The sequence below is a fragment of the Asaia spathodeae NBRC 105894 genome (assembly GCF_025994195.1).
GTDB classification, from domain to species: Bacteria; Pseudomonadota; Alphaproteobacteria; order Acetobacterales; family Acetobacteraceae; genus Asaia; species Asaia siamensis.
Genome location: NZ_BAPY01000037.1, coordinates 57,672 through 101,225, shown reverse-complemented (window position 1 = coordinate 101,225; position 43,554 = coordinate 57,672). Strand labels below are relative to the sequence as shown.

The window sequence follows — 43,554 nt, the reverse complement described above, 5'->3', positions numbered from 1 at the left end:
GCTTGCCCAGCCCCGCAGGCTGCCGATCTTGTGCAGATCCGTCCTGACGGCGCCTATCGCCTGCAATGTGGCCTTTTCCCGCGCTTCCGCACTGGCCTTGTTCTCGCCGTGCATCTGATGGAGATTGTTCGACAGGTTGCGATATTCGGCGCGGATTTCGGCAACGGATCTCTCAAGGATCGTCAGGCGCCGGTCATGGTCAGCGATCTGTTCGCTCGGCATGGCATCACTCAGGGCGCTCATGTCGCCTCCAATAAAAAAGCCGCCCGGTGAGGGGCGGCTGAACAGTCATGAAAAACAGCGAGGCGCTGTCAGAAGAATGAATAGCTTTCCGTCTTCATCGCCTCCCTGATGCGGTCGGCAATAACGGGCGCCACCAGGGCATGTCCTGCAAGGAAAGGGTGTCTTCCGTCCCCGGCTGTATAGACGCCACGGCCATAGGTGATCCGCTTCGACAGGGATTCGCCAATATCGATGAACACGACGCGGCGGTCTGCCGGGTTGGCCGCCTGATAGCGCGCAAAGGTATCCTGCATCATCTGAAGATAGATCGCGGGATAGGAGGACGGCACATGAAAGCCGAACGGCACAACAATGAAGATATAGGCTTCGGGCGCTGCCGCCCGTATCGCCGTCATGCAGCCATACATGGCCGCAGACAGATCCACGATGTTCGTGCCGCCACTCGCCCCGTTCGAGCAGTAATTGATCAGGACGAAATCCGGCGCCGTGCCCGTCGCACCGTAGGCGCTGATCTGCTGATTGGCATCGAGCAGAGACACACCCTGGTCGCACAGGTTCCAGCGGCTCCGAGCGGGGTCATATGTGCCGCCCGAGACCATGTAATAGGGCGGCACGGTTCCGTCGCTGTCGCCCGGTATCACGTAGTCGGAGAAGCAGGCCGCCGACATGCAGATGTCGATCCCCTTGCCACGCAGGGATGAGGCGAGCAGGCCGGAATAGTCATAGGGCCAGTAATCGGCACCGTTATTGGCCAATGCTCCTTCGGTGATGCTCGACCCGACCATCATGCCCCAGCGACCGAGCGCACGGGCCGGAGTTACCGCAGACTGGGGATCGATATAGGCGCCAAGCATCAGAACCGAATTGACCCCGCCATTCCATCGCCTGTTCTGGGGGGTGGAGACCACTTCGACACGAACGAGGTTGGTGGCGCTGGCCGTGAGACCGGGAACGGCAATGATGCCATTGGCGGCAATGCTGGCCGTCTCGATGCCGTTGACATAGAGATTGACGCGCGAGCCGCAGAGATAGGACCCAAGAGCCAGAACCGCCACAGGAGACGCCGAGGCCGCAATGGAGAACTCAAACCACGCGCCGCAATTCCAGGCGCGTCGAGACACCGAGCCGCCACGCCCGTTATCACCCGTCCAGTTGCCAGGCGAAAAGAGGAACGATGAGTCACTGACGCTGACCGGCTGAGAGGCTGCGCTGTAGTAATAGGTGTCGATCGACTGGACGAGCGTCAGGTTTGCCGCGCCGTTTGCAGAGGTCGAGCCCTCGTTCTGGAAGATCCCGATTGTGCCGACCTTGTTCTGCATGGCAGCGGTTGTATCGGTTACAGACAGGCTGGCGAGGGTCGCGCCGGTGCTGTCAACAACGCTGCCGGTGATCACGGTAGACCCGTTGCCCTGTATGCATTCCACGGTCAGCGTGACGACCTCACCGGCAACGAGGGAGCGTGTGTATCCCTTGTTGGTGCCGTTGAGGGAATTGCCCCCGGATACAAGGAAATAGCTCATCCCGTTGCCGGAACAGCTCATTTCGTATTCTGTGGCGCCTGAGGTGTTGAGATCGCTGCGCAGCACGATGAACGTGCCCATGGCGGTCGGGTTGTTGATGACGAGCCGTGCAGAGGCGCGCTGATTGACCGCGCCGTTATTGCTGAACGGGAATGAAAGCAGTCCGTTGTTTTTCGGCGTGGTGGCCTGAACCGATGCAAGCTGCCCCTGGGCATTGATCGACCAGATATTGCCACTGACGTCATACCAGCCATTCTGAAGCTGAGACCCGGCGGCGCCTGCGGAAACAGGGCCGGTGAAGGTCGTATGGGTTGCCGGAATCCAGGCCATGTCAGATCCCTCCGATAATGGTTGAAACGCCCGGAACGGACAGATAGCGGATCAGCGTCACGCGCCCTGCAGTCGTATCGACAGCAGGCACGTCGCCTGCCTTATAGGATACGCCCGTGGTCGGCAGCGTGACGGCGAGATTGGCGCCAATAACGATCACGGTAACCCATGTCGGGGCATTTGCCGGAAAGGTCGGCAGAGAGAGCGTTGCCGGGGCTGTGGGTGTCACGAGATAGATCGTGTTGCCAGCGGGCTGCGGCAGGGTGGTTGCCCCGGATGCCGAAACCCTGACGATCTGTTCGGGCGTTGCGAAAGACCCGAGCCAGTCTGACAATGCTCTGGCATTGCCGGTTGCCGGGTCTGTAACCGTGGCGCCCGAGACGTCGCCGCCGACTGATTCAAAGACGGGGTTGCCTGTGCCGGTCATTATCTGTTCCTTGTTTTGAGGGCGGGGATCGATCAGGCTGAGACCGCATAGGGGTTGACGGTCAGGACGCCACCATTGGACCAGGCGCCCGGATAAAAGACGCTGCCATCCGTCATGATGACGCTGCCATTGGACGAAAGTCCGCCCGGCAGGCCGTCTGCGGCGCCCATATAGACCCCGCCATTGACGGTCAGGCCATTCGGCAGCGCGCCGGTATTGGCAGGCAGCTTGCGCAGGATGCCCGTCTGATCGACGTAGAAATCCGAGAAAGCGAATGACCCCAGGCTTTCCGTCGCCTTCGCCGCCGCGTCGGCGATCGTGCCGAGGGTTGTCGAGCCATCAGTCCCGACCGGCGTTGACGCAGGCAGGCCACCTGGTGGCGTGAATTGTCGTGTGGTTTGAGTGGCTATGTCAGCCTCCTGAAAAAGTCGGGATGCCCGCGTTGTCGCTTAAGAGCGCATCCCCTGTCGGCACGATGGGCAGGCATGAAGCCAGTTTTGTGTCGTTACGTTGCCGATTACAGGTGGGGCGGCACGCTGGTGGGACGCGCTTGTAAACGCCGCGATTTCCGGTTTTGATTGCCGTCGCTCACCAGCCGCGATTTTGGGCAGAGGATTGAGCCGGCGACCACGCGCGGATTGCTGATCATCACTGCGTTTCCGCCGGAAAAATGGCGAGCAACAAAGGCTATTCCGGCAGGCCTTGGGGTTTGCCCGCGTCCGCCGAGACAGCATACAGGTGTTCCCGTCGTTCGCGCTCATACCTACAGCGGCCTCAATCGATCCTTGGACGATCCCGGTAAATCCGAGAGTAGAACTCGTGTCAGAGAGTCGCGCTCGCGGAGCCGGGCCATCTTTCAGTAGCCATGACAAGATGAGGAATCGAGCCCACTAATAAGCTCGGTTGTGGCATTGCGTCATTGCTTTGTCCCGTGACGACAGGGCATGGTTCGGCGTGAGCGATGCCTGCTCACGCCGCGTCAAAGACCTCAACCAGGTTTCAGTCGAGACCCCTATATTTGAGGGAGGAACCGACGAGCCGCCCAATCGCCTTCATGGCAGTGCCACCTAGTCACAGTTTCGACGAGACCGAGGTTATCTTCCCTGACGGTTTAACCATCATGAAGCCAAGGTGAGGAGTGTTGGCGCTTCGACTTGTTTCCAGGAGTATCGATTGCCAAGGAAAAAAAGTTGACGCCGCTCCACCATGGACGATCTGAAGAAATCGATATGCGATGGTAGGCATCGCGCTGTCGATAAAGCGCCTTCAACGATCTCCATCAATTCCTCTGGATTTCGGATTTGATGAATTGTTTCTCCGAGAGGGAGCGCACCCCTGATCTGTACAAATCGTTGGCACATGACCGCAGTCGGTGCGGGCAGTCCTAGGATCAACAGATTGATTAAAGTTCGTATAATGGCAATATGCCACAATCTCGAAAATGCGGCAATTGTTTTTTAAGGCAGGTGCTTACGGATGGTTATCTCTGCGAGCCAGTATGATTTGCGGTAGCGTGAGACGCCTCGTAGAGGTGGCCAGCAGATGGGAAACCACAAGCACTGCTTCCGCGGGACTTTAACTGGAGAAGCCCTCTGGAACGGGGATTTTTTGACAATTGGAAACGCAGATCTGCGGACGAGCCTTACAGAAATAACCTGTGTAACGGCATATCGCACCGCTGGAACCCGCAGAAGCAGAGTAACCCCGACCGTCCGATCGGACGCTCCGAAACCAAGGGAAGCATGGAGCTGCACGTTATCGGGGCACGAGAGGAAGCCATGCTCTGCCTCTCTGCGGAGAACTCTGAGGCAGAGGCGCCAGGCCGGTTATCCCGCAAGAACGGAATGAACCAGCGGCAGCCAGGACCACCCCCTTACTGCCATCTATTTGGGAACCTCTGACGCAGTTCAGCGCCTGGTGAGGCGTAGTGATCAGAGAGAAAAATTACCGCTTTCCCCTCCCGGTGATTTGCAACGTTTCAGGCGCAGATCACCGGGAGGAGTAATTGACCCTGGGTTCAGAAGTCGCTGGTCAACGTTGCCAGAGCGGCGAACGGAGAGGCGATCTTGTAGCTCGGAGCCGAGCCCGCGATCGTCTTGCCGAAGACGCCGGTTGTGGCGTTGGCGTTGGCCTGTGGCGACTGGATCCAGTTCAGATAGCGGTTATCGCTGATATTCTGCAGGTTCAGACGCAGAACCGGGCTTTTGAAGATGCTGACTTTCGGAAAGCGATAACCGAGCCCGATATTCATGCGCACATAGCCGGGAATGCTCTGGTCGTTCATGAATGTTGCATATTGGCGGGCGACATATTTCAGGTTGAAATTCGCAAAGCGCTTGCCGTCATCATAATCGAGGCCAAAGCCGACCTGCCAGTCAGGAGCCTGGGGCGCTTTCTTGCCTGCACTGCGTACATAATCCGCACCCGTACCCGACCCGGCAGGGATGTTGCTATCCGTCACAGCATGAAGATATTCGACCGAGACATAGGGGCGGACATTATGAAAGGGCCTTGTGCCGAATTCGGCGTCAAAGCCATCGGAATGCATGCCACCAGCATTGATATTGGTGGTGTAGAATGCGCCCGAGGCAGGGTCCTGAATAGATTGCGTATAAAGGCGATTGGTGAAGTTGTAGTGGAAATAGGTGAGGGCGGTCGAAATCAGATCGTCCTGATAACGCCAGCCTGCCTCTTCTGAAATCGAGATTTCAGCCTTCTGATCGGGGTTGGCAAGGGTGGAATAAAGACCGGTCTTCTGATTGAAGCTGCCGGAATCATAGAGCGCATAGTTCTGCGGCATACGGAAATTCGTCGAGACGGAAACGAAGACCTGGTTATGCTGATCGATCTTGTAGCGAACCGCGGCAGTCGGCAGAGCCTGATTGTAGTCTGTGGTCACATACTTGCTGCGCACATCAGGCAGATAGTTGGTGCCCGAGCGTTTGACGATCGAGTATTTCAACCCGGCATCAATGGTCAGTTTTCCATGCAGCAGCGTGAGGCTGTCACCAATGAATGGCGTATGCACCTGAGTCTGCGTCAGGGTGTTACGATACTGGGCCTTCGCACCATTGCTCAGCACGACGTTATTGTCATCGCCCCACTGGCTCAGCGGCGTGCCGTCGGCACCGACAAAACTGTAAGGCGCGGTCTGGCGCTGCTTGGCGTATTCGAACCAGTAACCGACCATCAGGCGATTGACGCCCGTCGTCAGGGTCAGCTTGGTAGTGGCACCCGGTCGATAGGTTTCGGTAAGCGACGGATTATAAAGAACCTGCATGCCCTTGCCGACGCCATTCACCGTTCCGGCAAGGGTCTGCTTGCCATAAACGAATTTGGACATGTCGGTATATTGGGCGCCGCCACCATTGCCATAACCATACCAGAAATACGGTGTTTCCGTGAGAACGAGATGATCGTTCAGTTTAAACGTCGACGGCATGGACGCATAAATATTGGTGAAGGGGTTCGGTCGCGTCTTGTAGTAATTAACCGAACCAGCCTTTGAGGGAACATAGTAGTTGGATTCATAAACCGTGTTCGGCGGGTCTGTGGGCGACAGACCGCTGGAGCCGACCGGATTGGTCATGCCGGTGCCCCATTTATCCCAGCTTGCCTTTGTCACGTTCGGATAGGCGTTGTTCTGGATATTATTGCCGACCACGGCCAGAGAAATGCGGTTGCCATCACCCCAGTCGTTCACGATCTTCATTTCGCCGTGCTTCTTGTTGTCCCAGCCGGGCCCGCGCCAATGGTCCTGGCGCCCCTGCGAATAGGAGAAATAGGCGCGCATATTGGTGGCACCGATGCGTCCCGTGTCGAAGCGCAGAAAACCGCGTGTCGCGTTGAAAGACCCGTAGGTGATGTCGACCATGCCGCCCATCTTGTTCTTGGGGTCAATCATGTACATGTCGACCACACCGCCCGATGAACTGATATGGGGGCTGTCGAGATCAGCTGAACCCTGCGCCAGACGCACGGTCTTCAGGTTTTCAGCATCGACGATTTCCTGCGGGTAGACAGCGAAATTGCCGATATCGTTGATCGGAAAGCCTTCGAGCGTAAAGCCCATCTGGGATTCCGTCAGACCGCGTACCGACATATTGCCGCCTGTCATGCCCAGCGGATCGGTATCAGACACATTGGCACCCGGCAGAAGGGCAATCAGCTGCATCGGGTTGAGGGCCGGGTTCTGTTTCGCGATGAAATCACGCGTAATGGCAGAGACCGATTTCGGGCTGTCGGAAGGCGTCATCAAACCGCCACCGAAGGCGCGGCGCGTAACGCCATCGCCGTAATTATGCCCGGTCACTTCAATGCGCTCATCGGTCGGTGCCGTTGCACCCAGCATAGACGGTGCTGTCGATGCGGCTTCCGCGCGTCGTGGCGTGGTGCTCTGCCCGTTGTGACGCGTCGGCGTCGGCACCACGGTATGGGCAGGTTCCTGAGCCCGTGCGTCGGGCAGCAATGATGCCATCAGAGCTGTGGTGCCACAGAGGAGCGCCATGCGAGAGAACATTGTGTCGATCTTCCAAACCGAGAATCAGAATTCAGCAACGATCCGTTACAATTCCGCACGACCACGATCCGGAAAGAGGGGGTGAAGCCTCGTTCAGGGCAGTGCGAAACCATGACATTAGTCACTGTTGGGCATTGTTTACGGCTTAAGATATGACAGCGATGTGAAAACCTGACGTGGTTCGTTTCGATCCTGACGACTATGCCAGAAAAGCCACAATTGACACATTTCGTCACGTAGCTGTCGATAGACTGGCTTCAGATGCCCGTCGCAGGCGGCACGACAAGCCGCTGCCTTCGGTCAGACAGGGACTGGTTCCATCCCTGTATCGGACGAAGGATCGCTCAAGGGAGGACGTGAGTCGAAGGGCAGGTCATTTGCCGTCATGGCAAGCATGGCAAGAGCCATTTCGCGCTCACCCATGATGACATGATCGGCGCCAAGCTCCTTGAGATGCTCGACGGCGCTGTCGAAATGGGCACGGGCGATGACCATAAGGCCAGGATTGATCGCCTTGGCCTGCGCGATGATCTGACCGGCTTCGAACGGCTCGGGAATGGCAACCATCAGCAGTCGTGCCTTATCGAGGGCCATGGCCTTGAGGGTGCGCGCCTCGGCGGCATTGCCAACCAGAAGTTCGATTGTGCTGCTGGCCGTAAAGTTGTCGGCCAGTTTTCCTGTCTCGACCACCAGCACAGGCCAGCCATTCTGAACAAGACCTTCGACAACAAGACGACCGACGCGGCCACAGCCCACCACAACGGCATGGTTTTCGAGCTGGGTAGGCGTCGGCGGCGGCAACAGAATGCCCGCCTCGTCCTGCGAGGGCAGTGCTGGCGCGGTTGTATGCCGTGTGATCCAGGCTTCGATCCGCTGCGTCGCCATGAGAATGAATGGATTGATGAGGATCGACAGGATCGACGCCCCCAGAATCAGATCCTGCGCGCGTGCGTCGAGCACCCCCATTTTCATGCCCAGCGCTGCAAGAATGAATGAGAACTCGCCAATCTGGGCCAGCCCGCTGGCAATGAAGAGCGTGGTATTCCAGGGCTGACGCAGCAGCCTCAGAATGGCAATGACCGCGAGCGGTGTACCAACGAGAATGACCAGAAAGGTCAGAAGCAGCGGCAAAGGCTGTCTGATCAGGACCAGCGGGTTGAACAACATGCCAACGGAGATGAAAAACAGCACGGCAAAGGCGTCACGCAGCGGGAGTGTTTCCGCAGCCGCCCGATGAGAGAGTTCGGATTCGCTGAGCACCATGCCAGCGACGAATGCCCCAAGCGCGAAACTGACATCGAACCACTCAGTGGCGATAAACGCGACACCAAGCGCCAGGGCCAGCAGGGCAAGGCGAAAAAGCTCGCGTGATCCGGTATGGGCCACGTAGTGCAGAATGGCCGGGATCACCCGGCGCCCGACCACCAGCATCAGCGCCATGAAAGCAGCAACCTTGCCCAGCGTCAGAGCAATGGTGAGGGCAAGGCCGGGAATATTGATGGGCTCATGGGCGCCGCTTTTCATCAGAGGCGCAAAAATAGGCAACAGGACGAGGGCCAGCACCGTCACCAGATCCTGAATGATCAGCCAACCCACTGACAATCTGCCGCGTTCGGTCTCGATCAGACGCTGTTCCTGCAATGTGCGCAGAAGAACAACCGTACTTGCGACGCTCAGTGCAATGCCGAAAATGAGGCAGGCGCCAGCGGACATACCCAGAAGCCACGCGCTGCCTGCTCCGATTGCGACCGAGGCCACGACCTGCAGCAGAGCCCCCGGCACGGCGATGGCCCTGACCGCTATCAGGTCCTTGAGCGAGAAATGAAGCCCAACCCCGAACATGAGCAGAATGATGCCAATTTCCGAGAGTTCCGACGCCAGAGGCTGATCGGCGACGAAGCCCGGGGTGAAGGGGCCGACCGCAATGCCCGCCAGCAGATAGCCCACCAGCGGCGAAATGCGTATGCGCTGGGCAATAGTGCCCAGAATAAAGGCCAACCCGAGACCGATTACCAGAATACCGATCAGGGGCGTGTCATGACTCATAGGAAACCGGGATCCCGCAATGGCGATGGAAATTGGACTATTCCGCGAACAATCTGCGATCGAGGGCGGTTTTGCAATCGGTCGAGGCGTGAAAGCTGCTTCTGTCGACAGGATTGGCAGGTCGTAAAGCGCCTGATTAGGCTGCAGAACCCTCACGATTACTCATTCCGGCCTCCAGACTTGCGCCTCTTTTTCTGATTCTTCTCAGAAAAATTGCTAACGGGCAGGGCAGGAGGCGGGTTTCGAGCCGGCATTGCGTATCACGCAAGGTTCAACCCGCGATGAATCTCATGGCGGGGTGAAGGCGGCTCCTCTCAATCGAGCTTCTGCATGCGTCGTGCTGCGCGTTCATGATCGCGCAGCACGGTTTCCAGCCCGCTCTGGCAGGGCTGACCTTCCGAGACAAGAATACGGCCATTGACGATGGTGTACCACGCGGTCGCCGGTGCGCATCGAAGTAGAGCCTCTACCGGGTCGCTCAGCGCACCGGCACGCGACACAGCGGGTAGTTGCCATACCACAAGATCAGCGCAGGCTCCCTTACGCAGATGGCCAATCTCATCCTCCCATCCAAGGCAGGCGGCACCTCCTCGTGTCGCCATGTCGAGTGCGTCTCGTGCCGTCATGGAATGCGGGCCATTGCGATAACGCCCCAGAAGCAAAGCCATACGGGCCTCAAGCCAGAGCGACGCGTGATCGGTCGACGCCGAGCCATCGCAGCCCAGACCGACCTTTATCCCCCGTCGACGCAGATCCATCGCGTCAGCCGAGCCACCGCCAATCATCATGTTCGAGCAGGGGCATTGAGCGGCGCAGACGCCTTTATGGGCGAGACGGTCAATCTCGTCGCCTGTCGGATAGATGTAATGCGCCACCCAGGAGCGATGGCTGGCCCAGCCTGAGCGCTCGAAATATTCGGTTGGGGTGCAGCCATAGACCTCGCGGCAGTAAACGTCCTCGTCGTGATCCTCGGCGAGATGGGTATGAAGACGCACGTCATGACGCTCTGCCATGAGGGCGCTCTCCTTCATGATCGTTTCCGACACGCTGAAGAGGGAACATGGAGCGAGGGCGACACGGGTCATGGCGCCCGGATTGGGATCGTGGAAAAGGCCGATAAGGCGCTCGCTGTCTTCAAGGATGACGTCTTCGCTCTGCACCACGCTGTCGGGGGGCAGTCCGCCATCCTTGACCGACCGCGTCATGGAGCCGCGCGTGGCGTGGAAACGAAATCCGATATCTCTTGCCGCCCTGATCTGCGCGTCGATCAGTCTGGGGCGGGGATGGACATAGTGATGATCCATCGATGTCGTGCAGCCGCCAAGCAGCAATTCCGTCATGGCAACATAGGAGGAGAGATAGACACTCTCTTCATCCAGTGTTGCCCATAACGGGTACAGACCCTGAAGCCACTCGAAAAGCGTGCCGTTGACCACCGGGGCATAGGCGCGGGTGAGATTCTGGTACATGTGGTGGTGGGCGTTCACCATGCCTGGTGTCACCAGCCGCCCTCCGGCAGAAAGAACACGGGCGGCCTGAGGCGCGGGCGTGGTCATGGCGCCATAGCCGGCGACACGACCGTTTTCGAGATGGATCCAGCCGTTGGGAATTTCCAGGCCGCGATCGAGGTAGAGGCAGGCATAGGTAACAAGCAGGGAGGTGGACATGGAAAACGCCTTTCGACTGAAAGAGTGAGTTATCCGCGCTGACCCTGTTCCGGGCTTGCGGCCACCCGGATCGTCATCTTATCCAAAAGAACGGGCTTGAAAAAACTTATAGGTGCCCCTGCCAGAAGTTGCGCTGGAGAGCGGCTGCTTCTTCTTCAAGCAGCGGGCCGATCACCTCGGTTGCGGTCTGACCGGCAGCAAATACCTGCCGACAGGGCAGATCAAGGGTCGGGTTTTCGGGGTGTGCGCCGGTCATTGCCTTCAGATGCGCCTCGGAGTGGCCGTAGACCACACGCCCTATTCCCGCCCAGTAGATGGCACCCGCGCACATGGCGCAAGGCTCGGCCGAGCTGTAGAGTGTGAAGCCATGCAGGCGGTCCGGTGAGAAAGATTTACTCGCTCGGCTGGCCAGAAGACGCTCGGCATGGGCCGTCATGTCATGGCCCTCGGCGCTGTAACCATTGCCCTGGCTCATCACGAGCACGCCCTGATCATCTACCAGAACCGCACCGAAGGGATGATCACCCGCAAGGCGCGACTGGTCGGCAACCTCGAAGGCCTTGCGCAGAAAGACGAGATCGGCCTCTTTCGCTATCGAGGTCATGATGCTGTCTCCAGTCCGGTGGGTGAGGGGTGGCTCGATCGGGCAGAGGCGCCTGGACCCGCGCCGAAAGTGACCCCCTGCGCCTTGAGCCAGCGACGATAGGCGACAGAAGACCGATCAGCCAGTGTCGGGATTTCGCTTGCCGCGTCGAGCGGCATGGCCACAGGACGCTGGTTTTCGAGAATGACCCGGTCCTGCAGGAAGATCATCTGCTGAAACTCGACCAAAGCATCATGGCTGGAGTCATTGTCGAGCAGGAACATGACAGGATGCGCGCGGCAGGTTCCGGCCGTCATGGGCTGAACGAACAGCGCAATGACATCCTTGCGCTCCGGATCGTCGGGGCTGGTCTTGTAAAGCAGCGTCGAAAACGGCGCAGCGATGCGATAGACGTAATCCGTCATCAGCCCGCCTTCGGCAGAAAGCGCCGCCTGAGGCTGAAAGAAGCGGCATTCTGTTGCCCAGATCTCGCGGCCCTCAGCCCGTGTTTCGACCGTATAGCGCTCGACTTCCGTATGAGGCTCGGCCCCGAGGATGTCGGTATGGACAAAAGGGAAATGCGCCATGTCCAGAAAGTTCTCGACGACACGCAAGCCCGACGCCTTGACCGCAATCGAGCCGCAGCAGACGAGATTTCTGTCTGCTTCATCCGCTTCGGGAATACAGGGTATCAGGTCGTCAGAGCCGCACTCCGTATCAAGCGTGGTCCAGAGAAGGCCATAGACGGCGCGGCTTGAAAGCAGTCGATCGCCACTAAAGGCTTCGGTATGGCCATGTTCGTCCAGCCTATAGCGAACAGCCTGGCCCAGTAGGCAGGTCTCGATGAAGGTGGATGTCAGGTTTTCGACCACGCCGAGAGGATACCACTGTCGTGTCAAGACCGGATCGGCGCTTTGTGACCCGTGCATCCTGCCGATCCTTCCATTCGTTGCGTGCCCGGTCACATTAGTAGCAGTATTGCGCTTGTCAAAAAAAATATTACTGGCAGGATCATGGTCAATGCCAGCATCCGACCCGGAGAGGGAATGACCATTTCGATCATGTTGCATCTTTCCGGTCGTTTCGATGTTGCGGCGTTTCGGGAGTTTGCCGAAAGCCGGGCCCGGCTTCTGGGCCTCGACATGACACCGCAACGGATGGAAGGTCATGAGATCGTTTTTCTGCTGCGCGGAGCCCATGCTCTTGTTGGAATGTTCGTCATGGCCTGCGTGATCGGCCCAGCCAGCTGTGTGGTCTCCCAATGGCGGGAAGCCGCGGCATGATACCTGTAGCGCTGTCGATGGATGTTGCTTTCGGCGATGTCGTGCCTGTGCGTCATGAGGGGCAGGAACTCGTCCTCTGGCGCGATGAGGAGGGCGTGGTTCATGGCTGGGAGGATCGTTGCCCCCATCGAGGCGTCCGGCTCAGCCTTGGCTTCATCCGCAATAACAGGCTCGCCTGCCTCTATCACGGATGGCAGTTCGACCATGAGGGGCGTTGCCGGGCCATACCGGCGCACCCCGCGCTCAACCCGCCCTCTACGATCCGTACACAGAGTTTCCATGTCGAGGAGAAGGCCGGGCTGATCTGGGTCGCGCTGGATAGTGGCGATAACCGGCCGCTCATACCTCCGGCAGAAGGCGACTGGCATGGCGTGCGCAGTCTCGCCATACGCGTGACGCTGTCGGAGCTGCGTGAGGCGCTCGTGCTTGAAACGGGGCAATGGCGCCTGTCTTCCGACCGGCTTCTCGCCCTGCACAGCCCGGAAGAGGGAGTCACCATGGTGCATCTGGCTGTCAGAGACGCCTCGACGCGTCTCAAGGCGGCGGACTGGCTGCTTGGTTTGCGTGATTCCATGGAAGAAATACGATGCTGAGCCTCAATGGCTGGGTGATGGATGAGCGAAGCTATGCGGCGCGTCTTGCTGCGTCGCTGCTCGCTATTCCGCTCACGATCCAGACCGATCGTCGTGCCGAAATCTTCGGTCCGACGCTTGGCGATGATGAGGGTGTCTATTGCGTCGGGCTTTACGAGGTCCTGCGTCATTTCTCACGACTGCCCGATGTCGAACGCGCCTGGCCGGAAGGCGAGGCACGGCACGCGCTCGAATGGGCTCTGGAGGCGCTGGAAAGCTTCTCTCAGGCGCGGCGGCAGGCACTCGGCGCGACCCTGCCTGAAAAAGCGGAGACGGATGACGTGACACTGATCTTTCGCGTGCTCGAAGATCGTTTGAGCCATACCTATCTCAATGGGCAGGAATGGCTCTCCGGCGTGTCTGTCGGCTTTATCGATATTGCGGTCTTCCCGATTGCCGGTCTTGCACGCGATCTCGGTATCGGCATGGATCTCTACCCTGCCATCAGGCGCTTCGTCAGAAAGGTCAGACAATTGCCCGGTTTCGTTACCATGCCCGGGATCGCCGCGTGTCATTGAAGCCCCGGTCCTTGCTGACGCGTCGCTCCCTCCTCGCAGCGGCCCCACTGGCGGCCCTGCCTTTGACCGCCCAGGCAAAGCCGCGCTTTGCTCCGATTGCGGAAGAAGATCTGCTGGTGGCTTTCGGCCATACCAGCCCCATCAATGATGGCGGCTGGTCCCAGATGCATGACAAGGCCATAAGGGCACTCAAGGCGCATTTCCCGAAAATGCGCTCGCTCTACGTCGAGAGCGTCCCCTATTCCGCCGATGCCACGCGCCTGTTTCGGCAGTTCGTGGCCGAAGGCGCGCAGATGGTCATTTCGACCTCGAATTATGGTGACTTCATCAAGGATGTTGCCGATCAGGCGCCCGATGTCGGGTTTCTCGAATGCGATGGCAATGCGGTTACGGGTAATCTGGCTTGGTATTACATCACGCACTGGTATGCGAGCTACGTGATTGGCATTGCCGCAGCGCGCCTGAGCCGGACTGGACGGCTGGGCTATGTGGCATCGTTCCCGACTTCTTCCGTCATAGCCAGTGCCAATGCCACATTGCTCGGTGCGCGCTCGGTCAATCCCGAGGCGACGATGCGCGTCATCTCGATCAATTCCTGGTTCGACCCGCAGGCAGCAGCTTCGGCAGGGGCAGCGCTGATCGATAGCGGGTGCGACTTCCTGTGCGGCATCATGGATGATCCCGGCTATCTGCGTGTGGCAGAGGAACGTAATGTCTGGGCGGCCATGTGGAACACGGACATGCGGCAATTCGGGCCGAAAGCCTATGTCAGCTCGGTCGTGCTCGATTTCGAGGCTTATTATCGCGAGACCATCGCGGCACGTATTGCCGGAACATGGCGCCCCAAAGGTACGTTCCTGACACTCGGCCATGGCGTAGACCGTGACAGCTGGGGCGCTCGCGTGCCGCTCGCCATACAGCGTGAAGCCGACGCAGCGCGCGACAGGATGCTGGCAGGCTGGTCGCCCTTCGTCGGGCCGATCAAGGACTCCAACGGCCAGATACGCGTCCCTGCCGGTCAGACCATGACCGATATGGAAATCTTTCACTGGAGCTGGCAGGTCGAGGGAGTGTCGGGGCTTGTCTGATCTCCTGCATAATCAAGAGACCCGTCCGGCAGATCTGCCAGCGGGCGCGCCGCCGCTTCTTACGCTCTCTGGCATAGCGAAGTATTTTCCGGGCGTCGTGGCCAACAAGGATGTCTCGATCGATTTCTATCCCGGCGAGATCCACGCTCTTCTGGGCGAAAACGGGGCCGGAAAATCGACCCTGATGAACATCGTGACGGGTCTCTATCAGCCCGATGAAGGCGAGTTGATCCTAGATGGCTATGGCGTGCGCTTCGAAAGTCCCGAGGCGGCGATTGCTGCCGGGATCGGCATGGTGCATCAGCATTTCAAGCTGGTTTCACGCTTCACGGTCGCCGAGAATCTGGCACTCGGCTGGCGCGAGACAGGATTCAGGCTCTCTGCGTCCGCCATGGCGCGTCGTGCAGAGGTCGAGGCCGAACGTTATGGTCTTGATATCAGACCGTCAGCGAGAATTGATACGCTTACATCGGGCGAACAGCAGCGCGTGGAAATCCTGCGTGTCCTTTCGCGCGGCGCTCGGCTGCTGATCCTTGATGAACCTACGGCAGTGCTGAGCCCCCTCGAAGTGGGCGAGCTTTATGCAGCGCTGCGCCGCTTTCGCAACGGGGGTGGCGCGGTCATTCTCATCAGCCACAAGCTTGACGAGATCATGGCGCTTGCCGATCGGGTAACCGTGCTTCGTCATGGACGTGTCTCCGGGACGCATCTGGTCGCCCATACCAAGCCCTCGACGCTGGTGACCGAAATGATCGGTCGTCCGGTGGAACAGAAAAGCGATTATCCGCGCAAGATGCCACGCACAGACGACGACGCGGTCATGGTGCTCGAGAACGTATCATGCCGGGACGGGGCGGGGCAGATACGGCTGCATCCGCTCTCGCTTGAAATACGCGCAGGCGAAATTCTCGGCATTGCCGGAGTAACGGGAAATGGTCAGTCCGAACTCTCCGATCTTCTGGCAGGGCTGCGTTCATCAGAAACCGGCCATATCCGCGTGGATGGCAAGGACATGCGCGGGCGCGGACCGAATGCGTTTCGTGAGGCCGGGATCGGCTATGTGCCAGAAGACCGGCTGCACAAGGCGCTCGCTCCCGCGCTTGGAGTGACCGAGAATGCTGTCATGCGTCTGTTTCGCACCAGCCCGATAGGCGGGCGGCTCGCCTATCACGCTTCAGAGGCATTGCGCTTTACCCGTTCGCTGCTTGATCAGGCACAGGTGAGCCTCGCCGAGCCTGCGACGCCTATTCGTGCCTTGTCCGGCGGCAATCAGCAGCGTCTGGTGCTCGCAAGAGAGCGGATGATCAGCCATCGCGCGCTTGTGGCCTCCTATCCGAGCCGTGGTCTCGATATCGGTGCGATTGCCATGATGCGCCAAACCCTGGCCGATATCCGTGATGAGGGAAGGGCGGTGGTGCTGGTGTCAGAAGACCTTGATGAACTGATGGCGCTGAGCGACCGCATTGCCGTGTTATGCGGTGGCAGATTGATGACCGTCGTACCCAGGGGCGACTATGATCGTGCCCGTATCGGCGCTCTGATGAGCGGTCGGGATGGAGGCGCGTCGTCATGAGCCGTCGTATTCGCCTTTCCGTCGTTCCGGCCCGGCGCATCTTTATCGGCCGGGCCCTGGCGCTGGGTTTCGTTTTCCTTGTGCTCGCTCTCGTGCTGATGCTGCTCGGCCTCAATCTCGGCACGGTGGCAACGCTTGTCGTTACGTCGACCTTCGGTACCGAGTTCGGTCTCGAAAACCTGGCCCTCTATATGACGCCTCTGCTCATGACGGGGGCTGCCGTCTGGCTGGCCCTGCGTGCCGGGCTGTGGAATATCGGTGCCGAAGGGCAGTTTCTGGCCGGGGCGGCGGCAGCGTCGGCCGTCGGTCTGTTTCTTCCCTTTCCCGCTTTAGTTACCCTGCCGCTTGCCGCCATGGCCGGAATGATCGCCGGAGCCTGCTGGAGCGCCGTTCCCGCTGCGGGGCGCGCCTGGCTTGGGGTAAGCGAGATCATCACGACGCTTCTACTCAACTTCATCGCGTCCTATCTCGTCTATTATCTGGTGACTGGCCCCTGGGCCGATCGTGTCACGGGCGCGCAGGTCTCGAGCGAGAGAATTCACGCTGCGATACCGACGATTTATGGTGTCGTTCACTGGGGCGGTCCGCTCGCCCTGGCCGTTGTCACGGCACTTGGTCTGCTGCTCGGGCGCAGTCGCTTCGGCTACGAGCTGACATTGAGCGGGTCGAACCCGGAAGCTGCGCATTACGCCGGGGTGTCGGTGGCGCCACGTCTTTTCATGGCGCTCGTTTTCTCAGGGGCGCTCGCTGGCCTTGGTGGCATGATGGAGGCGCTTGGCACGGTGCACCGGCTTCAGGGTGGTCTGGCCCATGGCTACGGCTATCTCGGTATCGTGGTGGCGCTGCTTGCCCGGCAATCTGCCCTGGCACTGATCCCGGCCGCGTTCCTCATGGCGGTCATTCTCAACATGGGCATCGTCCTGCAGACGCTGCAGGTCAGTGCATCTTCCGTTCTGGCCATTACCGGGCTGCTGGTCTTTGCAATCGCTGTCAGTGATGAGCTCGCGGCCTATGTACGGCTGGAGACGCAGAAATGACCCTCTGGATCTCGCTTATCCTCCATGCGCTTGCCTATGGCAGCATTCTCGCTCTTGCCGCCCAGGGCGAGGTTCTGGCCGAACGGGCCGGCGTGATCAATCTCGGTGTCGAAGGCTTGATGGCTCTTGGCGCAGTGACGGCGGTTCTGGCTGCCGACGCCTCGCTTTCTCCCTGGCTTGGATGTCTCGCAGCCGTTGCGGTTGGTGCTGGCGGAGCGCTCGTTTTGGGGCTTGCAACGGTCAATGGGTCGTCCAACCAGACGCTATGTGGTGTGGCCCTGACCTTTCTCGGGCTCGGATTGAGCGCCGTGATCGGTCACAACGTGGCCGGGTTGCCGGTTGCGGCAGGTTTCTCATCCTGGCCCATTCCTGTCCTGTCACATCTGCCGCTCGTCGGCCCGCTTTTCGACCAGAGTCCGTTTGTCTATCTTGCTTTCGGGTTTCTGCCTCTGCTCTGCCATATCGTCCTGTTTCGCACCCGTCTCGGCCTCAGCCTCAGGGCAGTGGGTGAAAATCCTGGCGCAGCGGATGCTGTAGGTATTCCGGTAAGGCGTTTTCGCCTCGGGGCCGTAGTCATCGGGGGGGCGCTGGCCGGTCTGGCTGGCGCGGACATGACTCTCTCGGTCATGCCCGTATGGTCTGAGGGCATGATAGCAGGGCGCGGATGGATCGCGGTCGCGCTTGTCATCTTCTGTGGCTACCGGCCTGTTTTGGCAGCAGCCTCGTCGCTCTTGTTCGGTCTTGTAATGTCTCTCAGTTTCTTCGGGCAGGCGCAGGGGTGGCCCGTTCCTCCGGCTATTCTCAACATGACGCCCTATCTCGGGACGATCCTGTTCATGATCGTCCCTGCGATGCTGCTGCCCGGCATGCGCCGTTTCATGGCCGCGCCTGCGGCCCTGGGAACGCCCTATTTCAGGGAGGAACGCTGAGCGCAGCGTTCCTGCCGACGGCTCAGAACGACCAGACGGCGTCGCAGGAGAACCAGAACATATTATTTGTCCCGTCGCGTATGACGGGATCGGCAACCGAAGCGGCACGATTGAAGGGCTGCGTGCCGTTCAGTGATTTGTCGAGCCTGAGTTCCGGCCTGAAAAGCAGCTTGCCTGTCCTGATATGTCTGTTGATGAAGTCGGGACGATAGGTCACCCCCGCGGTCAGGGCGCCATAGGTTGTGGGTGGAGCAATGAAATACGGATAGGGCGCATTACGCAGCATGTTGGTGAAAGACGTCATGCTGGCATATGAGGCGATGATCGACCCTGTATTGTCGCGAAAGATCTCGCCGCGCAGATTGAGCGTGACTGACGGGTTGATATCCCAGGCGAGATAGCCGGTTACACCATAGCTGTCATTTCGTGTCGCGTCGTCACGGAGATAGATGGCGTTCAGCGTGGTCGAGAGCGTCTTGCTGAGATGATAGGTCAGCAGAAGATCACCATTATACTGCATCAGACCGTTGGCTTTCGAGCCAAGACCGGCGCTCGTCCACCCGTCGGCAGACGTGACAGGAGCGCCGTTATTACTCTGCGGCCCAAAATGGCCGATCAGATGGCCGTCCAGCCGATCGGCCAACAGGCCCGTAAATGAGACGCCAACATAGCCTTTGGGCTTGTTGTTGTTGCCCGCCCTGCCGAAGCTGGTCGAGTTTCCGGCATCGATGCCCAGTATGGCGTTGTAATGGTCATTCAGATGGGTCGTGCTGAGAATGCCGATCGTCTCGAACGGGACGATATAGTCAGAAGCATAGTTGAAGGAATAGAACGGTCGGGCGAGGGCGGGTATGCCTTCAGCTCCCATGATTCCGTAAAACTGCCCGATCTGGAAATCCATGCCGTTGTGCACGAGCCATGGAGCGTGCAGGTCGACATGTGCCTGTGTCGGCGCGAACTGATACAGGCCTGTGAGGGCATTATCTGCCATGCCGATCGTCGGATCGAAACGCGCGTCGGAGCCATACATCATTTCAACCATGAAACCGATGCCATAACCCGATCCCACATCCGCCACAGGATGCGACACGGAACCCATGATCTGGTTGAGCGTGACCGTGTTGGCGCGGTCGAGGAAGAACTGTCCGAAATTACGCCCGGATGTCGTCCATGGATTGGCCGCGATGCCACCCTCGATGGTGAGATGTATTTCGGTGTCGTGCCAGTAGCCGGTCTGTTTCAGCTTGACCGGAGTAGCCGCAGGTTTGTTCCCGGTTCTGGAGCCTTCTGGTGTAACGGTATCAGGTTTGAAGGCGTCGCCGGAAACAGGCGTTTCTGTGGAGATGGTTTGCGGTGTGAAGAGTGTCGCGCCGATCGATTGGCCACCCAGCGCCAGGAAGACGCCGGGCAAGAAAATGCTCAGACAGGATTTTCCCATATAATCATTCCGATAAAAGAATATTGCCTTTCCCTTTCTTATCGGATCTCTGGCGTATTGTAAGGTAAATGGTGATCACAATAAGCGCAGTTGTATAGTATAGAAACAATATAAAATTATAATACGTTACCGCGACGAAGCTTATGGTGGCGCCAGAGAGCGCGATCGCTGGTAAAATAGGATAGAGTGGCGCTTTATAGCTGCGGTCGAGTCCGGGCTCACGCCTGCGCAGGACAAACAGGCTGATCATGCTTGCGCCATACATGGTCAGAGCGCCAAAAACCGAAAGCGTGACCAGAACCGCAGTCAAGGACTGTCCATGGATGGAAATGATACTATCGGCATAGATCGCGAGGATGCCTATGACACTGCCTGCCATCGTGGCGCGATGCGGAGTGTGAAACCGGTGATGGATGGCACCCAAAGAGCGAGGGAGAATATTCGCCCGGGCCAGAGCGAAGATCTGTCGGGCAAACCCCATGATGATGCCATGGAGCGACGCGATAAGCCCGAACAGCCCGAGCCATACCAGCATCGACAGCCAGGGGCTGTGCTGCCCGACCACGCGTTTCATGGCCTCTGGCAATGGGTCGTTCAGATTGGCCAGCGTCGTCCAGTCGCCTGACCCACCCGCGAAGATCATTACACCGAAAGCAAGGGCAACGAGTGTCAGCACACCCGCACAATAGGCGATCGGTATCGAGCGCTTGGGGTTGCGGGCCTCTTCGGCGGCCATGGCCACGCCTTCGATCGCAAGAAAGAACCAGATCGCAAAAGGTATGGCGGCAAAAAGCCCACCCATGGCTTCCCATCCGAAATGGGGGGCTGTGCCCCAGCCCATATGGGTGAAATGCGCCCAGGAGAAAGACGGGGCGACAACGGCCATGAACACCAGAAGCTCGATGATGGCGGCGATGGTAATGAATAGCTCGAAGGTCGCAGCCACATGCACCCCGACGATATTGAGTGTCATGAACGCCAGATAGGCGCCCGTTGCAGCAAGCTTCGGCGGAAGCCCTGGAAACTGGACATTGAGATAGGCCCCGATGGCCAGCGCTATGGCCGGCGGGGCAAAGATGAACTCTACCAATGTGGCGAGGCCGGTCACCGTGCCACCCACACGCCCGAGGGCACGCTGGGCGTAGGCAAACGGGCCACCTGCATGGGGAATGGCGCAGGTGAGTTCGGTAAAGCTGAAGATGAAGGCTGTATACATCAGCGCTACCAGACAGGTCGCGCCAAGAAAGCCCAGCGTGCCCGCAGTGGCCCAGCCATAACTCCAGCCGAAATACTCTCCGGAAATGACGAGCCCGACAGCAATGCCCCAGAGATGAAACGCACCGAGCTTTTTCTGCAGTTGAGGAGGCTGACTCATGGCGTGTCTTTCTTTTCAGGGGCGGGAACGATGGTCTGATGTAAGGATTCGGGAGTGCCCGGAGCCGAAAGCTGGGGTGCGCGCTCCTTGAGGTCGACACCGGTGAGCTTCAATGTTTGTGCTTCACGCATGAGCCAGACGAGCTTGACGCAGGCCTCGTCGATGCCCAGGCCATGAAGGTGGATATTCGACAGGCAGTTACGGCGTGAATCAGGGCAACCGGGTGCAGGGTTATAGGTCAGGTAGACTCCCATGCTGTTCGGAACGCTCAGACCCGGCCTCTCTCCTATCAGCACCGCCACCATGCGCGCGCCCAGTGCCTCGGCGATATCGTCGCCAATCGCAACGCGGCCCTGCAGCGCAATGACAGGCGTGGCAATGCGCCATGCTGGCAAGGCCCGGCGGCAGGCATGAAAAACTGCGGGCCCCTGTTGCATGACCGCCTGTGCGGAAAGCCCATCCGCAAGAACGAAAGCGAGATCCCAATCGCCCCTGGGCAGGAGCTCCTTCGATGCCGCGGCAAGGCTTCGCCCCAGATCGGGGCGGCTGAGATAGGTCGTGCGATCGGAGGCCGCGCTCGAAACGATGAGAGGCGCGGCTGGGGCAAGGTCGTGTCTCAGGCAGTCGAGATCGAAAGTCATGTGCACGGCGTCGCGCGCCATGGCATGGGCGGCCTGGAAGCTCAGAACGTCCCGGGTGGTTTGCGTATTGCCTGTTCGTGCCAGCCCGATGCGCGCGCGCGTAAGGTCACGCAGTTTTTGCCATGGATCGCTTGCAGTCGATGGCTTTTCAGGGAGATCGCTCATGGCTGGAAACCGATCATGCGTGACAGCACCGTCTCACGCAGCGCAGGCGCCAGAGCGCGGGCGGTGGTGGCGTCGTAAAGCCCCATTTTTTCCAGCCATGCCGCAAATTCCGGGGCAGGGTTCAGGCCAAGAACGCTGCGCGTGGTCAGAATGTCGCTGAATGCGAGGCTTTGGTAATTCAGCATCACATCATCTGCACCGGGCACGCCGATCAGGAAGGTCACGCCCGCAGCCCCGAGCAGCAGCATCAGAGCGTCCATATCGTCCTGATCCGCTTCGGCGTGATTGGTGTAGCAAACGTCGCAGCCCATCGGCACGCCCATCAGCTTGGCGCAGAAATGATCCTCCAGCCCGGCTCTCGTGATCTGCTTGCCGTCATAGAGATATTCCGGCCCGATAAAGCCGACGACCGTGTTGACCAGAAGCGGGCTGAACGCCCGGGCGACGGCATAGGCCCTTGTCTCGACGGTTTGCTGGTCGATCCCGTGATGGGCACCGGCAGAGAGGGCAGCACCCTGTCCCGTCTCGAAATACATGAGATTATCGCCGAGCGTGCCGCGATTGAGGCTTTTCGCGGCTTCATGCGCCTCATGCAGCAGGCCGAGCGTAACGCCGAACCCTTCATTCGCTTTCTGTGTGCCGGCAATCGACTGAAAGACGAGGTCTACCGCGCCGCCCCGGTTGATGATTTCAACGGTGTTGGTCACATGGGTGAGCACGCAGCTCTGTGTCGGGATATCATAGGTCTGGCGAATGGTGTCGAGCATGTCGAGCAGGGCAAGACCGTTCTCCACATTGTCGGTGGCAGGGTTGACCCCTATGACCGCATCGCCCGAGCCATAGAGCAGACCATCGAGGGTCGAAAGCGCGATACCCTTCAGGTCATCGGTCGGATGGTTGGGCTGCAGGCGTGAGGCGAGTACGCCTTTCTGGCCAATCGTATTTCGAAAGCGGGTAATGATTTCAATTTTGCGCGCTACGGCAATCAGGTCCTGATTGCGCATGATCTTGCTGACGGCGGCGGCCATCTCCGGGGTGACGCCTGGCGCGATGGCGGCAAGGCGTGCCGTGTCGGCCTGATGGGAAAGAAGCCAGTCGCGAAAATCCCCGATTGTCATTGAGGCAATCGGCGCGAATGCTGCCTGGTCATGTGAGTCGATGATCAGTCTGGTAACGTCGTCTCGTTCATACAGTACCAGGGCCTCGGACAGGAAATGGCTGAGCGGCAGATCGGCAAGGGCAAGGCGGGCTGCTACTCTTTCTGTGGATGAAGAGGCTGCCAGTCCGGCCAGCACATCGCCTGAGCGTAAAGGCGATGCGCTGGCCAGAAGATGGCGAAGGTCACGAAAGACGAAACGCTGACCAGAAAGAGTTGCGGCATAACTCAAAGCGTCTTTCCTTCGACATGGTGCATCGTAACTCTGTAAACGATGCCATGTCGGAAAGAATAACACGGTCCTGAAAGTCCTTTGTCAAGAAGTCCATGATGACATGTTCTTGCCTGGTCCCTTCTCACCAGAGTGATGTGATTGGATTGCGTTCCGGCAACGTCTGCTGATGCCAGTAAGGATAGGGTGCAGGCTGGCGGCTGGCTTCATCCAGTCGTGACCTCTGGTCTGCGCTCAGGCTCTGGTCGAGAGCGCAGAGTGAGGCCTCAAGCTGATCGATTTTGCGCGCGCCCAGCAGGATGGTCGAAACCGTGGGGCGGTCCTTGAGCCAGGCAAGGGCGATCTGGGGAAAGCTGAACCCTGTTTCCTCCTCGATACGTTCCATCTGGTCGGTCACGCGATACAGATAGGATTCATCGACAGGCGGCCCGCCTGCGGCGCCTCCCTGTGCGATGCGGCCCTCGCCACTTTGCGGCGCGTTGCGGCGCAGCTTCCCGGTCAAACGGCCCCAGCCCAATGGACTCCATGCCATCAACCCGAGCCCCTGATCCTGAGCCAGGGGCATCAACTCCCATTCGTAATCGCGGCCGATAAGGCAGTAATAGCCTTGATAGGCAATATAACGGGCATAATGCGCGCGCTCCGAGACGCTCAGGGCGCGCATCAGGTGCCATGCGGCGTAATTGGAGACGCCGATATAGCGTATCTTGCCGGCCCTTATGAGATCGTCCAGAGCACGCAACGTTTCCTCCACCGGCGTCACCTGATCGGAGATATGCATGGTGTAGAGATCGATATGATCACGCTTGAGCCGTTTAAGGCTTGCTTCGCACGCTTCGATCAGGCGGAAACGTGATGCGCCAGACTGGTTTGGTCCGCTGCCGAGCGGGCAGGAGGTTTTGGTTGAGACAATTACCGAATTGCTCCGGCCGCGCAGCGCTTCGCCAAGAATGGTTTCAGCGTCGCCATCGGAGTAATTATCGGCCGAATCAAAAAGATTGATGCCCCGGTCGATACAGAAGGCAATGAGCCTGTCTGCATCGCTTTGACCGACATTTCCCCAGCTTTTGAAAAACCCGTCGGTACGGCCAAACGTGGCCGTACCGAAAGAAAACAGAGAGACGTCGAGCCCGGATTTTCCCAAGCTGCGATACTGCATCAGACGCCCCCGACGAGATCAGTTTTTTCGTGCAGGCGTTGTTCATGGATGCGCTTCATGGCTTCGGCTGCCCGCATGATTTCGGTTTCGTCGATGTCGTTGACGAAATAGGCCGAGCCGATACCGCTCATGAGCGGCGCATTCTGCTTGCCGTCGCGATGGATTGCTGAATCGGCGATGGCGTCGATCAAAAGGGCAATATTCTGGAAGCCATGATGGAAAACAGGCAGATCGAGGCGATAGGCGACCTGGAAGAGGCGCTCAAGCGCCCGGCGCGACAACGTACCGCGATGATAGGAGATGATGGCACTGAACAGGCAATCGAGTGCCACGGCCTCGCCATGAAGCAGTTCGGCAATATGGGTCATCTCGACCAGGGGGCTGAATGTATGGCCATAATCGACCACGCGCTCGAGATTGCCTTCCCAGAGATTAGGCTCGAGCTCTTCTGCCATCCCCGCAATCGAGCGGAAGATGATCTCGCCGATAGCCTCTTTCTCACGCTCGAATATATCGTCGGGGCTTTTGGCAAGGCTGAAGGAATAGGCCTCGATAAGATCGAAAAGCTTGGCATCCTTGATGACGGCGAGTTTGAATATTTCACCCGACCCATTGGCGACGTGGCGGCGTGGCAGGGTGCCCAGATAATCCATATTGACGAGTGTCAGGCTGGCCGGGTGAAACGTGCCGATGCGGTTGCGATAGCCCAGATGATTGGCTGCGGTCTTGGCAGCAACGCTTACATCGACCATCGAAAGCAGCGTTGTCGGGACGCGTATATAGGGCACGCCACGTCGATAGAGACTGGCGGCGAAGCCGACGATATCAAGGGCGACACCGCCCCCTATGACGATGCTGGGCGCAGAGCGCCGTTTCACACCGCATTCGTTCATCGCTTTCACGACGTCGAGCACATTGGGGAGGGTCTTGTTCTCCTCGTCACCCGGAACGGAGCGAACGGTAAAGGTGACGCCCGCTGCGGTAAGCTGGTTGAGAAACTCATCCCGATGCTGGGGAGGAAGCCCCTCATCGACGAAGATGAGCCTGTGTCCGCTGCTGTGATCTACGATCCTGGCAATTGTTTCGGCAGTCGTGCTGCAAAGAGCGATATCGTAGCTGACGATCTGCTTTGCGCGTATGGATACATTCCGATTGGCCGTCATCATTCTGATCCTTTTGGGAAAAATGATTTCAATGCTGTGTCATTATTTGAAGAAACGTATTTTCTTGTTCTGTTTGGCTGCCGTCGCAGGTTGGGGCGACAAAATGATATTGCGTCAATAGATCGGTAATTTCGACTCAATTTTGCGATTCGTCGTTATAATCACGTTAAGGTAATCGAATTTGTTATTATTTCAGTTATTTCTTTAACATAAATTGTTATTTATTTTATATCAGTTTGCTGATAAATGGTTAATTTTATCCGGCATTATTATAGTTATATTTGAGATATGATAGATTTTCTGCTTTGTTATGGTATATACATCTCAGCATCGCTTGAGCCGGATTGTTCATTTTTGCGATCGCCTATCCTCGCAAAGAAAGATATCGGTAAAACCCGTTTTTACTTCTCCTTCGCGGCAGTGACGTCTTTTCTCGTCGTTGTGATCTTTGTCACGATTATCACTAAACATGGAGTTTCACTGAACTCCCCGTGATATCGAGGCTGAACCGCTTACGCATCTGCCACAAATGTCATACGCATGATGTGATTTATCACAAGGAGTGTGATCGTGGAGATGAACTTCTCAGCTGCCGATATTGATCTCGATTTCAGCCTCAAGGGCAAAATCGCGCTCGTTACGGGTGGGGCTTCTGGTATCGGTGCGGCAATCGCAAGCGCCTATGTGCGCAAAGGGGCCAAGGTTGCTGTCGTCGATGTCAATCAGGACAATGCCGCAGCGAAGGCTTCTGAACTGGGCGAGGCAGCAAAACCGTTTTCCTGTGACGTTTCCAATCCGGATTCAGTGCGCGGGATGGTGGCCGACGTGGTCGCGGCTTTTGGTGCGATCGATATTCTCGTCAATTGTGCCGGTGTCGTGTTTCTCGCGCCTGCAGAGACGCTCTCGCTCGACCATTGGGACAAGACGATTGCGATCAATCTCCGGGGCAGTTTTCTCGTCACGCAGACAGTGGGCAGCGTCATGATCGATGCAGGCAAGGGCGGGCGCATCATCAATCTCGCTTCCCAGGCCGGAACTGTCGCGATTGAGGAACATGTCGCATATTGCGCCTCGAAATTCGGTGTGATTGGCATGTCCAAGACGTTTGCTGCCGAATGGGGGAAACACGGCATTACCGTGAACACGCTCTCGCCAACCATTGTGCTGACAGAGCTGGGCAAAAAGGCCTGGGCCGGCGAGAAGGGTGAGGCGGCTATACGCCGCATCCCCACAGGTCGTTTTGCCATACCGGAAGAGATTGCGGCTGCAGCCGTTTTCCTCGCCTCATCGGGTGCCGCAATGATCAATGGAGCCGATCTTCTGATCGACGGCGGTTATACGATCCTCTAAGGGCGTGTCAGACCGAATGGCCGTATCCTGTCACTCGGTCCGACTGCTTTAAAAGGTGGAAAGAACGCGCGCGACTTCGGTCGAAACCGAGCGTCTCAGCGCAACGAGGCTCACCCCACCTCTGGGGTGAACCCTGTTTGTCAAGATCAGCACAAAACTGCCGCTTTCCGGCGCAATCCAGACCGATGGCCCGGTGAACCCCGTATGGCCGAATGAGCCTGGCGGGAAGCCTTCTCCGCGCAGGGAGGAGTAATGGGTGTCGATATCCCAACCCAGCCCGCGCAGTTCACGCCTGTCTCTGGGTTGCTGCGGTGTCGTCATAAGCAGGACGCCCGCTCTGGAGAGCGGAAAGGCGCTGTTCTGTCCTGCCCGGCACGCGATCAGGGCTGTGATATAGCGCACCAGATCGTCTTCACGAGAAAAAAGGCCGGCATGACCGGCAATCCCTCCCATACGTCTCGCGGTCGGGTCGTGCACGACCCCGCGCAGCATCGTTCCATCATCCTGATACTGCGTTGGGGCGATGATCTTTTGCTCGCTTGCTCGCGGCAGAAAGTCACTATGACCCATGGAGAGGGGCGCGAAAATGCCATGTCGCGCCTGTTGCTGGAGGCTGTTGCCTGAAACGATTTCGACAATCCTGCCAAGCACGATGAAATTGATGTCGCTATAGATGAATGTCGAGCCCGGCCGGGCCATAAGGGGCGAGGCGCAGGCAAGACGAAGCGCCTCATCACGACCCTGCCATGGCGCGGTGAGGGGCAGGTCTGGCGGCAGGCCGGAATAATGGGTGAGCAGGAGGCGGAGGCTGATATCGCCTTTGCCGTTCGCGGCGAAATCAGGAAGGAGCGCGGTAACCTTCGTGTCGAGGGAAAGTCTGCCAGCCTCTACCAGTTGCATGAGGCAGAGCGCCGTGACGAGAGGCTTCGTCAGCGATGCCATGTCGAAGACTGTGTCGATCGTGAGCTTTTCCCGCTCTGGTACGAGGGCGCGGTGACCGATGACCGAACGGTGCACCACAGTGTTGTGGTGCCCGATGACGAGAATGGCACCTGGCATTTTACTGTCATGGACCGCCCGCGTCATGAGTCTGTCGACGGTGGAGAAGGGTGATGTCGCGCACCCGTCCAGAGTCAGGAAATTCGTACCAAGGCCCAACGTAAAATGCCGTCGCCTCATGGCTGGATCTCCTCTTGATGGCGGCGACTCTGCTGCACGCGCCGCAACCGACAGACAAACAATATCAGATCGATTTGCTCACAATATGAGTTCGAAACGACAGGCGCCGATCTGTGTCCTCAAAACCACAACTTGCCATACTTTGTCAGAGAAGAGCCATGAAGTGAAAAAGAGACTTTTGAAAAAACTGTTTCTAAACAATGTATTGGGATAACTGTCATAATTCCGTCATATGGGAGTCATCAAAGCTTCGCAGGCAGTCGCGAGGCGCAGTCAGTAAGGGAGGCTCACACCAACCGCAGCATCGGAAGATGATACTGACATGACCTCATTCCCCCGTGCCTGTCGCTTGCTGCTGGCATCGGTCTCGCTGGCGTCGCTCGCCGTGGCGACCCCGGTGCGAGCCGCCAGCCTCGATCAGATGAGTCTGATGGAGAAGCAGATCAAGGCCATGCAGTCGCAGCTCGCTGACATGAAGCGCGAGCATCAGCGCGAGATGAAGCGTATTCATGACCAGCTGGCACAGCAGCGTCAGAATGAAGAAAATGATCCCTACGGTGCCCGCAACGGCTATCGCGGGGCACCGGCGCACGGGTCGGGCGCGGCCAGCCCCGGCGCTGGTTTTGCAACAGCTTCGGCACCGGGCCCGAACAGCAATGTGCTGCTCCCGCCCGTCAATGCAGCAACGCCTTATGGTCAGCTGACCGGCACACCGACCGGTCGCGTGACCGACCTCTACGGGCCGCTCCATCGTGGTCAGATCCAGATCGGTGGCGTGCGTATCACCCTGGGTGGTTATGTCGAAGCGGCCACGATGTTCAGGTCGCGCAACAACGTGTCTGACATTTCGTCGAATTTCGGCTCGATCCCGTTCGCGAACAGCCCGAACTACCATATCAACGAATTCCACGAGTCAGCCCGTCAAAGCCGTCTGGCGGCTCTGGTCGAAGGCGATATCACCAGAAATCTCCGCGCCCAGGCCTATATCGAGACCGATTTCCAGGGCTCGGGCTCGTCATCGAATTCCCGCCAGTCGAATTCCTATGTGCTTCGTGAGCGCGTGTTCTACGGTCAGTTGATCGACGATGCCGACGAGTTGACCCTGCTTGGTGGTCAGAACTGGTCGCTGCTGACCATGTTCAACCACGGTATGCGCGCCCGTGACGAGCAGGTACCGCTCTCGATCGATGCCCAGTACATTCCGGGCTTCAACTGGACCCGCAACACGCAGATCCGCCTGGTCAAGGGCTTCGATCATGGGCGCTACAATGTGGGTGTCTCTGTCGAAAACCCGCAGCAGGTCATCGCTGTCGGTTCGGGCGGTCAGTATCTGCCGACAGGGGCGACCTCGGGCACCTACCAGAACGCCGGTGTGAATGTGAACAACCCGTCGACGAACTACTCGACCGACGTTGCGCCGGATATCATCGGCAAGCTGGCAGCCGATCCGGGCTGGGGTCATTACGAGCTGACCGGGCTGCTGCGTTTTGCGCATAGCCGGGTCTCCTATACAGGCACGGGCCAGAGCAGCACCAAGCTTGCGGGCGGCGGTGGCGGCGGGCTTATCCTGCCGGTCGAAAAGTCGCACAAGATCTTCTTCCAGGCGTCGGGTCTCGTCGGTACGGGTATCGGTCGTTATGGCACGTCCAATATTCCTGACGTGACGATCGACCAGAAGGGCCAGGTCAAGCCCATGCCTGCGGCAAACGTGCTCGTCGGGCTTTATGGCAACGCCACCAAGGCACTGCAGCTTTACGCCTATGGCGGTATGGAAATGCTGCGTTCGCGTTCCTACTTCGATGTCGGCGGCAAGCATTACGGCTATGGCAACCCGCTTTACAGCGTTGGCGGCTGCGATATCGAAGGCGCTTCTTCCAGTGCCTGCCAGACCAGCATCAATCGTGTTGTTCAGGGTACGGCCGGTTTCTGGTGGACCTATCTGCACGGCGATTACGGCACATTGCGTGTTGGCGCCCAGTATTCCTACACCTATGTCACCTCGTTCAGCGGGGTTGGCGGTACGCCGCACACAAACGACAACATGGTGTTCCTCTCGCTGCGTTACCTGCCGTTCCAGTAAGCGTCAGGCTCACGCCAATAAAAAAGGGCCAGAGGAAAAAGCCTCTGGCCCTTTTTTTATACCGAAGTGTGACTGCCTCAGAAATTCGCGTTTACGCGTCCGAAATAATAGCCACCATTCATCGGCACCTGAGCCGAGGCGCTGTCATAGATCCCGACGCCGTAGCTTGCGAGATTGGCCGGCACCTTGCGCGGGCGGATATTGAAGATGTTGTTAGCTCCGACAGCGACATGCCAGTGCTCGCCGAACCGATAGCCGACTTCCAGATCGGTCAGCCAGCGTGGCGTGTTCTTGAATTGCGCAAAGCACGTATTCGAACCTCGCAGTGGCTTGCCGTTGAGCGGGCAGATCGCACTTGCCGGGGTCCAGTCCTGATAGGTCAGCATGCCCACGGTTTCGCCATAGCGGGTCTGACGCAGGTTAACGTCCCAGTTGCCGATCGTATAATACGCATTGAGCACGATCTTGCTGCGTGGTGACTCACTGGTGAGATAGGAAATGGTCTGGGCGTTGAGCAGAGGATTGCCTGTTGCCGACAGACCATTATGCGTCAGTCGGGTACGGTTGATGTTCAGCCCCATCGAAAGCAGCAGATTGCCGAAGCGATGCAGGCGCAGTCGGTAATCGGCCTTGATGTCGATGCCCTGGGTGCGTGTGCTGGCCCCGTTGGAGAAGTAATAGGCCGAGAACCCGGTGGGGTTGGTAAGCGTCGCGCCGCCGGGAAGCGTATAGCCCATCTGCTCGATGGCAGTGATGGCCTGAGGGCCAACAACCGATCCACCCTGAACGATACGATCTCTCAGATTGATCTGATAGACATCGGCCTCGACATGGAAGCTCGGCAACGGCTCAAGCACCACGCCGCCACTTGCGCTTGTTGACCGTTCAGGCTTCAGGGCGCTTGCACCGAGCGTTCTGGCGGCTTCCGAGGCCACGGGCAGCAGACCCGAGGCAGAGGTCGGACCGACGCTGAGCGCGCTGTAATGCTGCTCGGCCAAGGTCGGTGCGCGGAAGCCATTGCTGATGGTGGCGCGCACAGCGATGCGTTTGGTGAAGTCGTAACGTGCCGAGACCTTGCCGTTTTCGGTGTTGCCTGAGTCTGTGTAGTGTTCGAAGCGTCCGGCGAGATCGATATCGAGCTTGGGCAGCGGATGGAAATCGTCATCGATATAGGCCGCCCAGATATTACGGCTCCAGCTTCCGGCGTTCTGCGGAGCAGCCCCAGCATAGCCCTGAGTGCCACCGGCCTCGTAGGCAGGGGGTTCGCCCGCAATGATGTCGTACATTTCCAGTCTGTGCTGACCACCAAAGGCCAGGGTCATGGGTACTGCGTCGGCGATCTTGAAGTTGCGCCTTATATCGAGATTATTGGTCCACATCGCGTTGCGATAGGTCTGCGCCCGTGCGCTGGTCGGCGAATAGCCGCAGCCCTGCGACGAGAAATAGGCCTTGCTTCGGTCGGTGGTCTGGCAGGCAGCACTCAGCATGCCGGTATTGGCTGTATTCTTGGTGATGATGTCTTCTTCGTCTGCACCATAAAGCGTGCTCAGATCCCAGTCGAAACCGAAAAGATGGCTGCCTTTGACGCCAAGATTGGCCTGATAGTCGTTTTCCTCGATTGTTTCGATAGGTGAGAAGCCCAGCGGATAAAGAGACGGCGCGATATTGGGTACGCGATAGTTCTGGATCGCCTCTGCATGGCGATGGGCGTAGGTGATAAGGCCGTAGAAATCGACTGTCTCTGAGATCTTTTTGCCGAAATCGATGCCAAGATTCTCGCGTGTCTCTTCAGGCGTGCTTGTGATCTTGTTGGAGTTGTAGGGAACCTTGATGGCGCCCGGCAGGATACCGTAATAGCCGCTGAGATTGGCCCCTGCGGGTGCGTAGGGCAGCAACCGGTGATCAACCGTATTCGTGAAGAAATGGTCCGTATGGTAGATCTGCCCGCTTAGATGCAGATAGCCGTCACGGCCCAGCTTCATGCCGCCATCGGCGTTGAGCTGATAATTCCAGCCGCTTCCGGCATAGGCATTTGCCCCCGTCTGAGCGCTCATGTTCAGCCCATGATCCTGCTTCTTGGTGATGACGTTCACGACGCCAGCGATCGCGTCAGAGCCATACATCGCGGCTGCGCCATCTTCGAGCACTTCGATATGGTCGATGGCATTGGCCGGAATCATGTTGAGATCGACCGGGGTCGAGCCAAATTGCGGGCCCGGATTCTGCACGACGTTGCCGGTTACATGGCGTCTCTTGCCATCGACAAGCACCAGCACCTGGTTGGGGTTCAGGCCACGCATACGGATTGATGCCGTCAACGCCCCCGTATCACTGCCGCGTGTCTGGATATTGATGGCCGGATAGACGCGGGTAAGGGCATCGGTCAGGTTGAGCTGGCCCGATCGCGCCAGTTCAGCTGCTGAAATGACCGTAACGGGGCTCGTACTATCGCGCGCCTTGCGATTGACCGCATGGGTGCCGGTCACGATGACGGACTCTTCGCCGGATATCGCCTTGGCACGATGCGAAGATTTTTTGGGTGCTTTCTGCACCGCTGGCGCGCGCGACTTGCTCACGCTGCCATGGGTACCCTTCGAGGGAAGGGTCTCGGCCCGTGCGTCGGGCATGCAGGCCATGGCGCTCAAAACACCAAGTGAGGCGGTAAGCAGGGAGGCACGTCGTCTCATCAAAAGCCCTTTTAGAATTATAATCGAAACAATACGATATCGAAACAAACTACGGCCAGACACGCCTTTGGAGTGGTAAGGTTCCGTGGCATTGCAGGGCAGGGTTTCGAGGGTGAGCAGGGCTGCGGTATGGGTGCACCCTGTGGGTCGTGCGGGGACCGTCCCTGTCATCTCCGCTTTCGACCGTTACATTGCGGAAACGATAAAATAAGATTTATGTGATGAGAAGCACTGATTCGCTTTCGCAACATTCTGTCATACTCAGCGTCGCTCCTCTGACGGTGGCGCCTGTCGCCCCGTCAGAAACCGGAAGAAAGAGACACTACGCCGGCAAAGCCGCCTCCGACGAAGTAAGTCGGCGCTCTCCCGGCGATGGTGGTACCAAACACACCTTGCGTCGCGTTACGATTGAGCGAGACGCCGCTGACACCCGACAGATAGCCCGAGCGCCCGAGATTGATCAGATTGAGCTGGATTTGTGGTGTCTTCAGCTTTGTCGTTTTCTGGAGGCGGTAGCCGAGAGAGAGATTGGCCGTTGCAAAGCCGGGGATACGCTCATCGTTCATGAATGTTGAATAGGTAGGGCCGACATAATGCCCGTCAAACAGGCCGAAAAACTGCCCGTCATCATAGGAAAGGCCAAGCGAACCCGAGAGCGTCGGGGTACGAACGGGGCGCTTTCCCTTTGTCGGCAGATAATCCGCACCGGACTGGATGTTGTTGTCGATCGTGGCGTGGATATACTGCCCCGAAAGATAGGGGCTGAAACCGTGCCACGGGCGTAGGCCGAGTTCGAATTGCGCCCCTCGCGCCGTCTGTCCGCCACCATTGATCGATTCACTTGTCGTGACACCGTTCAGGACTGTTGTCGTGGCAACCTGCCGATTGGTGAAATTGTAGTTGAAGAGCGCCAGAGAGAGCGTCAGCATTCCCTTGTGCCTGAAGCCAAACTCCTCACCGATCGAATATTCTGGTTTGATGTCTGAGGAGGCGACCCGCGATTGTCGACCTGTCGCGATGCTGAAGCGGTCCTGATAGCTGGAAATGCCAGACGGCGCCCGAAAGCCTGTCGTGCCATTGATATAGATCTGATCATGAGGCGTCAGATTATAGGCGGCCGAAAACTGGGGCAGGGGTGATGCATAGCTGGCGCCGTTGCGAAAGCGCGCCCCGGGCAGAAGATTGGTTACCGAGCGCGAGACCAACACCATACGCAGCCCCGCCGACAGAGTGAGTTTCCGGTCCAGAAGATGAAGCCTGTCAGTCAGAGAGATCGCATTGATCTGCTGCAGAAGCCTTGCGTCATAGGAGGAAAGCGGCGCTCCCGCCGCTGTGAGGATGGGAAAGGCGCCCCACTGGTTTGAAACGCCCCCCTGTGAGTCCGGCAGGACATAGCGTGAAAGACTGGAAAAATCATAATAGGAATACCAGTAGCCCAGAGACAGGCGGTTCGCCCCCGTCTCGTAATGGAGGGCGCTGTTCAGGCCAGGATGCGACTGGTGATAGACGTCGGTAGCGACCGAGGCGAAGTTGTTGCCGAGGCTCGCTGGAACCTGCAGCGTGCCTGCCGCCATCGCGCCGTTATAGCTGTTGGTTCGGCTCAGTGTCGTGCCGTAGCTGTCATAGCCCCAGACATAAATGAAGTAGGGCGTCAGATCGAGGGTCAGATGTCGTTCGAGATGGAGTGAGACCGGGGCCGACAGGAAGCTTTGAGCACGCGCATTTTCCTGAAATTTATAGTAACTGCTGTCGCCCGGCACATAATCAGCGGCATAATTGGCGTTTGTGCCAAGGCGCTGCCACTGCGCGAGTGTGGGAGGGAGCAGATAATAGCCCCGGTCGCGATTGAACGAAAAGATCACTGAGGCCGAGCTTTTCTGACCCCATTCCTTCATCAGGCGCATATCAGTATGGAAGCGCCGGGATGTGCCTGCGCCGCGCCATTGATCAGCACCGCGATAGGAGAAGGAGGCGAAGCCCTTCACACCCGTCTTGCCCAGAACGCCGCTCTCGAGGCGCAGAAACGCGCGATTGAGATTATACGAACCCCATGATCCGCCGATAAAACCGCCTCTCTCATCCGATGGTTTGCGCATTCTGACCGACAATTCACCCCCCACCGCATTATAGAGAGGCGAGGCTGTTTCAGCCGCGCCCTGCGCCAGGGTGATCGAGGCGATGTTCTCATTATCGGCTGTTGCTGAAGCATAGGGCACAAGGAAGAGCGGCGGCGCCGCTGGCACGTTTTCGAACAGATAGCCGATTTCGGTCTGGTCCAGGCCGCGTACTGAAAGCCCCTGTTGTTCGTCGTTGGTACCGAGCGGATCATTGCCCGAATAGACCACGCCGGGCAGATCGGCGATCATCGCGACTGGCGAGACGGTTGGCGATTGTCTGGCAATGAAATCGCGATTTACCCCGCTTTGAGACCGCGGCGCCGATTGGTTGGGCATGAGCCCACCCCCTATGGAGCGGCCTGTTGTTCCGTCTGCATTGGTGCGATGGCGGCGCACCGTCACGATCTCGCGCTTTGCGGGTGGGGTCCGGGCAGTGACCGGGGCTTTTTCCTGGCTCTCGTCATGGGCGGTTTTGTCGCGGCTGTCGGCAAATGCGCAGTCGGGCGCAACGCTCAGGGTGCAGAGAAGCGGAGAAGCAAGGAAAAAAGCGTATTTCGACACGTCAGACAGTCCGTTGCAGCAGGGCAGACCGGGCAGGGATACGTAGTCTGTCTTTCTGTGTAAATTGATACATTATAACAAATTTGGTCTGGGGGTGAACGGAAGTCTCTCTCGATAGAGATTGGGAAAGTGTAATCTGTTCTGGTATATTTTTCCTTGATTTTAGGTATTCGATTTTATCGAGAGGTATTTCAAAAGGAAACTTTCCCATAAAATGGGATTTCTCAGGTTAAGAAACACGTTTTCGTTTGTTAATGGCTATTAATCTTCCATGTCAAAATTTTGCTGGTATTACTGAGAACGATTATCAATATCAGCAAGTCCAGAGCGAAAAATGTGTGATTTCCGACCACGGCGACGCCCGAAGGCTCAGGCCCGAAGAACGAGAATATTAGTGACCTGCCTGGGTTTGACGGGGCTGTCGTTACCGCTCTCGGCGCGCGCTGTTCCGCCGCCTGTCAATCTCGGCAATGCCGCAGGGGCGAGTGATGACGACTCTTCGGGCGTTTTCGGATTTCTCTCCAACTGGCGCCGATCATCGAATCTTCTCGGTAATATGTGGGGATTACGCCCGGAACTCGGGAAATACGGCGCCGTTCTCGCCATTCAGGAAACCTCCGAAGTCTTCGGCAATCCGACAGGTGGTAGTCATCGCGGCGCAGGATATAATGGTCTGACCGTTGCCGTGCTTCAGGTCGATACGCAACGCGCTGTCGGCTTGTATGGCGGAACATTCAACGTCAGCATGGAGCAGATTCACGGGCGTAATTTCAGCGCCGATAATCTGATGGCCCTGCAGACAGTGAGTGGTATCGAGGCCGATCGCTCCACACGCTTGTGGGAGTTGTGGTACGATCAGAAATTCCTCGATCAGCAGAAACTCGATATCAAGATTGGCCAGCAGAGCCTCGACCAGGAATACATGGTCAGCAGCAATGCTCTGGTATTTGCCAATACGATGTTCGGCTGGCCGATGGTGCCTTCTGCCGACATGCCTGGAGGCGGGCCGGCTTATCCGCTCTCCGCCCTCGGTGTGCGTGGCAAATACTGGCTGGCGACGCCTCTCTATCTGCTTGGCGGTGTCTATAGCGGCAGCCCGACGAGAGATCGCGACGGTGACCCGCAAATAACCAACCCGTCCGGCACAAGCTTTCCGCTCAATCGGGGCGTGCTGGCTATTGCCGAGTTGCAATATGTCTACCCCGCACTGGGGGCAATGGTTTCACCCGATGAGGTTCAGCCGCTCTCCCATGTCTACCGCGTGGGCGGCTGGTACGATTCAGAGCCTTTTGCCGACCAGTTCTGGGATAATACGGGTGTGTCCCTCGCGTCGCCTGACAGCAATGGAACGGCCCGCACGCATCGTGGTGCGTTCAGTTTCTACGCTGTCATGGATCAGATGATCTGGCGCAGCCATACCGATGCCAACCGGACCATCAGTATTTTCGGCCGTGCAATGGGGACACCGCAATCCGATCGTGTGCCCATCGATTTCAGTCTCAATTTCGGTCTCACCTTCAATGATCCGTTGCCATATCGCACTGACGACGTGTTCGGCATTGGTATGGGCTACACCCATGTCAGTGGTGCGCTGGCCAATTATGATCGAGCCGTCAGGCGCTATTCGGGTGCCTATTCCCCGGCACAGGGCGGCGAGACCTATGTCGAGTTGACCTATCAGTATCAGTTTACCGGCTGGATGCAGTGGCAACCCGACTTTCAGTACATTTTCAACCCCGGTGGCGGCATCCCCAATCCGTCCCATCCTGACCGACGCCTGCGCGATGAGCTCGTCTTCGGGTTTAGAACCAATATCGCGCTGTGAGAGGTTCCATGTTTTCTCGTTTTTCGATTGCTGCCTGCACCGCCCTCACTCTTGTGGCTGTCGCTTCTCCCGCGAAAGCTGATCCGAAGGGGTTTCTCGAGACGCTGCATCGCCATACGACACTGGCATCGACCAGCCCCGGCAATGGCGATCTCAACCCCTACGCCGTTGTTGTCGTGCCGCATGATATGGGCGTGCTGAAAAAGGACGAAGTTCTGGTCACGAACTTCAACAATATCAGCAATCTGCAGGGCACCGGCACGACGATCGTTGCCTATTCGCCCGTGTCGGGCAATGCGCGGCTCTTCGCCAATCTGCCCAGCAACCTTGCGGCCTGCCCGGGTGGGGTGGGGCTCACAACGGCGCTGACCATCCTGAAAAAAGGCTGGATCATCGTTGGTAGCGCCCCCAGCAAGGATGGCACCACCACGACCAAGGGCGATGGATGTCTGATCCTGCTTGATGCCAATGGTAAATATATTACCACCTGGAAGGGGCCGCTCATCAACGCGCCCTGGGGCGATATTGCGAGTGTCGATCAGGGCGACAAGGCCACGCTTTTCGTCTCCATGACAGGTTTCGATCTGCCAGGGCCGAATGTGGTCGACCCGCAGACACATTATCCGCCGATCCTGCAGAAAGCGACGGTTCTTCGCCTTGAACTCAGCATCCCCGATAACAGCGCGCCAGTTCTTGAAAAGCAGACCGTTGTCGCCAGCGGCTTTTCGGCGCGTGCGGACCGAGACAACTTTCTGTTCGGGCCGACGGGACTGGCGCTTGATGACGACGGCACGCTCTATGTGACCGATGGCTACGACAACGAAGTGACCGCCATTGACAATGCGCTGACACGTACCGAGCCGGTCACACGGCAGAACGATGCAGTCGGCAGGGTCATCACCAAGGGCGGTCTGCTGAATTGGCCGCTCGCCATGATCTGGGTGCCGGGCCACCACCTGCTTGTCGCAAATGGCCGAAACGGTCAGGTCGTGGAAATCGATCCGGCGGCAAAGAAGCAGATATACGCGCAATGGGTCGACGCCGATCAGGCGCAGCAGCCGCCGGGAAATGGCGATCTGTTCGGTCTTGCCATGACCCCCGATGGCAAGAGCTTTTATTATGTCGAAGACGACATGAACACATTGAATGTGAGTCAGCCATGACAGATACGGAAAAAGGTTTTCGCCTTGGCAGGCGGGGCTTCATCGCGAGTTCCGTAGCCCTTGGCAGCGTCGCACCTCTCGCTGAGCAGGCTTTCGGCGCTCAAGCGCAGGTCGTTCACCAACCGGGTATTCTGACCCCTCAGCAGCCCTTTGCCTATTTCATCACCTTCGACGTTGCGACGACGAAGCGCGAGGAACTGGTCTCGCTGCTCAAAAAATGGACCGAGGCGGCAGACGCCCTGATGGCGGGAAAATCCGTCGAGGGTCTGGTCGATTCAGGCGAGATCGCCGGGCTGAAGGATCGCGATCTTACCATCACGATCGGCTTTGGTCCGACCCTCTTCGTGAAAGACGGGAAGGACCGTTTCGGGCTGCAGGCCCATCGGACCCCAGCCATGGCCGATCTGCCGCGATTTACCGGCGATCAGCTGGTCGATGCGCGTTCAGGGGGCGATCTGTGTGTGCAATGCTGTGCCAATGACCCCCAGACCACGCTGCATGCGTCGCGCGCGCTGACGCGGCTTGCCTATAATATCGCCAATCCGCGTTGGGCGCAGGCCGGGTTCCTGCCGAGTTTCGGCAAGGGCAAGACGCCGCGCAATCTCATGGGGTTCAAGGACGGCACGATCAACCCCGACACGAAAAACCCGGCTTCGGCTGATCGCTATATCTGGGCGGCGCAATCCGACCTGCCGTGGATGCAGGGCGGCAGCTATCTCGTATCGCGCATCATCCGTATTGCCCTCGAGCACTGGGATCGCACACCGGTCAGCTTCCAGGAAGAGACGATGGGGCGTAAAAAGCTGAGCGGTGCTCCAATAGGAGGCCATGATGAATTCGAGCCCCTTACCCTCACGCAGAAGGACCGTGACGGCAATCTGGTGACGGTGCAGAATTCTCATGCGCGCCTCGCAGCCCCTGAAGAAAATGGGGGCGCGCAGATCCTGCGGCGGGCCTACTCCTATGATAACGGTCTGAGCTTCACGGCCGAGCGCTGGCCGCCGTGGCGTCAGGGGATGGAAATGGATGCCGGGTTGTTGTTCATGAGCTGGCAGCAGGACCCTCGAAACGCGTTTGTGAAGATTTTCGAGAAGATGTCGAAATTCGACATGATGAACCAGTATACGACCCATATCGGAGGCGGACTTTTTGCCTGTCCCGGACGTAAGGAGGGCGGATATATCGGTCAGGCCCTCATGGAAGCCTGAGCTTCGGCTTCGTCATCCACCGGGAGACAAGCGCTTTGCCCCGTAAGGGGCGTGGCGCCTGTCTTTCGCAGGTAGCAGAAATACAAACTGGCACATTCCGGCAATATGTTTCCATTAGACAACGAATAGACCTGCATCCAGAAGATGTCGATTCTGTCATCGGAATGAAGCGGGAGTATTCGAATCCAATTTTATCTCTCTGGACGCCGCCTGTTTCAGGTTGTAACTCTCTGCCCACTAGACCGGACACGTGAAGGGACGGGGCGATTAACGCGGCGACGCCAAACCGACAGAGCAGACGCAAAGGCAGGACGATCTTTCGTCTTGCTGTAGCTGTTCCTGTCCTTCTGGCTTTTCTCGTGTCGCTCATGCTTCAGAGCCTTGCACGCCCTGACGAAACGCCTCGATCGGAAATCGTGCGTCTGATCGGCGTCGATATTGCCGCCCCGGCGATGGCGACCATGGGTATGGTCGAAAATATGACCGGTTGCGATGAGGCGGGCATGGTTATGCCAGCCGAGCCCAAGGGCCACAGCACCGGGCATCATCACGATTCAGCCTGCGCTCTTTGTCCGCTTTTACAGCTCGGGTTTTTCATTCTCGCCATCGCGCTGATTGTCGCTTTCGCGCGTAGCCTGAAGCTGAGTCAGCTTGTCACCCTTCCGCCATGCCGTGCGCCACCCGGGCTGCGATGGGTCATGCCGCCTGCCCAGGCACCTCCACTGACCTGATTGCTTGCAAGCGCCCCTGTTTTCCGGCTTCGCAGAAGGCGAATGCGCGAAGACAGCGGCTTGTCTCGTTTTCGATCAGGATATTCTTGTCATGACTCTGCCCCGTTCTGGCAGGTCGCTCCGCCATGCGCGCCTCGCGCTCGGATGCACCTCAGTTCTCGCCCTCGTCATCGCCTTCGATGCTCACGCCGCAACCGACCCAAAACAGCTTCCCGCGCCTGAAGAAGACGGCAAGGTGGAATATCTCCGGGTTGAAGGCATACGCCGCACGGCCATCCACTCGGCCGACACAGCGGCCTTGCTCAAAGGGTCGCTGGGTTACAGCATGTATTCGGCGGGCGGCGTATCAGCGCTTCCGGTGCTCAATGGCATGGCGGATGATCGTGTCGCAACCATCGTAGATGGTATGCATATTGCCTCGGCGTGTCCCAATCACATGAACCCGGCGATGTCCTATATCGACCCCGACAGCGTCTCGACGGCTGAGGCCATTGCGGGCGTCACTCCGGTCAGTATCGGTGGCGATAGTACGGGCGGTACCGTCAAGGTCGAGCGCCGCGACCCGCTTTTTGCAAAGAGCGGCAAGATACTCGTGACCGGTCATGTCAGGGGTGACTATCGTAGCAATGGTGGCGGCTCGGGCGCCTCGGGCACTGTCACGGTTGCCAATGACATGTTCAGCATCCGCTATACTGGCTCTTATGCCCATGCCAGCAATTATCATACAGGCGGAGACGGCCGTCAGGTACGCTCCACAAGCTATCTTTCCTATAATCATGCCGTTACGGCAGGGGTGAAGAAGGACAATCATCTGCTGGCGCTGACCTTTGGTCAGCAGGACATTCCTTATGAGGGATTTCCCAACCAGTATATGGATATGACGAATAACCGCTCGACCTTCGTCAATGGCAAGTATCGTGGCGAGTTCAACTGGGCCACTCTCGACGTACGCGGCTTCTGGCAGCGCGTTGACCATGTCATGAACATGATGAATGACAAGGGTGGTCATAGCGCCACGACCGGCATGCCCATGAACACCGATGCCCGCACGGCGGGATATGCCATCGATCTGACTATACCGCTCTCGACGCGTCACAATATCAGGATCGGTAGTGGCTATGACCATAACGGTCTCAATGACTGGTGGCCACCACTGGCCAACAGCATGATGATGGGGCCCAATACCTTTCACAATATCAATAACGGGCATCGTGACCGTCTGGGTCACTATATTGAGTGGAACGCACAATGGACGCGGCGTTTTTCGACACAGCTCGGCCTGCGCAATGACCTGATCATGATGAACACGGGCAAGGTCGCGCCCTATTCCTGGATGGGCATGATGCAGATGGCCGATATCATGGCTGCCAGGCGTTTCAATGCCGCATCACGCGGCCGCACCGATAGGAATTTCGACGTGACCGCAACAGGACGCTGGCACGCTCTGGACAGCCTGATGATTGAGGGCGGTTACGCGCGCAAGACGCGTTCACCCAATTTGTACGAACGCTATGCATGGGGGCGTGGTGCCATGGCCATGCGCATGATCGGCTGGTTTGGCGATGGCAATGGCTATGTCGGCAATTTGAATCTCCGACCCGAAATTGCCAACACGGCCAGCGTCACGGTGACATGGCATGACCCGAAAGGGGAGGGATGGAACGTCAAGCTGCAGCCGTTTTATACCTATACCGAAGGCTATATAAACGTGATGCGCATTGGCTCGTTGAGCAATGGCCTGTCGATGCTGCAATTCGTCAACCACAACGCCCAGAGCTATGGGCTCAATGGATCGGGTCAGTATCGCCTGTGGGACAGTGAGCGTTTTGGTCAGGGCAAGATCGTCAGCACGTTCAGCTGGGTGCGCGGTCAGGATTTTGTCACCCATTCCGGCCTTTACCACCAGATGCCCGTCAACGGCACGGTCGGGCTGCGTGAGACCTGGCAGAATGTCACTGGGCGGGTCGATGTGACGCTGGTGAAAAAGAAGTCGACTGTCGACTGGCTGCGCAACGAGCCGAGAACACCCGGCTATGCGTTGCTCGGGCTTGGCGCAAGCTATCGCTGGCGCAAATTCACGCTCGATGGAAGCATCGAGAACGTCATGAACCAGAAATATTATCTGCCCCTCGGTGGTCTCTCACTCGGCGATTACAAGCAGACGGGAGTTCTCGGCCCGCTCGCCGGACTTGGTCGTTCCTTCAACCTGAGTCTGACCGCAGCTTTCTGAGCCTTTCGCAGCGGCGCGCAAAACGCAGTCGCACCGATGCCCGCGGCCGCTGTTAATGGAGGTCGCTGTCGTTCACCCCTGCAAAACCGGTGTGAACGCGGCCCTCCGTTTAAGCGGGTAAGCTTTTGGCTGATATCTCGGGCGCGCGTTATCGCTGAGCACGACCTGAGCCGATCCCGTTTGCAACAAGCTCTGCGACTAACTGTGATCATTGGGGGAGGTGCGCCTTCAGATGAAGCCTTGAGGGCTTACCCTCCACCATGATCTCTTTCCTCCGGGAGACCTTGAAGTCACCTATTCAGGCATCAGGCTGGCTTCAGATCGAGCCGGCGTCCGGGTCCGAGCTCTCAAACGGGAAATTCTCCGTAGAGGCATGGCGTAAGGTTTTTACCCCCGAAGACGTCGCCCGTGATACCTCACACGCGCCCGGACGCGTGTCACATAGCAAAATCGGTCGCGTGCATCTTGGCTATCCAGTCAGGATGCGTTACCGCCGCGCCTGCGCCATGGTCTGTCTCGCAGTTGGCTTTTTGAGCCAAAATCTGAATTCAGCGCCCCGGTGGAAAGCCTCTGGCTACATCGTCGCGGGGTAATATGTGCCGGAGACAGGTGTGGGAATGAAGCGACCGGGTAGGAAAGGACAGATCTCAAATGCAGGCATCGGTTGAACAAAGGGAAGCGCGCATGCCGGTGCATGCC

The 43,554-nt window shown here is 58.2% G+C and carries 33 protein-coding genes (1 of these 33 cut by a window edge); 15 read left to right on the top strand and 18 right to left on the bottom strand.

Annotated features, from left to right (window positions below):
- The 9 genes from AA105894_RS11315 to AA105894_RS11275 form a co-directional block, all read right to left on the bottom strand.
- Window positions 1-243, bottom strand: a 243-nt coding sequence (locus tag AA105894_RS11315; RefSeq protein ID WP_267311813.1) for a hypothetical protein, incomplete at its 3' end; no start/stop codon positions are given.
- 68 nt (window positions 244-311) lie between these two features.
- On the bottom strand, window positions 312-2,093 hold the full coding sequence (locus AA105894_RS11310) for an SGNH/GDSL hydrolase family protein (RefSeq protein ID WP_267311812.1): 1,782 nt from the start codon (window positions 2,091-2,093) through the stop codon (window positions 312-314).
- Between the two features lies 1 nt (window position 2,094).
- Window positions 2,095-2,520, bottom strand: coding sequence for a hypothetical protein (locus AA105894_RS11305; RefSeq protein ID WP_267311811.1), 426 nt, complete (start codon window positions 2,518-2,520; stop codon window positions 2,095-2,097).
- Window positions 2,521-2,552: 32 nt separating this feature from the next.
- Window positions 2,553-2,690 (bottom strand): hypothetical protein, encoded by a 138-nt coding sequence (locus AA105894_RS11300; RefSeq protein ID WP_267311810.1) that lies wholly within the window; start codon window positions 2,688-2,690, stop codon window positions 2,553-2,555.
- Between the two features lie 1,847 nt (window positions 2,691-4,537).
- Window positions 4,538-7,039, bottom strand: coding sequence for a TonB-dependent receptor (locus AA105894_RS11295; protein ID WP_267311809.1), 2,502 nt, complete (start codon window positions 7,037-7,039; stop codon window positions 4,538-4,540).
- 300 nt (window positions 7,040-7,339) lie between these two features.
- A complete protein-coding gene (ybaL, locus tag AA105894_RS11290; RefSeq protein ID WP_267311808.1) occupies window positions 7,340-9,085 on the bottom strand; it encodes a YbaL family putative K(+) efflux transporter in 1,746 nt (581 codons plus the stop codon).
- Between the two features lie 314 nt (window positions 9,086-9,399).
- On the bottom strand, window positions 9,400-10,752 hold the full coding sequence (locus tag AA105894_RS11285) for an 8-oxoguanine deaminase (RefSeq protein WP_267311807.1): 1,353 nt from the start codon (window positions 10,750-10,752) through the stop codon (window positions 9,400-9,402).
- A gap of 106 nt (window positions 10,753-10,858) precedes the next feature.
- A complete protein-coding gene (locus AA105894_RS11280; protein WP_267311806.1) occupies window positions 10,859-11,356 on the bottom strand; it encodes a nucleoside deaminase in 498 nt (165 codons plus the stop codon).
- Complete coding sequence (locus AA105894_RS11275) at window positions 11,353-12,264, bottom strand: aromatic ring-hydroxylating oxygenase subunit alpha (RefSeq protein WP_267311805.1); 912 nt, start codon at window positions 12,262-12,264, stop codon at window positions 11,353-11,355. The genes AA105894_RS11280 and AA105894_RS11275 overlap by 4 nt, the downstream gene beginning before the upstream one ends.
- 117 nt (window positions 12,265-12,381) lie before the next feature.
- Here AA105894_RS11275 and AA105894_RS11270 point away from each other — a divergent pair, with 117 nt between their 5' ends.
- The 7 genes from AA105894_RS11270 to AA105894_RS11240 are packed head-to-tail and all read left to right on the top strand — an operon-like array spanning window position 12,382 to window position 18,395.
- Entirely contained in the window at window positions 12,382-12,618 is a 237-nt protein-coding gene (locus AA105894_RS11270) for a hypothetical protein (protein ID WP_267311804.1), read from the top strand.
- A complete protein-coding gene (locus AA105894_RS11265) occupies window positions 12,615-13,211 on the top strand; it encodes a Rieske (2Fe-2S) protein (protein ID WP_267311803.1) in 597 nt (198 codons plus the stop codon). Before AA105894_RS11270 ends, AA105894_RS11265 begins: the two co-directional genes overlap by 4 nt.
- Window positions 13,205-13,768 (top strand): glutathione S-transferase family protein, encoded by a 564-nt coding sequence (locus AA105894_RS11260; protein ID WP_267311802.1) that lies wholly within the window; start codon window positions 13,205-13,207, stop codon window positions 13,766-13,768. Before AA105894_RS11265 ends, AA105894_RS11260 begins: the two co-directional genes overlap by 7 nt.
- On the top strand, window positions 13,759-14,856 hold the full coding sequence (locus tag AA105894_RS11255) for a BMP family ABC transporter substrate-binding protein (protein ID WP_267311801.1): 1,098 nt from the start codon (window positions 13,759-13,761) through the stop codon (window positions 14,854-14,856). Before AA105894_RS11260 ends, AA105894_RS11255 begins: the two co-directional genes overlap by 10 nt.
- Window positions 14,849-16,429 (top strand): ABC transporter ATP-binding protein, encoded by a 1,581-nt coding sequence (locus AA105894_RS11250; RefSeq protein WP_267311800.1) that lies wholly within the window; start codon window positions 14,849-14,851, stop codon window positions 16,427-16,429. Before AA105894_RS11255 ends, AA105894_RS11250 begins: the two co-directional genes overlap by 8 nt.
- On the top strand, window positions 16,426-17,466 hold the full coding sequence (locus tag AA105894_RS11245) for an ABC transporter permease (RefSeq protein ID WP_267311799.1): 1,041 nt from the start codon (window positions 16,426-16,428) through the stop codon (window positions 17,464-17,466). Before AA105894_RS11250 ends, AA105894_RS11245 begins: the two co-directional genes overlap by 4 nt.
- The gene (locus AA105894_RS11240) at window positions 17,463-18,395 is read left to right on the top strand and encodes an ABC transporter permease (protein WP_267311798.1); all 933 of its coding nucleotides are present in this window, start codon (window positions 17,463-17,465) and stop codon (window positions 18,393-18,395) included. The genes AA105894_RS11245 and AA105894_RS11240 overlap by 4 nt, the downstream gene beginning before the upstream one ends.
- 22 nt (window positions 18,396-18,417) lie before the next feature.
- On the opposite strand, the gene AA105894_RS11235 is transcribed toward AA105894_RS11240, so the two are convergent.
- From AA105894_RS11235 to AA105894_RS11210, 6 genes are all read right to left on the bottom strand, one after another.
- Window positions 18,418-19,833, bottom strand: coding sequence for a porin (locus AA105894_RS11235; protein WP_267311797.1), 1,416 nt, complete (start codon window positions 19,831-19,833; stop codon window positions 18,418-18,420).
- A gap of 4 nt (window positions 19,834-19,837) precedes the next feature.
- Complete coding sequence (eat, locus tag AA105894_RS11230; protein ID WP_267311796.1) at window positions 19,838-21,208, bottom strand: ethanolamine permease; 1,371 nt, start codon at window positions 21,206-21,208, stop codon at window positions 19,838-19,840.
- Window positions 21,205-22,014 (bottom strand): ethanolamine ammonia-lyase subunit EutC, encoded by an 810-nt coding sequence (gene eutC, locus AA105894_RS11225; protein WP_267311795.1) that lies wholly within the window; start codon window positions 22,012-22,014, stop codon window positions 21,205-21,207. The genes eat and eutC overlap by 4 nt, the downstream gene beginning before the upstream one ends.
- On the bottom strand, window positions 22,011-23,402 hold the full coding sequence (locus AA105894_RS11220; protein WP_267311794.1) for an ethanolamine ammonia-lyase subunit EutB: 1,392 nt from the start codon (window positions 23,400-23,402) through the stop codon (window positions 22,011-22,013). The genes eutC and AA105894_RS11220 overlap by 4 nt, the downstream gene beginning before the upstream one ends.
- A 124-nt stretch (window positions 23,403-23,526) precedes the next feature.
- Entirely contained in the window at window positions 23,527-24,561 is a 1,035-nt protein-coding gene (locus AA105894_RS11215) for an aldo/keto reductase (RefSeq protein ID WP_188427317.1), read from the bottom strand.
- Window positions 24,561-25,727, bottom strand: coding sequence for a sedoheptulose 7-phosphate cyclase (locus AA105894_RS11210; protein ID WP_267311793.1), 1,167 nt, complete (start codon window positions 25,725-25,727; stop codon window positions 24,561-24,563). Before AA105894_RS11210 ends, AA105894_RS11215 begins: the two co-directional genes overlap by 1 nt.
- Window positions 25,728-26,300: 573 nt before the next feature.
- Between AA105894_RS11210 and AA105894_RS11205 the strand changes: the two genes are divergently transcribed.
- A complete protein-coding gene (locus AA105894_RS11205) occupies window positions 26,301-27,074 on the top strand; it encodes an SDR family oxidoreductase (RefSeq protein ID WP_267311792.1) in 774 nt (257 codons plus the stop codon).
- A 48-nt stretch (window positions 27,075-27,122) separates the two neighbouring features.
- Here AA105894_RS11205 and AA105894_RS11200 read toward each other — a convergent pair whose 3' ends face one another.
- Window positions 27,123-28,253, bottom strand: coding sequence for a serine hydrolase domain-containing protein (locus AA105894_RS11200; RefSeq protein ID WP_267311791.1), 1,131 nt, complete (start codon window positions 28,251-28,253; stop codon window positions 27,123-27,125).
- A 322-nt stretch (window positions 28,254-28,575) separates the two neighbouring features.
- Between AA105894_RS11200 and AA105894_RS11195 the strand changes: the two genes are divergently transcribed.
- Window positions 28,576-30,333 (top strand): hypothetical protein, encoded by a 1,758-nt coding sequence (locus AA105894_RS11195; RefSeq protein WP_267311790.1) that lies wholly within the window; start codon window positions 28,576-28,578, stop codon window positions 30,331-30,333.
- A gap of 77 nt (window positions 30,334-30,410) precedes the next feature.
- Here the strand turns inward: AA105894_RS11195 and AA105894_RS11190 are convergent, their stop codons facing one another.
- Window positions 30,411-33,020 (bottom strand): TonB-dependent receptor plug domain-containing protein, encoded by a 2,610-nt coding sequence (locus AA105894_RS11190; protein ID WP_267311789.1) that lies wholly within the window; start codon window positions 33,018-33,020, stop codon window positions 30,411-30,413.
- Between the two features lie 299 nt (window positions 33,021-33,319).
- On the bottom strand, window positions 33,320-35,698 hold the full coding sequence (locus AA105894_RS11185) for a TonB-dependent receptor (protein WP_267311788.1): 2,379 nt from the start codon (window positions 35,696-35,698) through the stop codon (window positions 33,320-33,322).
- 394 nt (window positions 35,699-36,092) lie between these two features.
- On the opposite strand from AA105894_RS11185, the gene AA105894_RS11180 reads away from it, so the two are divergent.
- The 6 genes from AA105894_RS11180 to AA105894_RS11155 form a co-directional block, all read left to right on the top strand.
- Entirely contained in the window at window positions 36,093-37,523 is a 1,431-nt protein-coding gene (locus AA105894_RS11180) for a carbohydrate porin (RefSeq protein WP_267311787.1), read from the top strand.
- Window positions 37,524-37,531: 8 nt separating this feature from the next.
- Window positions 37,532-38,686, top strand: a complete 1,155-nt coding sequence (locus tag AA105894_RS11175; protein WP_267311786.1) for an NHL repeat-containing protein — start codon at window positions 37,532-37,534, stop codon at window positions 38,684-38,686.
- The gene (locus tag AA105894_RS11170) at window positions 38,683-39,894 is read left to right on the top strand and encodes a Dyp-type peroxidase (protein ID WP_267311785.1); all 1,212 of its coding nucleotides are present in this window, start codon (window positions 38,683-38,685) and stop codon (window positions 39,892-39,894) included. Before AA105894_RS11175 ends, AA105894_RS11170 begins: the two co-directional genes overlap by 4 nt.
- Before the next feature lie 359 nt (window positions 39,895-40,253).
- On the top strand, window positions 40,254-40,625 hold the full coding sequence (locus AA105894_RS11165) for a DUF2946 family protein (protein ID WP_267311784.1): 372 nt from the start codon (window positions 40,254-40,256) through the stop codon (window positions 40,623-40,625).
- 91 nt (window positions 40,626-40,716) lie between these two features.
- Window positions 40,717-42,855 (top strand): TonB-dependent receptor, encoded by a 2,139-nt coding sequence (locus AA105894_RS11160; RefSeq protein ID WP_267311783.1) that lies wholly within the window; start codon window positions 40,717-40,719, stop codon window positions 42,853-42,855.
- 684 nt (window positions 42,856-43,539) lie between these two features.
- A protein-coding gene (locus AA105894_RS11155; protein WP_267311782.1) for an MFS transporter crosses the window boundary here: on the top strand, window positions 43,540-43,554 show its 5' end (the start). 1,122 nt of this gene lie beyond the right edge of the window; the window shows 15 of its 1,137 coding nt (coding positions 1-15); its start codon is at window positions 43,540-43,542; its stop codon lies off the right edge, out of view.

What these genes read in the sequence shown, in the direction of transcription:
- AA105894_RS11310 (WP_267311812.1), bottom strand. Translation starts at nt 2,093, where the DNA reads ATGGCCTGGATTCCGGCAACCCATACGACCTTCACCGGCCCTGTTTCC.
- AA105894_RS11305 (WP_267311811.1), bottom strand. Translation starts at nt 2,520, where the DNA reads ATGACCGGCACAGGCAACCCCGTCTTTGAATCAGTCGGCGGCGACGTC.
- AA105894_RS11300 (WP_267311810.1), bottom strand. Translation starts at nt 2,690, where the DNA reads ATGGGCGCCGCAGACGGCCTGCCGGGCGGACTTTCGTCCAATGGCAGC.
- AA105894_RS11295 (WP_267311809.1), bottom strand. Translation starts at nt 7,039, where the DNA reads ATGTTCTCTCGCATGGCGCTCCTCTGTGGCACCACAGCTCTGATGGCA.
- ybaL (WP_267311808.1), bottom strand. Translation starts at nt 9,085, where the DNA reads ATGAGTCATGACACGCCCCTGATCGGTATTCTGGTAATCGGTCTCGGG.
- AA105894_RS11285 (WP_267311807.1), bottom strand. Translation starts at nt 10,752, where the DNA reads ATGTCCACCTCCCTGCTTGTTACCTATGCCTGCCTCTACCTCGATCGC.
- AA105894_RS11280 (WP_267311806.1), bottom strand. Translation starts at nt 11,356, where the DNA reads ATGACCTCGATAGCGAAAGAGGCCGATCTCGTCTTTCTGCGCAAGGCC.
- AA105894_RS11275 (WP_267311805.1), bottom strand. Translation starts at nt 12,264, where the DNA reads ATGCACGGGTCACAAAGCGCCGATCCGGTCTTGACACGACAGTGGTAT.
- AA105894_RS11270 (WP_267311804.1), top strand. Translation starts at nt 12,382, where the DNA reads ATGACCATTTCGATCATGTTGCATCTTTCCGGTCGTTTCGATGTTGCG.
- AA105894_RS11265 (WP_267311803.1), top strand. Translation starts at nt 12,615, where the DNA reads ATGATACCTGTAGCGCTGTCGATGGATGTTGCTTTCGGCGATGTCGTG.
- AA105894_RS11260 (WP_267311802.1), top strand. Translation starts at nt 13,205, where the DNA reads ATGCTGAGCCTCAATGGCTGGGTGATGGATGAGCGAAGCTATGCGGCG.
- AA105894_RS11245 (WP_267311799.1), top strand. Translation starts at nt 16,426, where the DNA reads ATGAGCCGTCGTATTCGCCTTTCCGTCGTTCCGGCCCGGCGCATCTTT.
- AA105894_RS11240 (WP_267311798.1), top strand. Translation starts at nt 17,463, where the DNA reads ATGACCCTCTGGATCTCGCTTATCCTCCATGCGCTTGCCTATGGCAGC.
- AA105894_RS11235 (WP_267311797.1), bottom strand. Translation starts at nt 19,833, where the DNA reads ATGGGAAAATCCTGTCTGAGCATTTTCTTGCCCGGCGTCTTCCTGGCG.
- eat (WP_267311796.1), bottom strand. Translation starts at nt 21,208, where the DNA reads ATGAGTCAGCCTCCTCAACTGCAGAAAAAGCTCGGTGCGTTTCATCTC.
- eutC (WP_267311795.1), bottom strand. Translation starts at nt 22,014, where the DNA reads ATGAGCGATCTCCCTGAAAAGCCATCGACTGCAAGCGATCCATGGCAA.
- AA105894_RS11215 (WP_188427317.1), bottom strand. Translation starts at nt 24,561, where the DNA reads ATGCAGTATCGCAGCTTGGGAAAATCCGGGCTCGACGTCTCTCTGTTT.
- AA105894_RS11210 (WP_267311793.1), bottom strand. Translation starts at nt 25,727, where the DNA reads ATGATGACGGCCAATCGGAATGTATCCATACGCGCAAAGCAGATCGTC.
- AA105894_RS11205 (WP_267311792.1), top strand. Translation starts at nt 26,301, where the DNA reads ATGAACTTCTCAGCTGCCGATATTGATCTCGATTTCAGCCTCAAGGGC.
- AA105894_RS11200 (WP_267311791.1), bottom strand. Translation starts at nt 28,253, where the DNA reads ATGAGGCGACGGCATTTTACGTTGGGCCTTGGTACGAATTTCCTGACT.
- AA105894_RS11195 (WP_267311790.1), top strand. Translation starts at nt 28,576, where the DNA reads ATGACCTCATTCCCCCGTGCCTGTCGCTTGCTGCTGGCATCGGTCTCG.
- AA105894_RS11190 (WP_267311789.1), bottom strand. Translation starts at nt 33,020, where the DNA reads ATGAGACGACGTGCCTCCCTGCTTACCGCCTCACTTGGTGTTTTGAGC.
- AA105894_RS11175 (WP_267311786.1), top strand. Translation starts at nt 37,532, where the DNA reads ATGTTTTCTCGTTTTTCGATTGCTGCCTGCACCGCCCTCACTCTTGTG.
- AA105894_RS11170 (WP_267311785.1), top strand. Translation starts at nt 38,683, where the DNA reads ATGACAGATACGGAAAAAGGTTTTCGCCTTGGCAGGCGGGGCTTCATC.
- AA105894_RS11160 (WP_267311783.1), top strand. Translation starts at nt 40,717, where the DNA reads ATGACTCTGCCCCGTTCTGGCAGGTCGCTCCGCCATGCGCGCCTCGCG.